This window comes from Myceligenerans salitolerans (assembly GCF_017349295.1).
Classification (GTDB): Bacteria; Actinomycetota; Actinomycetes; order Actinomycetales; family Cellulomonadaceae; genus Myceligenerans; species Myceligenerans salitolerans.
The window spans coordinates 1-57,671 of the sequence record NZ_JAFMPK010000024.1; the positions used below are offsets into that span (position 1 = coordinate 1).

52 protein-coding genes, 3 tRNA genes, 1 pseudogene and 1 riboswitch (1 of these 57 running past the window's edge) are annotated in these 57,671 nt (G+C 69.2%); of the genes and pseudogenes, 28 read left to right on the forward strand and 28 right to left on the reverse strand.

The window, feature by feature from the left end:
- The coding region (locus J0911_RS04055; RefSeq protein ID WP_207274188.1) for a golvesin C-terminal-like domain-containing protein at positions 1 to 923 on the forward strand (923 nt) is incomplete at its 5' end.
- Positions 924 to 949: 26 nt separating this feature from the next.
- Here the strand turns inward: J0911_RS04055 and J0911_RS04060 are convergent.
- Positions 950 to 1,177 (reverse strand): hypothetical protein, encoded by a 228-nt coding sequence (locus J0911_RS04060; protein ID WP_207274189.1) that lies wholly within the window; start codon positions 1,175 to 1,177, stop codon positions 950 to 952.
- Between the two features lie 119 nt (positions 1,178 to 1,296).
- Positions 1,297 to 1,420, forward strand: a riboswitch (glycine riboswitch).
- 218 nt (positions 1,421 to 1,638) lie between these two features.
- On the opposite strand from J0911_RS04060, the gene gcvP reads away from it, so the two are divergent.
- From gcvP to J0911_RS04085, 5 genes are all read left to right on the forward strand, one after another.
- Positions 1,639 to 4,623, forward strand: coding sequence for an aminomethyl-transferring glycine dehydrogenase (gene gcvP / locus J0911_RS04065; protein ID WP_207274190.1), 2,985 nt, complete (start codon positions 1,639 to 1,641; stop codon positions 4,621 to 4,623).
- A 168-nt stretch (positions 4,624 to 4,791) separates the two neighbouring features.
- Positions 4,792 to 5,949, forward strand: a complete 1,158-nt coding sequence (gene gcvT, locus J0911_RS04070; RefSeq protein WP_207274191.1) for a glycine cleavage system aminomethyltransferase GcvT — start codon at positions 4,792 to 4,794, stop codon at positions 5,947 to 5,949.
- A 29-nt stretch (positions 5,950 to 5,978) separates the two neighbouring features.
- On the forward strand, positions 5,979 to 6,350 hold the full coding sequence (gcvH, locus tag J0911_RS04075; protein WP_207274192.1) for a glycine cleavage system protein GcvH: 372 nt from the start codon (positions 5,979 to 5,981) through the stop codon (positions 6,348 to 6,350).
- A 188-nt stretch (positions 6,351 to 6,538) separates the two neighbouring features.
- Entirely contained in the window at positions 6,539 to 6,763 is a 225-nt protein-coding gene (locus J0911_RS04080; protein WP_207274193.1) for a LuxR C-terminal-related transcriptional regulator, read from the forward strand.
- Positions 6,764 to 6,885: 122 nt separating this feature from the next.
- Positions 6,886 to 7,311: a (deoxy)nucleoside triphosphate pyrophosphohydrolase gene (locus J0911_RS04085; protein ID WP_207274194.1), complete on the forward strand. Its 426-nt coding sequence runs from the start codon at positions 6,886 to 6,888 to the stop codon at positions 7,309 to 7,311.
- Here the strand turns inward: J0911_RS04085 and J0911_RS04090 are convergent.
- Positions 7,308 to 8,141 carry a 2-phosphosulfolactate phosphatase gene (locus J0911_RS04090; RefSeq protein WP_207274195.1) on the reverse strand — a complete coding sequence of 278 codons (834 nt, stop codon included), beginning with the start codon at positions 8,139 to 8,141 and terminating at the stop codon, positions 7,308 to 7,310. The two genes, J0911_RS04085 and J0911_RS04090, sit on opposite strands and share 4 nt — an antisense overlap.
- A 149-nt stretch (positions 8,142 to 8,290) precedes the next feature.
- Positions 8,291 to 9,196, reverse strand: a complete 906-nt coding sequence (locus J0911_RS04095; RefSeq protein WP_207274196.1) for a LysR family transcriptional regulator — start codon at positions 9,194 to 9,196, stop codon at positions 8,291 to 8,293.
- Between the two features lie 228 nt (positions 9,197 to 9,424).
- Here J0911_RS04095 and J0911_RS04100 point away from each other — a divergent pair, with 228 nt between their 5' ends.
- The gene (locus tag J0911_RS04100; protein WP_207274197.1) at positions 9,425 to 9,754 is read left to right on the forward strand and encodes a CBU_0592 family membrane protein; all 330 of its coding nucleotides are present in this window, start codon (positions 9,425 to 9,427) and stop codon (positions 9,752 to 9,754) included.
- A gap of 73 nt (positions 9,755 to 9,827) precedes the next feature.
- On the opposite strand, the gene J0911_RS04105 is transcribed toward J0911_RS04100, so the two are convergent.
- On the reverse strand, positions 9,828 to 10,589 hold the full coding sequence (locus J0911_RS04105; RefSeq protein WP_242636273.1) for an endonuclease/exonuclease/phosphatase family protein: 762 nt from the start codon (positions 10,587 to 10,589) through the stop codon (positions 9,828 to 9,830).
- Between the two features lies 1 nt (position 10,590).
- Positions 10,591 to 11,760: a pyridoxal phosphate-dependent aminotransferase gene (locus J0911_RS04110; protein WP_207274198.1), complete on the reverse strand. Its 1,170-nt coding sequence runs from the start codon at positions 11,758 to 11,760 to the stop codon at positions 10,591 to 10,593.
- A 145-nt stretch (positions 11,761 to 11,905) separates the two neighbouring features.
- Between J0911_RS04110 and J0911_RS04115 the strand changes: the two genes are divergently transcribed.
- Positions 11,906 to 12,184: a hypothetical protein gene (locus tag J0911_RS04115; RefSeq protein ID WP_207274199.1), complete on the forward strand. Its 279-nt coding sequence runs from the start codon at positions 11,906 to 11,908 to the stop codon at positions 12,182 to 12,184.
- A 22-nt stretch (positions 12,185 to 12,206) separates the two neighbouring features.
- Here the strand turns inward: J0911_RS04115 and J0911_RS04120 are convergent, their stop codons facing one another.
- Complete coding sequence (locus tag J0911_RS04120; protein ID WP_207274200.1) at positions 12,207 to 13,268, reverse strand: alpha/beta hydrolase; 1,062 nt, start codon at positions 13,266 to 13,268, stop codon at positions 12,207 to 12,209.
- A gap of 29 nt (positions 13,269 to 13,297) precedes the next feature.
- Complete coding sequence (locus J0911_RS04125; RefSeq protein ID WP_207274201.1) at positions 13,298 to 14,179, reverse strand: NAD(P)H-binding protein; 882 nt, start codon at positions 14,177 to 14,179, stop codon at positions 13,298 to 13,300.
- A 438-nt stretch (positions 14,180 to 14,617) separates the two neighbouring features.
- On the opposite strand from J0911_RS04125, the gene J0911_RS04130 reads away from it, so the two are divergent.
- Positions 14,618 to 15,370 carry an alpha/beta hydrolase gene (locus J0911_RS04130; protein WP_207274202.1) on the forward strand — a complete coding sequence of 251 codons (753 nt, stop codon included), beginning with the start codon at positions 14,618 to 14,620 and terminating at the stop codon, positions 15,368 to 15,370.
- Here the strand turns inward: J0911_RS04130 and J0911_RS04135 are convergent.
- Together J0911_RS04135 and J0911_RS04140 are read right to left on the reverse strand one after the other, a co-directional pair.
- Positions 15,348 to 16,193, reverse strand: coding sequence for a class I SAM-dependent methyltransferase (locus J0911_RS04135; protein ID WP_207274203.1), 846 nt, complete (start codon positions 16,191 to 16,193; stop codon positions 15,348 to 15,350). The genes J0911_RS04130 and J0911_RS04135 overlap by 23 nt on opposite strands.
- Before the next feature lie 286 nt (positions 16,194 to 16,479).
- Positions 16,480 to 16,563, reverse strand: a tRNA-Leu gene (locus J0911_RS04140).
- A gap of 248 nt (positions 16,564 to 16,811) precedes the next feature.
- Here J0911_RS04140 and J0911_RS04145 point away from each other — a divergent pair.
- Genes J0911_RS04145 through pknB form a run of 7 tightly spaced genes read left to right on the forward strand, consistent with a single transcriptional unit; the run spans position 16,812 to position 26,398 of the window.
- Positions 16,812 to 17,525 (forward strand): FHA domain-containing protein, encoded by a 714-nt coding sequence (locus J0911_RS04145; RefSeq protein ID WP_123816171.1) that lies wholly within the window; start codon positions 16,812 to 16,814, stop codon positions 17,523 to 17,525.
- 10 nt (positions 17,526 to 17,535) lie between these two features.
- Entirely contained in the window at positions 17,536 to 18,042 is a 507-nt protein-coding gene (locus tag J0911_RS04150; protein ID WP_207274204.1) for an FHA domain-containing protein FhaB/FipA, read from the forward strand.
- 7 nt (positions 18,043 to 18,049) lie between these two features.
- Complete coding sequence (locus J0911_RS04155) at positions 18,050 to 19,549, forward strand: PP2C family protein-serine/threonine phosphatase (RefSeq protein ID WP_207274205.1); 1,500 nt, start codon at positions 18,050 to 18,052, stop codon at positions 19,547 to 19,549.
- Between the two features lie 2 nt (positions 19,550 to 19,551).
- Positions 19,552 to 21,099, forward strand: coding sequence for an FtsW/RodA/SpoVE family cell cycle protein (locus tag J0911_RS04160; RefSeq protein ID WP_372434830.1), 1,548 nt, complete (start codon positions 19,552 to 19,554; stop codon positions 21,097 to 21,099).
- Complete coding sequence (locus J0911_RS04165) at positions 21,096 to 22,619, forward strand: peptidoglycan D,D-transpeptidase FtsI family protein (protein ID WP_207274207.1); 1,524 nt, start codon at positions 21,096 to 21,098, stop codon at positions 22,617 to 22,619. Before J0911_RS04160 ends, J0911_RS04165 begins: the two co-directional genes overlap by 4 nt.
- Positions 22,619 to 24,331 (forward strand): serine/threonine-protein kinase, encoded by a 1,713-nt coding sequence (locus J0911_RS04170; RefSeq protein ID WP_207274208.1) that lies wholly within the window; start codon positions 22,619 to 22,621, stop codon positions 24,329 to 24,331. Before J0911_RS04165 ends, J0911_RS04170 begins: the two co-directional genes overlap by 1 nt.
- Positions 24,332 to 26,398 carry a Stk1 family PASTA domain-containing Ser/Thr kinase gene (gene pknB / locus J0911_RS04175; RefSeq protein ID WP_207274209.1) on the forward strand — a complete coding sequence of 689 codons (2,067 nt, stop codon included), beginning with the start codon at positions 24,332 to 24,334 and terminating at the stop codon, positions 26,396 to 26,398.
- Positions 26,399 to 26,561: 163 nt separating this feature from the next.
- On the opposite strand, the gene J0911_RS04180 is transcribed toward pknB, so the two are convergent.
- Genes J0911_RS04180 through J0911_RS04195 form a run of 4 tightly spaced genes read right to left on the reverse strand, consistent with a single transcriptional unit; the run spans position 26,562 to position 29,033 of the window.
- Positions 26,562 to 27,263 carry an anthranilate synthase component II gene (locus J0911_RS04180; RefSeq protein ID WP_207274210.1) on the reverse strand — a complete coding sequence of 234 codons (702 nt, stop codon included), beginning with the start codon at positions 27,261 to 27,263 and terminating at the stop codon, positions 26,562 to 26,564.
- Positions 27,264 to 27,281: 18 nt separating this feature from the next.
- Entirely contained in the window at positions 27,282 to 27,440 is a 159-nt protein-coding gene (locus J0911_RS04185; RefSeq protein WP_207274211.1) for a hypothetical protein, read from the reverse strand.
- A gap of 7 nt (positions 27,441 to 27,447) precedes the next feature.
- A complete protein-coding gene (locus J0911_RS04190; RefSeq protein WP_307864903.1) occupies positions 27,448 to 28,263 on the reverse strand; it encodes a class E sortase in 816 nt (271 codons plus the stop codon).
- Positions 28,260 to 29,033, reverse strand: a complete 774-nt coding sequence (locus J0911_RS04195; RefSeq protein ID WP_307864904.1) for a DUF881 domain-containing protein — start codon at positions 29,031 to 29,033, stop codon at positions 28,260 to 28,262. Before J0911_RS04195 ends, J0911_RS04190 begins: the two co-directional genes overlap by 4 nt.
- Before the next feature lie 131 nt (positions 29,034 to 29,164).
- Here J0911_RS04195 and J0911_RS04200 point away from each other — a divergent pair, with 131 nt between their 5' ends.
- A complete protein-coding gene (locus J0911_RS04200; protein WP_207274213.1) occupies positions 29,165 to 29,422 on the forward strand; it encodes a cell division protein CrgA in 258 nt (85 codons plus the stop codon).
- A gap of 146 nt (positions 29,423 to 29,568) precedes the next feature.
- Here the strand turns inward: J0911_RS04200 and J0911_RS04205 are convergent, their stop codons facing one another.
- Together J0911_RS04205 and J0911_RS04210 are read right to left on the reverse strand one after the other, a co-directional pair.
- A complete protein-coding gene (locus tag J0911_RS04205) occupies positions 29,569 to 30,231 on the reverse strand; it encodes a rhomboid family intramembrane serine protease (RefSeq protein ID WP_307864905.1) in 663 nt (220 codons plus the stop codon).
- 256 nt (positions 30,232 to 30,487) lie between these two features.
- Complete coding sequence (locus J0911_RS04210) at positions 30,488 to 31,030, reverse strand: peptidylprolyl isomerase (RefSeq protein WP_207274214.1); 543 nt, start codon at positions 31,028 to 31,030, stop codon at positions 30,488 to 30,490.
- A gap of 118 nt (positions 31,031 to 31,148) precedes the next feature.
- On the opposite strand from J0911_RS04210, the gene J0911_RS04215 reads away from it, so the two are divergent.
- Positions 31,149 to 32,258, forward strand: coding sequence for a hypothetical protein (locus J0911_RS04215; RefSeq protein WP_207274215.1), 1,110 nt, complete (start codon positions 31,149 to 31,151; stop codon positions 32,256 to 32,258).
- Between the two features lie 169 nt (positions 32,259 to 32,427).
- On the opposite strand, the gene J0911_RS04220 is transcribed toward J0911_RS04215, so the two are convergent.
- The 8 genes from J0911_RS04220 to gyrB form a co-directional block, all read right to left on the reverse strand.
- Entirely contained in the window at positions 32,428 to 33,390 is a 963-nt protein-coding gene (locus tag J0911_RS04220) for a ribokinase (RefSeq protein WP_207274216.1), read from the reverse strand.
- 178 nt (positions 33,391 to 33,568) lie between these two features.
- Positions 33,569 to 33,641, reverse strand: a tRNA-Ala gene (locus J0911_RS04225).
- 32 nt (positions 33,642 to 33,673) lie between these two features.
- On the reverse strand, positions 33,674 to 33,793 hold the full coding sequence (locus J0911_RS20145) for a DLW-39 family protein (RefSeq protein ID WP_211341653.1): 120 nt from the start codon (positions 33,791 to 33,793) through the stop codon (positions 33,674 to 33,676).
- A gap of 158 nt (positions 33,794 to 33,951) precedes the next feature.
- Positions 33,952 to 35,622 carry a beta-1,3-glucanase family protein gene (locus tag J0911_RS04230; protein ID WP_207274217.1) on the reverse strand — a complete coding sequence of 557 codons (1,671 nt, stop codon included), beginning with the start codon at positions 35,620 to 35,622 and terminating at the stop codon, positions 33,952 to 33,954.
- A gap of 400 nt (positions 35,623 to 36,022) precedes the next feature.
- Positions 36,023 to 36,096 (reverse strand) — tRNA-Ile (locus J0911_RS04235).
- A 183-nt stretch (positions 36,097 to 36,279) separates the two neighbouring features.
- On the reverse strand, positions 36,280 to 37,656 hold the full coding sequence (locus J0911_RS20150; protein ID WP_242636274.1) for a DUF3566 domain-containing protein: 1,377 nt from the start codon (positions 37,654 to 37,656) through the stop codon (positions 36,280 to 36,282).
- Positions 37,656 to 40,325 carry a DNA gyrase subunit A gene (gene gyrA, locus J0911_RS04245; protein ID WP_207274218.1) on the reverse strand — a complete coding sequence of 890 codons (2,670 nt, stop codon included), beginning with the start codon at positions 40,323 to 40,325 and terminating at the stop codon, positions 37,656 to 37,658. The genes J0911_RS20150 and gyrA overlap by 1 nt, the downstream gene beginning before the upstream one ends.
- Positions 40,326 to 40,453: 128 nt before the next feature.
- Complete coding sequence (gyrB, locus tag J0911_RS04250; RefSeq protein WP_207274219.1) at positions 40,454 to 42,577, reverse strand: DNA topoisomerase (ATP-hydrolyzing) subunit B; 2,124 nt, start codon at positions 42,575 to 42,577, stop codon at positions 40,454 to 40,456.
- A 447-nt stretch (positions 42,578 to 43,024) separates the two neighbouring features.
- Here gyrB and J0911_RS04255 point away from each other — a divergent pair, with 447 nt between their 5' ends.
- Complete coding sequence (locus J0911_RS04255; RefSeq protein WP_207274220.1) at positions 43,025 to 43,825, forward strand: hypothetical protein; 801 nt, start codon at positions 43,025 to 43,027, stop codon at positions 43,823 to 43,825.
- Positions 43,826 to 43,960: 135 nt separating this feature from the next.
- Here the strand turns inward: J0911_RS04255 and J0911_RS20155 are convergent, their stop codons facing one another.
- From J0911_RS20155 to dnaA, 5 genes are all read right to left on the reverse strand, one after another.
- Positions 43,961 to 44,290 carry a DciA family protein gene (locus J0911_RS20155; RefSeq protein WP_307864906.1) on the reverse strand — a complete coding sequence of 110 codons (330 nt, stop codon included), beginning with the start codon at positions 44,288 to 44,290 and terminating at the stop codon, positions 43,961 to 43,963.
- Between the two features lie 292 nt (positions 44,291 to 44,582).
- The gene (recF, locus tag J0911_RS04265; protein WP_207274267.1) at positions 44,583 to 45,914 is read right to left on the reverse strand and encodes a DNA replication/repair protein RecF; all 1,332 of its coding nucleotides are present in this window, start codon (positions 45,912 to 45,914) and stop codon (positions 44,583 to 44,585) included.
- A 4-nt stretch (positions 45,915 to 45,918) separates the two neighbouring features.
- Positions 45,919 to 46,812, reverse strand: a complete 894-nt coding sequence (gene gnd, locus J0911_RS04270; protein WP_207274221.1) for a phosphogluconate dehydrogenase (NAD(+)-dependent, decarboxylating) — start codon at positions 46,810 to 46,812, stop codon at positions 45,919 to 45,921.
- Positions 46,813 to 46,901: 89 nt separating this feature from the next.
- The gene (gene dnaN, locus J0911_RS04275; RefSeq protein WP_207274222.1) at positions 46,902 to 48,035 is read right to left on the reverse strand and encodes a DNA polymerase III subunit beta; all 1,134 of its coding nucleotides are present in this window, start codon (positions 48,033 to 48,035) and stop codon (positions 46,902 to 46,904) included.
- Positions 48,036 to 48,749: 714 nt separating this feature from the next.
- A complete protein-coding gene (gene dnaA, locus J0911_RS04280; protein ID WP_207274223.1) occupies positions 48,750 to 50,186 on the reverse strand; it encodes a chromosomal replication initiator protein DnaA in 1,437 nt (478 codons plus the stop codon).
- A gap of 477 nt (positions 50,187 to 50,663) precedes the next feature.
- Here dnaA and rpmH point away from each other — a divergent pair, with 477 nt between their 5' ends.
- From rpmH to J0911_RS04325, 9 genes and pseudogenes are all read left to right on the forward strand, one after another.
- Entirely contained in the window at positions 50,664 to 50,801 is a 138-nt protein-coding gene (gene rpmH, locus J0911_RS04285; protein ID WP_068270888.1) for a 50S ribosomal protein L34, read from the forward strand.
- Between the two features lie 2 nt (positions 50,802 to 50,803).
- Positions 50,804 to 51,271, forward strand: coding sequence for a ribonuclease P protein component (rnpA, locus tag J0911_RS04290; protein ID WP_207274224.1), 468 nt, complete (start codon positions 50,804 to 50,806; stop codon positions 51,269 to 51,271).
- Positions 51,272 to 51,363: 92 nt separating this feature from the next.
- Positions 51,364 to 51,618: a membrane protein insertion efficiency factor YidD gene (yidD, locus tag J0911_RS04295; protein WP_242636286.1), complete on the forward strand. Its 255-nt coding sequence runs from the start codon at positions 51,364 to 51,366 to the stop codon at positions 51,616 to 51,618.
- Between the two features lie 118 nt (positions 51,619 to 51,736).
- Positions 51,737 to 52,909, forward strand: coding sequence for a membrane protein insertase YidC (gene yidC / locus J0911_RS04300; protein WP_207274226.1), 1,173 nt, complete (start codon positions 51,737 to 51,739; stop codon positions 52,907 to 52,909).
- A 10-nt stretch (positions 52,910 to 52,919) separates the two neighbouring features.
- Positions 52,920 to 53,426 (forward strand): annotated as a pseudogene (locus J0911_RS04305) (Jag family protein); the annotation flags it as partial.
- Positions 53,427 to 53,652: 226 nt separating this feature from the next.
- Complete coding sequence (rsmG, locus tag J0911_RS04310; protein ID WP_207274228.1) at positions 53,653 to 54,327, forward strand: 16S rRNA (guanine(527)-N(7))-methyltransferase RsmG; 675 nt, start codon at positions 53,653 to 53,655, stop codon at positions 54,325 to 54,327.
- A gap of 558 nt (positions 54,328 to 54,885) precedes the next feature.
- Positions 54,886 to 55,143, forward strand: coding sequence for a hypothetical protein (locus J0911_RS04315; protein ID WP_207274229.1), 258 nt, complete (start codon positions 54,886 to 54,888; stop codon positions 55,141 to 55,143).
- 500 nt (positions 55,144 to 55,643) lie between these two features.
- Positions 55,644 to 56,726, forward strand: a complete 1,083-nt coding sequence (locus J0911_RS04320; RefSeq protein ID WP_372434824.1) for a ParA family protein — start codon at positions 55,644 to 55,646, stop codon at positions 56,724 to 56,726.
- Between the two features lie 69 nt (positions 56,727 to 56,795).
- On the forward strand, positions 56,796 to 57,671 hold the 5' portion of the coding sequence (locus tag J0911_RS04325) for a ParB/RepB/Spo0J family partition protein (protein WP_207274230.1). It continues 387 nt past the right edge of the window; 876 of the gene's 1,263 nt are visible here — the first part of the coding sequence; the start codon lies at positions 56,796 to 56,798; the stop codon falls past the right edge of the window.

The window sequence follows — 57,671 nt, forward strand, 5'->3', positions numbered from 1 at the left end:
GCGCCGAGGCCCCGCGCGGCACCATCTCGACGACCTCGGGCAAACCCAACAAGATCCTGATCCACCACATGGCGTCGGCGAACGTCACCGACTACTCACAGGCGGCGGGCTACCGCATCGCGCGCGACGTGCAGCAGTGGCACTTCGCCAACGGCTGGGTCGACTCGGGCCAGCACCTGTCGGTCAGCCGCGGGGGGTACGTCATGGAGGGACGGCGCGGCAGTCTCAACGGTCTGCGAGCCGGCACCCACACCGTCGTCGGCGCGCACTGCCCCGGGCAGAACAGCGACGCGATCGGCATCGAGAACCAGGGCACCTACACGAGCGTCGCCCCGCCCGCCCAGTTGTGGAACAGCCTGGTGGACCTGTGCGCCTACATCTGCCAGCAGTACGGCATCGCCCCCACCCAGATCTACGGCCACCGCGACTTCCGTGCGACCGCGTGCCCGGGTGACGTGCTCTACGCGATGCTGCCCCAGCTGCGCAGCGAGGTCGCCGCCGCACTGAACGGGACGTCCTGGTCAGTGATCGTCGACAACACGTCGAGCGGGTTCTCGGCGAGCGGGAACTGGCTGACGTCGTCCTACTCGTCCGAGCGCTACGGCTCCGACTACCGATACGCGAGACCGGCCGAGGTGAGCGATCTCGCGACGTACCGTGCGACGATCCCGTCGAACGGGTCCTACCGGGTCGAGGCGTGGTTCCCGGCGATCGCCGGGTACAACACGTCCACGCCGTTCATCGTCCACACCGGCACGGCGCAGTCCACGGTACGGGTGGACCAGTCGGCCGGCGGCGGCGCCTGGATGTCGCTCGGCACCTACTCGATGACGGCCGGCACCCGCACCGTCGTGGCCGTGAGCCGGTGGACGAGCGGATCGGCCTACGTCGTCGCCGACGCGATCCGGATCACGAGGCTCTGACGACAGGGCGCCCGCGACGCGGCTTCTCAGCGCTCGTGGGCGCCCAGCATCGGGAGGCCGAAGGCCAGGCCGACCAGGAGAATGCCGCCGACGAACGCGACCGCGCCGCCGAGGTCCTCGGACGGGCCGGCGGCGGTACCGACGCCGATCAGGGCGAGGCCGCCCGCGAACAGAGCGAAGCACACGATCACGCGCACCAGGAGGGCCGCCGTCGGCTCCTGCTTGTCACGGTGGGCAACCTGGAAGTTCGTCATGGTTCAAGCGTAACGGGGATCGGCGTGCGGCCGAGTCGCCGGACCCCAGTAGTCTTGACCCACAACTGAATCGACGGGCCGGGTTCTCGACGCGTTCGTGCCCCTGGTCCGTGCCGCCAGCAGCCGCGACGGGAGAGCCCGGAACGTGGCGTCGTCATCCGCGAGGACGACGGCGTCCCTCCGGCGCCGAAGGAGCAAACCCTCCCCGGGAATCTCTCAGGCCCCCTGTACCGTCGTGGCGAGGCAACTCTGGAAAGCGAGCCGCTTCGCGGGCCGGTCACCGCCGGGCCACGAGGCCTCCACCGACGGTGCAAGTCGGCGCGCCCCACCCGGACGGGAAGGCGGACCGGCAAAACTCTCAGGTCGATGCCTGCCCCGCACGGGGGCACGGTGTCCGATGACAGAGCGGGGAGGGACCCAGTTGTCGTCCCTCACGCCCTCCGGACCGCAGGAGCCCGCCCGTGAACCAGCACCACCCGGCACCGGCCGTGTTCGCCGACCGGCACGTCGGCCCGCGAGGCCGCGAGACCGCCGCGATGCTCGATCAGCTCGGTTACGACACCGTGGACGCGCTTGTCGAGGCGGCCGTCCCCAAGTCGATCCGCACGCAGCGTCCGCTCGACCTCCCCGCGGCGCGCACCGAGGCCGAGGTTCTCGCCCACCTGCGGGACGTCGCCGGCAAGAACCAGGTCAAGCGCCAGATGATCGGCCAGGGCTTCTACGACACGCACACGCCGGCCGTGATCCGCCGCAACGCGCTCGAGTCCCCGGGCTGGTACACGGCCTACACGCCCTACCAGCCCGAGATCAGCCAGGGCCGCCTCGAGGCGCTTCTCAACTTCCAGCAGGTCGTCGAGGACCTGACCGGCCTCGAGATCGCCAACGCGTCCCTGCTCGACGAAGCCACGGCGGTGGCCGAGGCCGTGGCCCTGATGTGGCGGGCGTCGAAGGCGAAGGCCGGCTACGTCGTCCTCGACGCGGACCTGTTCGGCCAGTCCCTCGCCGTCGCCCGTGGCCGCGCGGAGGCCATCGGCCTCCCGGTCGTGGTCGCGAACCTGAGCGCGGGCCTGGCGGCAGGCCTCGCCGAACACGTGTCCGACGGCGGCACGCTGCCCGACGGCGAACTGGTGGGCCTGGTCGTCCAGCAGGTGGGCGCGAGCGGCCGGATCCTGGACGCGCGCGGCGTGGTGGCCGAGGCCAAGGCGTCCGGCGCGCTCGTCACGGTCGCCACCGACCTCCTCGCCCTGACGCTCCTGACCAGCCCTGGTGAGCTCGGCGCGGACATCTCCGTCGGCTCCGCCCAGCGCTTCGGCGTGCCACTCTTCTACGGCGGCCCGCACGCCGCGTACATCGCGGTCCGCAAGGGTCTGGAGCGCCAGCTGCCCGGCCGCCTCGTGGGCGTCTCGGTCGACGCCGACGGCTCCCCGGGTTACCGCCTCGCCCTGGCCACCCGTGAGCAGCACATCCGCCGCGAGCGCGCGACGTCGAACATCTGCACGGCCCAGGCGCTCCTGGCCATCGTGGCCGGCATGTACGCGGTCCACCACGGTCCACAGGGTCTGAAGGCGATCGCCGAGCGCGTCCACGCCCACGCGACCACCCTCGCCGAGGCCCTCCGCGGGCACGGCGTGGAGGTCGAGCACGACCTCTTCTTCGACACGGTCCGCGCGGTCGTCCCCGGCAAGGCTGCCCGGCTCGCCTCCGCGGCCGCCGAGGCGGGCTACAACCTTCACGTCCCGGACACGGACCACCTCCAGATCGCCTGCGACGAGACCACGACGCCGGCGGACGTCGAAGCCGTCACCCGGAGCCTCCTCACCGCCCTGGGATCGGCCTCCGCACCGGCCCGTCCCACCACCGACGACGGCCGGACCACCTCGGACGTACGCGTCCCCGCAGAGACCGGGAGCGCGGAGCGGGCCTCCGCACTCCCCGCCGAGCTCGGCCGGACGACCCCCTACCTCCAGCACCCGGTCTTCCATACCCACCGCTCCGAAACCAGTCTCATGCGGTACCTGCGGCGCCTCTCCGACAAGGACCTCGCGCTCGACCGCACGATGATCCCCCTCGGTTCGTGCACCATGAAGCTCAACGCCGCCGTCGAGATGGAGGCGATCTCGTGGCCCGAGTTCGCGACCATCCACCCGTACGCCCCGGCCGACCAGACCGAGGGCTACGCCGAGCTCATCTCCGCCCTGGAGGCTCAGCTCGCCGACATCACGGGCTACGCCGCGGTCTCGGTCCAGCCCAATGCCGGGTCCCAGGGCGAGTTCGCCGGACTGCTCGCCATCAAGGAGTATCACCGCTCCCGAGGTGAGGAGGCCCGCGACCTGGTGTTGATCCCGGCGTCGGCGCACGGGACCAACGCGGCGTCCGCGGCACTGGCCGGCCTGCGTGTGGTCGTCGTGAAGACGGCCGACGACGGCGAGATCCTCCTGGACGACCTGCGCGCCAAGCTGGAACAGCACGCTGCCCAGGTCGCGGCGATCATGATCACCTACCCGTCGACGCACGGCGTCTTCGAGGAGCACGTGCGCGAGGTGTGCGATCTGGTCCACGACGCGGGCGGTCAGGTCTACATCGACGGCGCGAACCTGAACGCCCTGGTGGGACTGGCGCGGCCGGGCGAGTTCGGCGGCGATGTCTCGCACCTGAACCTGCACAAGACGTTCTGCATCCCGCACGGTGGTGGCGGCCCGGGCGTCGGTCCGGTGGCCGTGGCCGAGCATCTCGTCCCCTTCCTGCCGGCGAATCCGGTGGCGGCACCGGACGCGTCGGGCGACGGTCCGGCAGGTACGCCGATCAGCGGGACGAACCACGGTTCTGCCGGGATCCTGCCGATCTCGTACGCCTATCTGGCCCTCATGGGACCGGACGGCCTGACCGAGGCGACCAAGGCGGCCGTGCTCACGGCGAACTACGTGTCGTCGCGGCTCGCCGGCCATTTCCCCACGTTGTACACCGGCCCGAACGGTCTGGTCGCACACGAGTGCATCCTCGATCTGCGAGACCTCACGGCGCGCACCGGCGTGACCGCCGCCGACGTCGCCAAGCGGCTGCAGGACTACGGCTTCCACGCGCCGACGCTCGCGTTCCCCGTGCCGGGCACCCTCATGGTGGAGCCCACGGAGTCCGAGGATCTGGCGGAACTGGACCGGTTCGTGGACGCGATGATCGCGATCCGCCGGGAGATCGACGAGGTCGCCGCCGGCCGCTGGACCGTCGAGGAGTCACCGCTGCGCGGCGCACCGCACACGGCGGCGGTGGTCAGCGCCACCGGGTGGGACAAGCCCTACTCCCGCGAGACCGCCGCGTACCCGCTGCCGGGTCTGCGTCACGACAAGTACTGGCCGCCGGTACGACGCATCGACGACGCGCACGGTGACCGCAACCTGGTGTGCTCCTGCCCGCCGGTCGAGGATTTCGCCGCCGCTGACGAAGGGTGAGCGCAGGGTGGGTGCCGAGGAACGAGGCACACACCCGAAGCCGAACCCGAGGAAGCGGCGCATCAGACACAGGCTGACGAAGGGTGAGCGCAGGATGCGAGCCGAGGAACGAGGCACACACCCGAAGCCGAACCCGAGGAAGCGGCGCAGACGAGACGAGGAACTCACATGACCGACAAGAAGACCCCGCTCCACGACGAGCATGTCGCGCTCGGGGCCCACATGACCGAGTTCGGCGGGTGGCAGATGCCGCTGCGCTACACCTCGGACCTGGCGGAACACCGCGCGGTGCGCGAGACCGCAGGGCTGTTCGACCTGTCCCACATGGGCGACATCGGCGTGCACGGACCGGAGGCCGCCGCCTTCCTCGACCATGCTCTCGTCGGCGCCATCTCGCAGGTGAAGCTCCTGCGCGCGCGGTACTCGATGATCTGCGCCGACGACGGCGGCGTGCTGGACGACCTGATCGTGTACCGCACGGGCGAGACCGAGTACTTCGTGGTGGCGAACGCGGCGAACACGGAGGTCGTGCTGGACGAGTTCCGGAGGCGCGCGGCCGCGTTCGACGTCGAGGTGGTGCCGGCCCCCAGCGCGCTGCTGGCGGTCCAGGGCCCTCGCGCCGAGGAGATCCTGCGCGCGACCGACGGGTTCGAGGAGGACCCCGAGGCGTCCGGCGGTGTCACGCTGGAGAACCTCAGGTACTACGCGTGTGCGCCGATGCGGTTCCGGGACGAGGCCGTCGTCGTCGGCCGCACCGGTTACACCGGCGAGGACGGCTTCGAGATCTGGGTCTCCCCGGACCGTGCGGTCGAGCTGTGGCGTGCGGTCCTGGCCGCCGGCGAGCCGTTCGGTCTCGTGCCGGCGGGGCTGTCGGCGCGTGACTCGCTGCGCCTGGAGGCCGGGATGCCTCTGTACGGACACGAGCTCGACACGACGACGACGCCCTTCGAGGCAGGCATGGGCAGGGTGGTGCGCCTCGACAAGGAGACGGCGGACGGCGAACCGCTGGCCTTCGTGGGGCGGGACGCCCTCGCGTCGCGCAAGGGCGCGCAGCCCGCACGGGTGCTCGTCGGACTGCGCGGCGAGGGTCGCCGGCCGGCTCGCGCGGGCTACGACGTCGTGCGCCGCACCGCCGACGGAGACGCGGGGGCGAAGGTGGGCTCCGTGACCTCGGGCGTCCCGTCCCCCACGCTCGGCTACCCGGTCGCGATGGCGTACGTGACTCCCGAGGTGTCGGCCGAGGGCACGGAGCTGGCGGTCGACGTGCGCGGCCGGGCGGAACCGTTCGTCGTCGTCCCGCTGCCGTTCTACCGTCGTACCAAGTGATCCCGAGCCACCACGAACAAGGAGCCCTCATGGCCGAGTATCCCGCCACGCTGAAGTACACCAAGGAACACGAGTGGGTGGACGGCGAGTCCCCCGCGACCGTCGGCATCACGCCCTATGCCGCCGAGGCCCTTGGCGACGTCGTCTTCGTGGAGCTGCCCGAGGTCGGTGCCACGATCGAGCACGGCACGGTGGTCGGCGAGATCGAGTCCACGAAGTCCGTCTCGGAGCTGTACGCGCCGGTGAGCGGGACGGTCACCGAGGTGAACCAGGCGGTCGTCGACGACCCGGAGCTGGTCGGCTCCGCACCGTTCGAGGGGGGTTGGCTCTTCAAGGTGGAGGTGAGCGCCACGGGCGAGCTGCTCACCGCCGACGAGTACAGGGCACACGCAGGCGTCTGACCTGGCCTCTCGCTCTCGGACGGCCCGTGCGGAAACGCGCGGGCCGTCCGCTTCTCGTCACGAGAAGATCACAGATCCGAAACGGCTGACGAAGTCGCGTCACGAATGCCGCCGAGCGGACTCTCTACCGGTAGCAGCACCCCTCAAGGCCGTAGCCCAGACACGGCCGCTGCACAGAAGGAGAACGCATGAGCACCGTTGTGGCCGACCGTCCCGCACTGACCCGTCGTGAGCGCGTCGTGCTCGAAGGCCTGATGAACAAGGAAGAGACCCTCGAGCAGATCGCGGAGACGCTGTTCGTCACACGCAACACCGTGAAGTCGCAGGTCCGGAGCCTTTACCGGAAGCTCGGCGTGTCCAACCGGGCAGCCGCGGTGGAACGCGCCGAACGCCTGGGCCTGAACGGCGACTGACCGGCACGCCGTCGGCCGCGCCACCGTTCGCGGTGGCGTCCGTGTACCCAGGGCGGACGCCACCGTGACGGTGAGGCTCGGCGAGGCTGACCGAGCGGTCCCGGCATGCCAGGATGCTCGGCATGGCCGCCCCGATCCTGGTGGTCGCCGCCGCACTGGTGGACGACCTCGACCGTCCCGCACGCCTGCTCGCCGCCCGCCGAACGCGCCCCGAGGCACTGGCCGGGCGCTGGGAGTTCCCCGGCGGCAAGGTCGATCCCGGCGAGTCGCCTCCCGAGGCGCTGCACCGGGAACTGCGCGAGGAGCTCGGCGTCGCCGTGCGTCTCGGGCGTGAGGTCGTGGGGCCGGACGACGGCTGCTGGCCGCTCACCGACCGCTACCGGATGCGCCTCTGGCTGGGACGTATCACCGAAGGACGCCCCGAGCCCCTCGAGGACCACGACGTGCTGCGGTGGCTCACGCGGGCCGAACTGGGCGACGTCGACTGGATCGAAGGCGATCTGCCGATCGTGGCGGCGCTCCGCGGGTACTTCCCGGACAGCCCTTAGGCCGCCGACGTCGGCATCGCCGCCGCGCCCGCCTTGGCCCTCCGGGCCGCGGCCAGCCGGTGCCCGAGCGGCACGAACGCACCGTCCATGAGCACGGGCACGACATCGGTCGCGTCCAGCTCGGCCGCGATCAGCACGTCCTCGTCGAAACCGCTGTCCACCAGTTCCCGTCCGCTCACCGATCCGAGGAGCAGGTCGGCGGGCTCCGACGTGCCCTGCCACATCGCGACCGCCGCTCCCGTCTCCGCCGAGACACGGGTGACGTCGTCGGGCAGCATCTCGGTCAGGCGCGCGGCGATCGCACCGGCGGCGAGCTGGTCCTCCAGTGCCGGGCGCAACGCGTCGTCGTGCCACTGCTCACCGGCGGGGACGAGAACGACGTCGTGCTCGGGACTGGCGTTCAGGTGGGCGGCCGCGAGGCCGGCGACGGCACTGACGTTGCGCAGGCAGCCGACGATCATCAGGGCGCCACGGCTACCGATCGTGTGCGCGATCATGGAGCCGTTCGGTGACGGCAGGACCACCCGCTCCGCGTCGAGGCCACGCAACGACGCGGGAGACAGGCTGATGCCCTCCTCGGCCCGCGGTCCGGCGAGGACGGCACGCATGGTGCGGGCCAGACGAACGGCTCCTGCCCCGTCCCGGTAAGGAAAGGGATAGACCCCGGCGCCGGCCTCGCAGGCGACGGTCACCGAGGTCGAGAAGGACAGGACGTCGATCACCACGACGAGCGACTTGCGCGCACCGGACTCGGTCAGGGCACGCGCGCCGGCCAGGCCCCAATCCGTGCGGACCCGGGCGGGGCGCTGATCGTGTGGTGAAGCGTTCACGGACGCATCGTAGAGCCTCCGAGAGCCGTTCAGGTACCGGCATCTGGGGAAAACCGGTCACGATTCCACGCGGCGCCGCGCCACGGTACGCCACCGTCGTCTGCCCCGGCGCCCTGACCTGCGAATCCACCATATTCGGGCGCTTGGCGTCATGGGGTCATGCCGCGGGCGGACTCGACCATCTCGTCCACCACGGCTCGCACGGCCGGGCTCGGCTCATGCCGTCCGACACGGTGCCGCACCACGAGCCGGCGGGAGCCGAGACCGGCGAGCCGGACCACGGTGACGCCGTCGGGCACGTCCTGCTCCTTGAGGGCGAGGGCCGGCAGCATCGCGATCCCCTGACCGGCTGCCACGAGGGCCAGAGCCGTGTCGAAGTCGTAGTAGGAGTGGCGGGTGGTGATCTCGGTGCCGAGCGTGCGAGCCAGCCTCCGTAGCGCACGGTCGGCGGCGATGTCCGCGAGCGGCCCCACCCAGGGCAGGCCGGGCAGGTCGTCGAGCCGCTCGGGCTCGGCCGTCCCGGGCGGGACGACGATGCACCACGGTTCCTCGAGCAGGGGGATCTCATGGACGCCACGCGGTGCGGGAGCGTCCATGTCCACGTCGCGGTCCAGGATGATGGCGTCGAGATCACCGGCACGGAGCTTCCGGACGGACTCGAACGGATCGTGCTCGTTGACGTCCACCTCGATGCCCGGGAACTTCTCCGCGAGGGTCGCCAGCATCGGAGCGACGACGGCGCGGATCGCCGTCTGGAAGGCGCCGATCATCACGCGGCCCGTGACCTCCTCCCCGAGTGCCGCGATCGCCTGGCGCGCCTCGATGAGCTCGGACTCGATCCGCTCGGCGGCCTCCGCGAGAACGCGGCCGGCCGGCGTGAGCGTGACCCCGCGCGGTCCGCGGTCCAGGACGGAGATGCCCTCCTCGGCCTCGAGCCGGGCGATCTGCTGGGACACCGCCGACGGCGTGACGTGAAGCAGATCGGCTGCGGCGAGGACACCGCCCGCACGGTGCACGGCAAGGAGAAAAGCCAGTCTTCGGGGGTCTGCAGCCATGTAGCGATGCTACACCCGGGAGTCTAGAAACGTTCGATTGTGCTGAAGCTACCGAGGGGTCCAGAATAGTCCGTGGCAGCGGGCCGCGATCTTCGCCGGCCAGCCGTTGCCGCCAGTTCTCGCGTGCCGATCAGGTGGCACCCAGAACCATCCCCTAGCGTCAGCTGTCGTCAGGGGTTCGCCCATCATTTGTCGAATCGATTCGGGAGGTGCTTTGTGCTCTCGCTCATGACCGCTGTCGTCACGGCCCTCGGCTGGGTTGGCGCTGTTGCTGGACTCGTTGCGTACGCGATGGTGAGCCGGGGCAAATGGCGTCCCGACTCGATCGCGTTCCAGGCGACCAACGTGTCCGCCGCGTCGATCCTCATGGCCGTCGCCGCCATGAACGGCGTGTGGCCGTCGGCGGCGTCGAACATCGCGGCCATCGCGATCGGCGCGAACGCACTGTTCGTGGTGGCCCGAGCCCGGGGCCGCAAGGCTCGGGACAACGCCTCCGACGAACCGGTGGCCACTCCCGTGGTCCATGCCCAGGCGGTGGCCCGCTCGACGTTCCGCTGATCCCGGCGGGACCGCCGGTCCCCTTCCTCGGACGTTGCGGGTTCGAGGAAGGGGACCGGCATGCGACGCCGGGTCAGCCGGTGGACAACGCCACATCGATCACGAGTGCCCGGTGGTCGGACACTCCCGTGTCCGGGGCCCGGGCTTCTCCGGCCGTGCGCAACCCGCCGTCGTCGTCGACCAGGATGTGGTCGATCTGGAACCGCGGCTTCGCGACCGGGAAGGTCGGTGACACGGCCAGGGACCGCCAGCCCGTGACGGTGATCGGTGCCTCGTCACGGAGATTCAGGTCACCCATCAGGACGAGCGGCCGCGGCGCGCCACGGAGCGCATCCCGCAGCCACGGCAGCTGCGCCCAGGCGTTGCCCAGCCGGGAGCTGAGGTGCGTGGCGCACACCGTCAGCGCACCGGACGGCGTTTCCACGTCCGCCGCGACGGCGGCACGCGGTTCGTCGATGCCCAGCTGCACCGGACCGACCCAACGACTGGCCATCGGCAGCCTCCACCGTCGCCACGCCCGCACCGGAAGCCGCGAGGCCAGGGCGATGCCGTACGCGGGAGACCGCTCCTCACCGCGCGCCCGCCACCGCAGACCGGGAACGCTCATCCAGCCGGCCACGGTGGGCACGTAGCGGTACTCGACGGCACCCATCGCCTCCGCGCAGATCCGCGCCTGGTCCGCGAACCCGCTGCGGGGCTGGAACCGGTCCACCTCTTGCAGCGCCAGGATGTCCGGCTCCAGGCCGCGTACCGCGTCGGCCAGCAACCGGCGGTCGACCCTGTCGTCGCGACCCAGCCCGTGCCGCAGGTTGAAGGTGACGAGTCGGATCGGCATCTCAGAAGGTCTTGTGCCACGCCGCGATGCGGTCCACGGCAGCGGCGACGACGTCGGGGGCCGACGCGAACGACAGCCGTACCCAGTCGCGGCCGTTGACCCCGTCGAAGTCCAGGCCCGGTGTGATCGCCACGTTCGCCTCCGCGAGCAGGCGTTCGCAGTAGGTGACCGAGTCGAGGCCGAACCGGGCGATGTTGCCGTAGAAGTAGAACGCGCCGTCGGCCGGAGCCACCGGGTCCCATCCGAGATCCGCCCGGCGGTCCAGGAGCAGGGCACGCGAGTCGGCGTACCGGGCCACGTTCTGCGCGGCGGCCGCATATCCTTCCTCGGAGAACGCCGCGATACCGGCCTGCTGGGCCAGCGCGGGCGGCGACAACGCCACGTTCCCGGCCAGGGCACCCACCGGTGCGACCAGTTCCCCGGGCAGCACGAGCCAGCCGAGCCGCCAGCCCGTCATCGCCCAGTACTTCGAGAACGAGTTCACGACCACGGCACCACGGTCCGCGTACCGCGCGGCCGTGGCCTGGGTGACCTCGTCGGAGTACGCGATGCCGTGGTAGATCTCGTCGCTGATCAGCCGCACCTCGTGCGCCGCGCACCATTCGGCGACGGCGTCCAGCTCGTCGGGCGTGATCATCGTCCCGGTGGGGTTGGCCGGGCTGGCGACCACGAGCCCGTCGAGCCCGCCGTCGTAGTACGCCTCCATGAGCTGGGAGACACCGGGCTGGTAGCGGGTCTCGGGACCGCAGTCGAGCTCGACCACCTCGCACCCGAGTGCGGACAGGATGTTCTTGTAGGCGGGATAGCCGGGCCGCGCGAGCGCCACGCGGTCACCGACGTCGAACGCCGCGAGGAACGCCAGCAGGAAACCACCGCTCGAGCCGGTGGTCACCGCGATGCGCGCGGGATCGACCTCCAGGTCGTACCAACGGCCGTAGTGCCCTGCGATCTCCTCGCGGAGTGCCGGTACACCGAGCGCCTCCGTGTACCCGATGTCGCCGGTGCGAAGCACCTCGGCGGCCCGCTCACGCACGACACCCGACGCGCCGGTGGACGGTTCCCCGGCGCAGAGGTTGAGCACGTCGGCACCCGCGGCGCGGCGCGCGTTCGCGGCGGCGAGGACCTCCATGACGGCGAACGGTGGCACGGCGGAACGGCGGGAGACCTTCATGAGACCCATGATGCCCGGTCCACGGCGACTCAGGAGGGTGCGAGTTCCCCGGCGACTTTCCTTGACCCGGAAGGCCCGTGCCCGAACACTGTCCGAGAACCAGTATCACCTGTTCTGACCTGCACGTTCACAACAGAGGAGAGCTGTGGCCGACGATCTCGACGACGAGCCCGACGCCGAGCGGAAGGGCGAGGTCCTGACGGTCACCAACATGATCGCGCTCGCCGGAGCCGTCCTGATCACCGGGCTGCTCCTCGCACGGTTCGCAGGGATGGAGCCGGCGTATGTCGTCAGCCGCGTCGTCTGCGTACCGCTCCTCGTGACGGGGATCGTCGTCGCGGCACGACGACGGAACTGGTTGTCGTTGGTCCTGCCGACCGCCGGACTGGCGGTCGTCGTGTCGACGTTCTTCGTCGGAGGCTGAGGACTCGGGCCCGTGGCGGTGCTCAGGTGTCCGGGGCTCCTCTCCGACGGGTCGAGAGACGCGCGAGAGCGGTGCGCCACCACGGGGTGTGGTCATGTGCCTCCTCGGCCGGCTCCCGCGGGATCGCGTCGCACGTCACGTAACCGCGGAACCAGCGCGCCGTCTCCCGCCACACCACCTCGCGCACCGGCGCCGACGAGAGCGTCACGTCGTGCAATGCGCCGTCCACCCAGACGAGTGTCGTCACCGGGCCGAGGTTCGGCACCCGTCGCGCGACGCCGACGACGTCGAGCACGGTGTCCGTCCGCTGCGTCTCCTCGGTCCACCGAGTCGGCATCGAGGACCTCGCGGACAACAGGACCAGCACGGGCGCGTCGATGGCCAGGCCGTGCGCCACCCGGTCGTGGCCGCGGAGGATCGCGGCCATCCAGGCCGGCGTGGGGCGCCGCCCGTAGTTGGAGCGCCACTCGGAGTCGTACTCCCACTCCCCGTCGTACTCGGCCGAGATCGCACGCGAGTACAGCCCTCGGTCGTAGTACACGACCGGCCCGCGCGGATTGATGGCGGCGGCCGCGCGCACTCCCGGCTCGAGGACGCGGCGACCGGCCTCACGCATCTGCAGTTCCAGCCACGGCGCGTTCAGCACCACTCCGGCCGCTCGTCCCGGATGGCGCGACGCCCACAGGCTGAGGACCAGTCCCCCGGTGGAGTGGCCCATGAGGACCAGGCGGCGGGAGTTGCGCGTTCCCACGCCGTGTCCGATCGCTGCGAGCGCCGCCGCGACGTCCTCGTCGTACGTCCCGAGGTCGGCGACATAGTTGGGGGTCTGCCCGGCGCGGATGGACCGGCCGTACTTGCGCAGGTCGAGCGCGTGAAAGCGGACGCCGAGCCGTTCCCAGAAGTCGGCGAGGTGGGCCTGGAAGAAGTAGTCGTTCCAGCCGTGCACGTAGAGCAGGTCGACGCCCGCGTCCGTCTCGCCGGGCACCGTCCTGCGCGCCAGGGTGGCCACGACGTCGCCCTCCTCGTCGGGTTCGAGGTCGAGGGTGAGCTGCTCGAAGCCGTCGAGCACGTCGGGCGTCCACATGCGGCGAATCTAACCTCTGCCCGACGCCGCTACCTCGCGGGGCCCGAGCCGCGCAGGATCGCCAGTTCCCCGGGGTAGTCGTCGAGCCAGGACGCGAGGCTGCGCGCGGGGCGTCCGGCGAGCCGGGCGACGGTGTGGTCCACGTCCTCGAACACGCCGGCGTCGACGGCGGCACAGCAGGAGATCCAGTCGTCGAGGTCGTGCACCCAGGGCACGGGGGTCGCGTAGGCCTCGCGGGCCGTCATCGGTTCGTAGCGCAGGATGCGTCCGGTGGCGGCAGAGAGCGTCCGCGCGACGTCCGCTCCCGTGAGCGCCTCGGGACCGGTGATCCGGTAGGTGGCGCCGTCGTGTGCGTGGACACGTTCGTCGAGGAGGACGGCGGTCGCGGCGTCCGCGACGTCGGCGGGGGAGACCGCCGCGGCGCGACCGTCTCCGGCCGGCGCACGCAGGACGTCGTCGTGAACCGCGTGGACCAGTGTCCCGTACAGGATCGATGCCCGAAGTACCGTCCAGGCGGCCCCGGAGGCACGGACCGCTTCCTCGACGCGCCAGTGTCGCTGGGCGTGCGCGGAGATCCCTTGTGCGCTCGCGCCGATCTGGGACAGGTGCACCACCCGGCGGAAGCCGTGGGCGGCCAGGAGGTCGAGCGGGTCCGGATCCCGGGCCGCGATGTCTGCGATGACGAGGGTGTCGGCGTCGTCCACGGCGATGTCCATGTCGTCGTCCGCCGGGTCGGGCCCGAGGACGACGACCTCCGCCTCGGGGAGCCGGGCGCCACCGGGCAGGCGGGGGGCGCGGAACTCGTCGGACACGACGAGCCGCTGCTCGATGCCCTCGGCGGCGAGCCGGAACGCCAGCTGGACGCCGATCGTTCCCGCCGCTCCCGCGAGGACCACTGCTCCGCCGCCCATGTCTTCGAGGATATGCCGGGGCTTGCCCGGCCCGCCGGGTGGCTCCGCACATTCCTTGCGCAAGCATGGAGATCTGGGACAGGGAAAGGCCCGCGGGTTCGGAGGCCGTGCACCTCCATACCGCGCTGGACGAGGGCGCGATACCCGCGGGCCCCGGTGGTCGCGATGTATTCGCCACCAGTCCCGTGCGCCGTGCTAGCCCGGCGCGTCGACTTCATGTCGCGCGACTCTCAGCGCGCGACCACCTCACAGGTCCCGAGTGTCTTCACGATCTCGGATCACCTCCCTTCTTGTGTACGCAGAAACCTACGCCGCGCGCTCGGCGACGACAAAGGTTTTTCCGTGGCGCGAACGCGGGAATACGGGGCGGGTGTCTCGGCGACGCGGAGGCCGTCGCACCGAGCGATCAGTTTCGCCGGGATCCGTCGTCCTATCTGTATGACCTCGCTGTTCACCGTGGCCTCCGCCGTCACCTCCGCGGACGGGACCGTGATCGCCGTCGACCGCACGGGACCCGATGACGCGAGCTCGGTACTCGTCGTGGTCGACGGCGTCCTGGCGCACCGGCCGCCCTCGACGCTCGACCTGGCGCGCGGGCTCGCCACACCCGGTGAAGCCTCGGGCGGGCCGCCGATCGCCACCGTCCGGTACGACCGGCGTGGTCGTGGCGCCAGCGGTTTCACGCCGCCCTACGCGGTGGCACGGGAGCTGGAGGACCTCGCCGCCGTGCTCGACACCACGGGTCCCGCGACCCTTCTGGGCATCTCGACCGGCGCGTTCCTCGCCCTGCGTGCCGCGGCCGACCTCCGGGAGCACGTGACCGCCGTCGTCGTCCACAAGCCCCGGTACGACGTGGCCGACGCCGGCTCGTTCGCCTGGCGTCATCTCGTCGCCGCGGTCGAGTCGTGCGTCGCCGAGGGCGATCCCGATGCCGCCGTCGAGCTGTTCCTCGACGTGGCAGGCATGCCGCCGGAGTATGTCGACGGCATACGCCACCGCCCTTCCTGGAGCGACCTGCGGGCTCATGCCGCCTCGATCGCGTATGACGGTCACCTCGTCCTCGAGGCCGCCGCCGCTGCGCGGACGGGCACGGACGCGCGCATACCGCAGTGCGTGAGCGTGGTCGCCGACGACGACCCGGGCACGCTGGTCGCCGCGGTCCGTACCGTCAGCCGGGCTTACGCGCCGTGACGAAGAGCCGCGGTGCCTCGTCGACGAGTTCCACGCCGGCCGCGAACCGCATGTGCAGTCCCCGCAGGCCGGCCTCGTGCGCCCTCACCGCCGCAGGAGCCAGCTGCGCCAGGTCCGGGACCTGCCACGGCACCGTCCTGAGGTACCAGAGCACGGCGGCGAGACTCCTGAACCTGCGCACGCCCGCGTGATGCTCGGCGCGCGTGATCTCCATGCCCTCTGCCTGCAGTGCGTCGGTGAGCACGTCGACCGTCATCCCGTCCGGATCCCAGCCGACGGGCACACCGAGCGCCTCGTTGATGGCGTACCCGTCGCGCGTGTCGAACTGTTCGGTGACGAACACTCCGCCGGGTTGCAGCAACCGCGCCACCTCGTGCGCGCTGATCAGGCCGCAACGGCTGATCACCGTGGCGAAGTGACCGTCGAAGAACGGGAGAACGAGGTCTTCGGCCCACACCTCCTCGATCTTCTGCACGTTCACGCGCAGCGGCTCGAGGGTGCGGCGGGCGGCCAGGAAGGCGGGACCGGTACTGGTCGCGGCCGATCCCTCGGGCAAGGGACCCATCGCGGCGAAGACCGTTCCGTCACCGGTGCCGATGTCCAGCACCCCGTGCGGCGAGCTGGACACCGCCTTGTGCGCCTCGGACTCGTAGTCCCACGGCTGCGCATCGACGGTGATGGCGTCGCCGACGGGCGAATGCGTGTAGTCGGTCGGCATGGTGGCGGGCGTGACCGGGGCCGCGGGAGCACTGCGGGCCCAGTCGACGTGATCCTCGAACGGCGCGTCCGGCGCCGGAGCTGGGGCGATCGAGACGTCAAGCATGGGGCTGATTGTGGCGCAAAGTCCGTGCACAAGCACAAACCTCGCCGTGATCCCTGCTCCAGCGCCACGACCTGGGCATTTCTCCCCGTCACAACCCACCTGCGGGTTCGCCCCGCACGAGTTCACCGAACCACCCGGCCAACCACGGCAGGGGGCAAGGGGCGAAGCCTCGAGGGGGCCCGGGGGCGTGCCCCCGGGGGCGGGGTGTGGGGGCTCCGCCCCCACGAAAAACACGTGAGGCGGGGCGGTTCGGCCCTGCCGAACACACCCCGCCTACCGCATCACGTGCGCGAGGGGGGAGTTGAACCCCCACGCCCTCTCGGGCACACGGACCTGAACCGTGCGCGTCTGCCTATTCCGCCACTCGCGCGTGCTGGAAGAGATTAGCACGCAGGGCAGGGTGGATCCGAACCCAATCTGTGTCCGGCCTGGTTCCGTAGCACTCCGACCTCCGGTAGCGTGCGGGTTCGCCCGTCTTCCTCCAACTGGCAGTGCCGAGGCTCACAGCACAGGATCGAGAAGATCCGCAGGACTTCCACACAGATTGCGGTCTGTGGTGACCTGCCGGTCTATACGATCTATGTAGTCTGCCCACGCGCAGGCCGGGAAGGAGGTGGCATGGGCGCCCTGGATCGCTTCGAGAAGAGCGTGGAGCGCATGATGAACAACGCGTTCGCCAAGGTAGGACGTGGTGAGGTGAAGCCCGTGGAGCTGGCGAGCCGGCTTCGGCGGGAGCTCGACGACCGCGCTGCGGTGGTCGGGCGGGACCGCACCGTCGCACCGAACGAGTTCACGATCGAGTTGTCCCCGGACGACTTCGCCCAGATCGAGGCGTGGGGTGCACAGACCCTCGCCGACGAACTGGCGTCGAACGTGACGGCCTACGCGGCGACGCAGCACTACGCCTTCGTCGGGCCCGTCTCCGTGACGTTCGACGAGGTGTTCGAACTCGTGCCCGGCCGCTTCAACGTGCGTTCCCGCAGCGTGCAGGGAAACGTCGCCCCCGCGACCTCGGGGTCCCCCAGCGCGCGGCACCCGCTGATCGACATCGACGGCCAGCGCTACCTGCTGACCGGTCCGGTCACGGTCATCGGCCGGGACGCGGAGGCGGACATCGTCGTCGACGACCCTGGCGTCTCCCGCCGGCACCTGGAGATCCGTGTCACGCCGGACGGCGTCATCGCCTCCGACATGGGGTCCACGAACGGTCTGTACGTCGAGGGGCACCAGGTGCCCGCGGCCACGCTGCTCGACGGCAACACCATGACGATCGGCCGTACCCGGATCATGTTCTGGTCGGGCAGCGCCGGCGCCGAGAACGAGGACTGGTGATCGACCCCTCATGAGCGAGTTGACGTTCACCCTGCTGCGGCTGGGTTATCTGGTGCTGCTGTGGGTGTTCGTGCTCTCGGCCGTCGCCGTGCTGCGGCGGGATCTCGCCGGCCCGCGGACGGGCCGCAAGCGGCGTCGCAAGCCGGAACCCGCCACCGTGGGCGGGCCGCCGTCGGGGCCGGTACCGGCTCCGGCGCCCATGGTCGGTGGTGGGCCGCGTAGCGGTGCCCCGACCCGGTTGGTCGTGGTCGCCGGCCCGCTGACGGGCACCACGATCCCGCTCACCCAGTCGGGCATCCTCATCGGCCGCGCGCCGAGCTGCACGCTCGTGCTCGACGACGACTACTCGTCGTCCCGGCACGCTCGCATCTACCCGCAAGGGAATCAGTGGTACGTCGAGGACCTCGGTTCCACCAACGGAACGTACATGAACGATCAGCGCATCCAGGGGGTCGTGCCCCTGCCCCCGGGGGTTGGCGTCCAGATCGGCCAGTCCGTCGTCGAGCTCCAGGGATGACCACCACGTGACCGTGAATCTGCGGTATGCCGCGCGTTCCGACGTCGGCCTCGTCCGCTCCAACAACCAGGACTCCGCGTACGCGGGCCCGCACCTCCTCGTGGTGGCCGACGGCATGGGCGGCCACGCCGGTGGTGACGTCGCCTCCTCCCTCACCATCGCCGCTCTGACGCCGTTGGACCACGGTGACCACAGCACCGACCGGCTGCTGGCCGACCTGGAGCAGTCGGTCGACCGTGCGCGCCAGGACCTCATCGCCGCCACCGCCTCCGACCCGGACCTCGCCGGCATGGGGACCACCGTGACCGCATTGCTGCGCAGCGGTCACACGCTCGCCATGGCGCACCTCGGCGACTCCCGTGCCTACCTGCTGCGGGACGGGCTGCTCACACAGGTCACCGTCGACCACACGTTCGTGCAGCACCTGGTCGACACCGGCCGTATCTCGGCGGACGAGGCCGAGACCCACCCGCAGCGCAACGTCGTCATGCGGGTGCTCGGTGACTTCGACCTCGACCTGACTCCTGACATGTCCGTCCGCGAGGCGATTCCGGGCGACCGGTGGATGCTCTGCTCGGACGGCCTGTCGGGGTTCGTCTCCGTCGAGGACCTCACCGAGACGCTCGGAGCAGTCGCCGATCCCGCCGAGGCCGCCGAGCGGCTCGTCTCGGCGGCCATGCGCGAGGGCTCCACCGACAACATCTCCGTGGTCGTCGCCGACGTCGTCGACGAGGAGTCCGCCCCCTTCCCGCCGCCGGACCCGGAGATCGTCGGCGCCGCCGCCCTGCGCGGCGTGACCGCGGCTATCGGCCCCGGCACGATCATCCATCCCGGTGGCGCCGACGTCGCTGGCCACGGCGGGGCGCAGCCCCAGGCCGGCGGGGTCGGCACTGCCGTGCTGCCGGACGACGACCCGAACCTCGCGGACGCGCTCGAACATGCGGTGAACGGTTCCGAGGCCGGCGCCTACGAGCCCGAGGTCCTCCCGGACGAGCAGCGCGACCCGGACGACGAGGCCGAACCGGCCCCGCACAAGCGACGTCCGTGGCTCGCCATCCTCGGCTCCCTGCTGCTCATCGGCGGCCTGGGAGTGGCGGGATGGGCCGGCTACCGGTGGACGCAGACCCAGTACTACGTGGGTGAGGCCGACGGACACGTCGCGGTGTTCCGCGGCATCCCCGCCACGGCCGGACCGTTCTCCCTGTCGACGCCCGTCGAGCTCACCGACACGCAGGTCGCCGACCTGCCCGGGTACATCGCCGACAGCATCGAGGGCACCATTCGCGCATCGTCGCGCGAGGACGCGCTCGACCGTGCGCAGCGCCTGATCGATCAGGCCGAGGAGGCGCAGGAGGAGAGCGAGCCGACTCCGACCGAGGAGGAACCGACGGAGGAACCGACCGAGGGGTCGACATCCGACTCCGCGAGTTCCGAGCGCAGGAATTCGACGACCCGGGACAGAGACACCACGGACGCCAACTCTGACGGTGGGGGGTCGAACGGATGAGCATGCTCTCCGAGAAGCGTCCCCACGGCATGCAGGATGCGATCCAGCCCGAGGAGAATGCCCCGAGCCGGGCGGCCGAGGCCGTGATGCTGGTGATCGCGCTCGCCCTCGGGCTCGGCGGCCTCGCCATGGTCGGCTACTCGATCGACGACCGGCTGCCCGACGGGTTCTGGACGAACGCGCTGGTGCTCACGGCGCTCTCGCTCACCGCTCACATCGTGCTGCGCATCCGGGCGCCGTACGCGGACCAGGTGATCCTGCCCGCGGTGATGCTGCTCAACACGATGAGCCTGGCGATGATCACCCGGCTCGAGATGGACGACATGACCGGCGCCGACGCGGGCCGGCACCTGATGTGGACGTCGCTGGGCATCGTCGTGGCCTGCGTCGTGCTGCTGGTCCTGCGCGACCACCGCGTGCTGCGCAGGTACACGTACACGGTGATGGTCCTGGCGCTCGTCCTGGTCGTCCTGCCCCTCATTCCCGGTCTGGGCCGCGAGATCAACGGTGCGCGCATCTGGATCTACTTCGCCGGCTTCTCGCTGCAGCCCGCCGAGTTCGCGAAGATCCTGTTCGCGGTGTTCTTCGCGGGTTACCTCGTGGCCAACCGCGACACGCTCGCCCTGGCGGGCAAGAAGGTGCTCGGGCTGCAGCTCCCGCGTCTGCGTGATCTCGGCCCGATCCTCGTGGTGTGGGCCGTGTCGCTGATGGTGCTCGTCGGTCAGAAGGACCTCGGGACCTCGCTCCTCTTCTTCGGGCTCTTCGTCGGAATGCTGTACCTGGCCACCGAACGCGGGGGCTGGGTGGCCATCGGTCTGTCGATGTTCGTCGTCGGCGCGTTCGCGGCGTGGACGATGTTCGGCCATGTCCAACGGCGTGTCACGATCTGGCTCGACCCGCTGGACCCCGAGCTCTACGAGGCGGTCGGTGGCTCCTTCCAGGTGGTCCAGGGAATGTTCGGGATGGCCTTCGGCGGGATGTTCGGCGCCGGGTGGGGCGAGGGCTACTCCTCGAGGATCCCGTTCGCGTTCTCCGACATGATCTACGCCGCGTTCGGCGAGGAGCTCGGGCTGACGGGTCTGCTCGCGATCCTGCTGGTCTATCTCGTCATCGTGCAGCGCGGCCTGCGTGCCGCGATCGGCGTCCGTGACGGGTTCGGCAAGCTCCTGGCCGGTGGTCTCGCGTTCGTGATGGCGCTCCAGCTCTTCGTCGTCGTGGGGGGCATCACGCGCGTCATCCCGCTGACCGGCCTGACACTGCCCTTCATGGCCCAGGGCGGTTCGTCGCTGCTCGCGAACTGGATCGTGATCGCACTGCTGCTGCGCACGTCGGACGCCGCCCGACGACCGTCGTCGCTGCCGACGCGCGGCCAGCTCGCCGGCCCGGCACCGACCCCGGTCGGGCATCCGGGCGCCGGCGGCGCGATCGAGGTGGGCCCCGGCGCGAGCAGGCAGGACCGTGAAGCGGCACGGCAGAGCATGCCGTCGCCGAGCGACGAGATGACGCAGATGCAGGCCCCGATCCGGTACGACGGAGGTGACCAGGCGTGAACACCACCCTGCGCCGCCTGTCCACGGTGGTCATGGCCATGTTCCTCGTGCTCATGGTGTCCACCACGTGGATCCAGTACGTCCAGGCCGGTGACCTCAACGACGACGGGCGCAACGTGCGCAAGATCTACCGGGATCTCGGCGCCGCGCGCGGCCCCATCGTCGTCGGCGAGGACAACGCGGTCGTCTCGGTGCCGGTGGACGACAACTACGGCCGCCAGCGCGTGTACGCGGACGGCGACGAGAACATCGCGAAGATGTACGCGCCGATCACCGGCTTCTTCGCGGTGAACGGCAACACCGCGGGCCTGGAACGCAGCGCGAACGACTACCTCTCCGGGCGTGCCGACTCGCTCTGGCTCGACCAGTTGCAGAACCTCATCACCGGTCAGGAGGCCGCGGGATCGTCGGTCGACACCACGATCGATCCCAAGGTCCAGAAGGCCGCGTGGGACGCGCTCGGTGACTACACGGGTGCCGCCGTCGCCCTCGACCCGAAGACCGGCGCGATCCTGGCGATGGTCTCGAAGCCGTCGTACGACCCCAACTCCCTGGCGGTGCATTCCGGTGGCGAGGTGAACGAGACCTACCAGAACCTCGCGAACTCGAAGCCGCAGATCAACACCAGCGACGGCTCGGAGCAGTACAGCCCGTACTCGGTGCTGAACAACCGCACGATCGAGGCGACCTACCCGCCCGGCTCGACGTTCAAGATCTTCACGTCGGCAGCCGCGATCGAGAGCGGCGAGTTCACCCCGGACTCCGAGGTGCCGGCGCCCAACGGGTACGAGTTGACCAACACCAGCACGCCGATCGCCAACTTCGGCGGCTACGACTGCGTGGCCGGCCAGACCGAGATCACGCTCGCCGACGCCCTTCGTACCTCCTGCAACTCCTCTTATCTGTGGCTCGGCGGTGAGGTCGGCGCGGACGGCATGCGCGACATGTTCGAGGACTTCCGCTTCGACGAGGGCCTGGAGGTGCCGATGAGCACCGTCGCCGGGAGCTACCCCGGCCTTGGGAACGACGACCCCGACTCCATCGACCGGATCGAGCTGAGCGGTATGGGGCAGGGCGATGTCCGGCTGACACCGCTCCAGGTCGCGATGTTGAGCGCCACGGTCGCGAACGGCGGTACGGAGATGGAGCCGTATCTGATCGAGAGCATCCGCGACAGCGACCTCGAGGTCGTGGAGAAGACGAACCCCAGCACGCTCGCCAACCCCATCTCCTCCTCGACGGCCGACGCGCTGCGGGAGATGATGATCGGCGTCGTCGAGGACGGTTCCGGCACCAATGCCCAGATCCCGAACGTGTCGGTCGCAGGCAAGACGGGCACGGCCGAGAACGGCAACAACCGCCAGCCGACGCTGTGGTTCACGGGCTTCGCACCGGCCGACGATCCGCAGGTCGCGGTCGCCGTCGTGCTCGAGAACGCGGGTAGCTCCACCGAGGACACCGCCTCGGGCACGCTCGCCGCGCCGGTCGCGAAGGCCATCCTCGAGGCGGCGATCAACTGATGCGCCCCGTCGAAGGCGTGCTGGTCGGGGGGCGCTACCGTTTGGTGCGCCGTCTCGCCATCGGCGGCATGGGCGAGGTCTGGGTCGCCTTCGACGAGAAGCTCACCCGCGAGGTCGCCATCAAGGTGCTGCGCGAGGAGTACACCGGGAACGAGGATTTTCTCCGCCGGCTGCGGACCGAGGCGCGCAACTCCTCGACCTTGTTGCACCCGAACATCGCTCAGATGTACGACTACGGCGAGGAGGAGGGCGCCGGCTACCTGGTCATGGAGCTCGTGCTGGGGGAGCCACTCGCAGATCTCCTGGAGCGTGAGCCGGTCCTGCCGGCGCAGCGTCTGCTGCCGCTGCTGGCCCAGACGGCCCGTGGACTGCACGCCGCACACGCGGCCGGCGTGGTCCACCGCGACGTCAAGCCCGGCAACATCCTGCTGGAGCATTCCGGAACGGTGAAGATCACCGACTTCGGGGTCTCCGTGGCACAGAACCAGGTGCCGATGACGGCCACGGGCATGGTCATGGGCACGGCCCAGTACCTCTCGCCCGAGCAGGCCGTGGGCCAGTCCGCGACGGGCGCCTCCGACATCTACGCGCTCGGCGTGGTCGCGTACGAGGCGTCGGCGGGCCGGCGCCCCTTCACCGGCAAGAGTCCGGTCGACATCGCGATCGCGCACGTCAACGCGCCCGTACCGCCGCTGCCGTCGTCGGTTCATCCGGGCATGTCCCAACTGATCATGCAGATGCTCGAGAAGGATCCCGCGCATCGGTTCGCGTCCGCCGAGACGCTCGCCCGCGAGATGGACGCCCTCGCGCAGGAGATCGCCTCGGACCCGTTCGGCACCCGGCGGGTCGCGGGCCCGCGTCCCTCCGAGCAGGCAGACGCCGGCCCCTCACGACATGTCAGCGGTAGTCGTCGCGGCTCTGCCCGCGGCGGGTCGCGGCCTGTCGTCCGGTCCCGCAGCGAGGCGCGGCGAGCCGCCCAGGCCGAGGCTCAGGCCCACGCGATGGGGCCGCAGGGAGCCCCGCAGCCAGGCGCGCCGCACGGGCAGTTCACGGCGACCGCCACACCTCAGTCCGCCCCGGCGGTCGCGCCCGACCCGCAGAACCCGTGGGCCGGAGGGCAGCATCCCTGGGGCCCGACGACGGCGTCCCGCCAGCCTCGTCCGCACCAGCACGGCGCTCCCGCGTCCGGGAGGCCCGAGCACGACGCGGGCGAGGGCTACGACACGCCCGGGCGCGACACGGGCTTCGGCACGCAGAACCGGGCCGTCGGGCGCCACGGCACGTCGACGGACGACGTCCGTCCGTCGACCGGGTACGTTCCCACTTCGATCTCGCCGCCCGACGGTACCGCACGGTCGTACCCCTCCCGGCGGGACGTCCGCGCCGGGCAGAGCGGGCGGTCGGCCCGTAAGGGCGGCGTGACCACCGGCATCGCGCACTGGGTGGCGGAGTTCGAGGATCGCCTCGGTATCACCGTCCCGTGGCCGCTGGTGGCCCTCGGTGTCCTGCTGGGTGCCGTGGTTCTCGTCCTGGTGCTGACCACAGGAGGAGACGAGGGTGGCGAAGCTCAACCGTTGGGTGATAGTTCCTACGGAACGACGGACGCAATGCTGAGTCCTGGCACTACGGCGACGACCGTGGACTCTGGGATGATGCTCCTTGACGAGCCGCTGACCGCACCGCGGCCGGCCGAATCTTCGAAGGACGTATAAGTGGTGGACAACACGCCCCGGGTGCTCGCCGGCCGCTACGAGGTCGGTGAGCTGGTCGGCCGTGGCGGCATGGCCGAAGTGCACGTCGGCCACGACACACGGCTCGGACGCACCGTCGCGATCAAGGTGCTGCGGTCGGACCTCGCCGACGATCCGTCCTTCCTCGCCCGCTTCCGCCGCGAGGCCCAGTCGGCGGCCGCGCTGAACCACCCCGCGATCGTCGCCGTGTACGACACGGGCGAGGACCGTGCCAAGGACGGGAACGGCAAGGAGGTGACCGTCCCGTTCATCGTCATGGAGTTCGTGGAGGGTCACACCGTCCGCGACATCCTGACGGACGGGTCGGCCGTGCCGATCGAGGAGGCCGTCGAGATCACCACGGGCGTGCTGTCCGCGCTCGAGTACTCGCACCGGGCGGGCATCGTCCACCGCGACATCAAGCCGGCGAACGTGATGATCACCCCGACAGGTGCCGTGAAGGTGATGGACTTCGGCATCGCCCGCGCCATGGCCGACTCGGCGGCGACGATGACGCAGACCAACGCCGTGATCGGTACCGCCCAGTACCTCTCGCCGGAACAGGCACGCGGCGAGACGGTGGACTCGCGCTCGGACCTGTACTCCACCGGTTGCCTCCTGTTCGAGCTGCTCACCGGCCGGCCGCCGTTCCAGGGCGACTCGCCCGTCGCCGTGGCCTATCAGCACGTGGGCCAGGAACCGCAACGACCGAGCGAGATCGCCGTCGACGTGCCCGAGGTGCTGGACCGCATCACGCTGAAGGCGTTGACCAAGGATCGCGACCACCGGTACGGCACCGCGGCCGAGTTCCGCGCGGACCTCGAGGCGGCGCTGCGCGGCGGGCAGGTCTCCGCGCCGATGGTCGGTGCGATGGCGATGGGCGCGCAGACCACGCAGATGATGTCGCCCCCGTTCGGGACGCAGCAGATGTCGCCCGTCGGGTACGGCACGCAGCAGTGGGGCGGACCGCCCACGGCCGGACAGCCGCCGGTGCAGACACCGGGTCAGGGATACCCGACCGGGCCCATGGGGCCGGGCGGCCGCCAGGACAACGAGACCGACAACAAGAAGACGCTCATCTGGACCCTGATCGCGATCGCGATCGCCGCGGTGGCGGCCATCCTGATCGCGATCGCGGTGAACAACAACGGCCAGCAGCCGGAGGAGCCGACGACGGCGACCGTGCCGGAGATCCAGGCCGGCATGAGCTATGACGAAGCATGCTCGGCCGTCGAGAGCGCGAGCCTTGCCTGCGGCCGGGAGATCGACGAGGAGTCCGAGCAGGAGGCCGGCACCACCACGGGCGAGACGAGCCCGGCCGCCGGGGAGACGGTTGACGAGGGCGAAACCGTCACGATCTTCGTCTCAGGTGCTCCCGGTGAGGTGAGCGTCCCGAACGTGGCGGGAAAGACACAGGACCAGGTGCGAGCTGACCTCGAGGCCGTCGGTCTCGAGCTGGGGGAGACGCCGACGGAGAACAGCACGCAGTACGAGGCCGGCCAGGCGACCCGATCAGAACCCGCCGGCGGTTCCACTGTCACGGAAGGCGACACGATCACCGTATGGTTCGCCTCGGGTACGGTGACCCTTCCCGACATGAAGGGCTGGAGCGAGGACCAGGTGGAGGCCAAACTCGCGGAACTCAATCTGAACTCGGACCGCCGGACCGAACAGACGGATGCAGTCCCCGAGGGAACCATCAGCAAGACAGAGCCCGGCCCGGGTGACATCAGCGCTGATACACGTGTGACCTACTACGTCGCTCTCCCGGTCGCCAAGACTCAGATCCCCGAGAGCATCCTCGGCATGACACTCGAGGACGCGATCGAGGCGTGTGGCGGTGTCCAGGTCAACTGCAGTGAGGACAACGTCGTCTACGAGGACAACGACCAGTACGAACCCGGCACGGTGTTCAACACCGATCCGGCACCCGGCCTGGAGGTCGACACCGGCGCCCAGGTCACCCTCTATGTCGTCAGCGAGGAAGCGTCCGGGGATCCGTCGGGCGGCGCCACCGGCGGCGGCATCCTGCCCGGCGGAGACGGCTGACCGGCGACCAAGCACCGCGAACGAAGGGCTCGTCCAGTGGCTGGTCGAGCCCTTCGGCGTCTCCGGTCGAGCGGGCCCCCTCCATACCGCCCTGAACCATCACCGGATCAAGAGGGGCGCCCGACGGATCAGGCGCCCCTCTTGTCTGCGAGAACCGCGCACACTACCCAACCACGAGCGGTGCCATGCCCCGGGAACGCTCGACCGCGCCCTCCAGGCCGCACCGTTCCAGCCAGTTGGCGAGGAGGCGGTGACCGCCCTCCGTCAGCACCGACTCCGGGTGGAACTGGACGCCGTGCAGCGGGAGGTCACGGTGCTGCAGGCCCATGACCACGCCGGATTCCGTGGCGCACGTGACCACGAGTTCGTCCGGCACGCTCTCCGGCGTCGCCGCGAGGGAGTGGTAGCGGGTCGCGGTGAACGGCGAGGGGAGCCCGGCAAGAACGGAGCCTTCCGCACCCTCCGCGCCACGTCCGCCGTCGTCGGCGTTGGTGAGGAGATCGTCGGCGACGAACACCTCGCTCGTCTTCCCGTGCATGAGCTCGGGGGCGTGTGTCACGGTCGCGCCGTAGACCTCGGCGAGGGCCTGATGGCCGAGGCACACGCCGAGCATCGGCGTACGGGAGCGCGCGCAGGCGCGGATCACGGACTCGGACGCGCCGGCCTCGGACGGGGTACCCGGGCCGGGGGAGACGAGGACGCCGTCGTACGGGGCTCCGGCGTCGTCCTGGAAGCGGCCGTCCACGTCGGGCTCGGGCACGGCGTCGTTGCGGACGACGACGGTCTCGGCCCCGATCTGGTTCAGGTAGCCGACGATCGTGTAGACGAAGGAGTCGTAGTTGTCGACGACGAGGATGCGCGTCATGCCGGACAGCCTACGGTTCTACTGCCCGACCGTGGTGTCGTTGAACGGCATGTAGTCGCTCAGCCACGGAAAGACGTACTCGAAGCACACCGCGAGCAGGATGATCCCGAGGCCGACGCACAGCAGCGCTCGGGCCCACGGCGGGCCGGGGAGGAAGTTCCACAGTGCGGCGTACATCAGCGCGTCATCCTTCTTCCAGCAGTTCCTTCGGGGTGCCTTCGCTGACGGGGGCCCAGTAGTCGAGCTCGCCGTACACGATGTACCGCTCGGCCGCGGAGAACATGGGGTGGCAGGTGGTCAGCGTGATGTATCGCTCGGTGAGCTCGGGGAGCGGCTCACCCGGTTTGATGCCCGGCACGGGAGAGATCACCTCGATGTTCTCGGGCAGGACGATCTCCGACTCGGTGACCTTGTAGACGTACCAGGTGTCCTCGGTACGGACCACGAGTGCGTCCTGCTCCTCGAGCTCGTGGACCTTGTTGTACGGCTTGCCGTAGGTGGTGCGGTGCGCCGCAGTGGCGAAGTTGCCGAGTTCGCCGGGCATTCCGGTGCCTTCGTAGTGCCCGATGCCGATCGTGTCCAGGACGGTCGCCTTGTCGGTACCCTCCGCGATCGGCTTGAGGTAGTCGTCGCCCCAGCGCGGCACGTAGAGCTGGGCGAACGTCTCGCCGGCGGCAGGCGCGCCGGGAACGGGCGGGGCGTCGCGGTGCTCGGAGGTGACAGCCACCTCGGACCCGTCGTCCTCCGGCTCCTCCCAGCCCATGTCGGCGACGATCTGGTCCTGTGCCCGGGCGCCTTCCACGTCGGTCCACCAGAGCTGCCACACGACGAACAGACCGAGGAGCACGCCGACGGTGACGAGCAGCTCGCCGAAGACCCCGACGACGCCGGCGACCAGTCCACCGCCCCGACGGCCACCGTGATGGGCGTGCCTCCGGCGAGGTCCGTCGGGCCGGACGGGGGTGGGGAAGAGCGCTGCGGAGGTGGGTGTGCGGTTCACGCGAAGACGTCCGTTCCTTCCGGGACGCGGGCGTAGCGGAGCTCGCCGCTCGACTGGGACGCGGGCACCTCGATCTGGTCGTGCGTCTGGACTCCCCAGCCGAGGTGCACCCAGTCGACGTAGGCCCGGTAGTTCTGCACGCCCTTATCGTCCTCCAGCGCCTGCGCGAGCGCCTCCTGATCCCCGATGGCGGTGACCTCGTAGGGTGGTGAGAACACCTTGCCGTGCAGCAGCAGGATGTTTCCGGAGCACCGGAACGCCGACGTCGACGTCACGCGCTCGCCCTGCAGGGTCATCGCCTCGGCGCCGCCCACCCAGAGGGCGTTGATGACGTTCTGCAGATCCTGCTGGTGCACCACGAGGTCGTTGGGCTGCGGGTTACCCGGGACGGTGTCCAGTGACGAGGCCGGGGCGTCGTCCAGGGTGACGGTGAGGCCGGGGCCTCGCACCGGTGCCGATCCCGCGGCCACGCCCTCCCGTTCCGCGACCGGCGGCTCCACCTGAGGGACGTTGCCACCTGTCCTGTCGTCCGAGGTCAGCAAGTTGATCTCTCGGTTCAGCGCCGAGGCCTGCTCGGACAGCTCGCCGACACGTGCGGATTCGGCCTGCACCAGCTCGGCGATGTCCTGCGGTTGACGCGAGCCCGACTGAAGTGCGTGGCGCCCACTGGCCACGAAGAGCAGTCCGGCGAGCGCCAGCACACCGCCCACGATCACCCAGGAACGCACGCGCGCGCCCGTGACCTCCGCACCCCCACCGAATCGGATCACGGGCAACCTCCTGTCAGCGTCACCGTTCGCTCGACTCGACCACTACGCTAGTCCACGAGAATGCCATCGTCCGACCCTTACGCGCCGATGCGACCAAGGGCCGGTACCCGTCCGGACAGGAGCCCCCGAGCGTGCCCGAGTCGAAGCCCCGAAAGAAGAAGACCACCCCGCAGGCCGTCGACGCGCCGGTCGCGAAGCCCGAGGCGAGCCCTCGCTGGCTGGCTCCGGTGATGGTGGGCCTCATGGTCCTCGGTCTCGCGTGGATCGTCACGTTCTACCTGACGAGTTCGGGGCTGGGCCTGCCCGTCCCGCAACTCGGCCAGTGGAACCTCGCGGTCGGGTTCGGCCTGATCATCGTCGGTTTCGGTCTGACGACGCGCTGGCGCTGACACCTTCGGAGCTGTCGTCGGTCTTCCACAGCCCTCGGCAGACTTTCCCACAGCTGTGGGTAAAGCTGTGGAAAAGTCCCGAGGTCGGCCGCTCGGACGGTGTTCCCGAGGGCAGCCGGCTGTGGACAAGCCGCCGTGGACGATCGTCAGACCTGGCCGGGTACGAGGATCGGGCGGAGGGCGATCTCGTACTTCGCGACGGCGGCCAGGACGACGACCAGGAGCACGGCGGCCGGAGCGACGACGCCGATCACCCGTTGTGACCGTCTTGGCGCGAAGGCGAACGCGGCGCCGAGTGCCAGGCCGGTGACGAGGCCACCCAGATGTGCCTGCCACGCGATATGGGGCACGACGAAGCCGAGCACACCGTTGATCACCAGCAGCACCACGATCTGGCCCGCCGACCGTCCCGTCCGGCGCAGGACCGGCAGCATGGCGCCGAACAGGCCGAACACCATGCCAGAGGCGCCGACGGTGCCCTGCGTCCACGACACCCCGAGCGGACCGGGCAGTCCCGCGAAGAGCAGGAAGCCCACGGAGCCGCCGACGGCTGCCAGCACGCACAGGGCGGCGAACCGCGCCCGGCCGAGCAGCGGCTCGAGAAACTGGCCCGTGATGTACAGCGCGTACATGTTGAACGCGATGTGCAGCAGCATTCCGGTGGAGTGCAGGAAGGCCACGGTCAGGAAACGCCACGGCTCGACCGCACCCGCCATCGGCGAGAACAACCACCGCTCGGTCCAGACGAGGCCGGGTACGAGTTGCAGCAGGAAGCTCACCACGCACAGTCCGATGATCGTGAACGTCACGACAGGGCGCTCCGTACGAGCATTGCCGCCGAGTGTCGTCGTGACGCGGGGTGCCTGCTTCGCGGCCTCTCTCACACAGTCCACGCACTGGATGCCGACCGCGGCCTGTCGCTGGCACTCGGGGCAGGCCGGACGTCCGCAGCGCTGGCACCGCACGTAGGAAGGCCGGTCCGGGTGTCGCGGGCAGACCGGGGGGCCGGCCGGCGCGTCGGGGGCCGGGCGTGCCTCGTCGTCGGCGATGTCTCGGCCCTCCCGGTCAGTCTTCGATCGTGACGGAGTTGATGGTGATGTCCTCCACGGGCCGGTCGCCCGGGCGCGTCGGGGTCTTGCCGATGGCGTCCACGACGGCGCGCGACTCGTCGTCGGCCACCTTCCCGAAGATGGTGTGCTTGCCGTTCAGCCAGGGCGTCTCGGCCGTGCTGATGAAGAACTGGGATCCGTTGGTGCCCTCGATCTCGCCGGTCACCGGGTTTCGACGCTTGCCGGCGTTGGCCATGGCGAGCAGGTACTTCTCGTTGAACTCGAACATCTCGGGGTGGATCTCGTCGTCGAACGTGTAGCCGGGACCGCCGGTACCGGTACCCAGCGGGCAGCCGCCCTGGATCATGAAGTCGTCGATCACGCGGTGGAAGATCAGGCCGTCGTAGAAGGGGTCCTTCCGCTCCTCGCCGGTACGAGGATCCGTCCAGGGCTTCTCGCCACGAGCGAGTTCCACGAAGTTGCGGACCGTCTTCGGAGCGTGGTTGCCGAACAGCTCGAGGCGGATGTCACCGGCGGAAGTGTGCAGGGTTGCGAACATGTCTCCAATCTTTCCACGTCGTGCGAGTGTCCGGCCTCGCCACGCGCGGCATGCGATGGCAGAGTGGGTGCTACATACCAGATCGTTGGACGGCAGACATCCCGGGAGGTTCCTTTCCATGGGACGCAAGATCACCGTTGACCACCAGGTCGACACGGAGAAGCTGAAGCAGCAGGCCGCCGCGGCCGCCGCGCTGCTGAGCGAGCGGGGTGCGAAGGCCGCCCACCAGGCCGGAACACTCGCCGGGCAGGCGAGGGAGCAGGCTGTCCACGCCAAGGACTGGGCGCAGCCCCGTGTCGCCGAGCTGCGGCACTGGGCTCAGCCTCGCGCGGAGAAGGCGTGGCGGGACGGCCTGCAGGCCGCCGCGCCGCGGGTGCGACAGGCCGCGGACAAGGCGGCACCACTCATCGATTCGGCACACCACAAGCTCGTCGACGACCTGCTGCCGCGCGCTGTCGCGGTAGCGAACCAGGCCGCCGCCCACGCGGCCGAGATGCAACGCCAGGTCGACGCCGCGGCCGCTCCGCCTCTCAAGGGCAGGGCCGCCAAGGCGGCGAAGAAGGCGGCCGCAGCCGCGGAGAAGGCGTCGGCCAAGGCAGCGTCCGCCGCGGCGAAGCAGGCGGCCAAGGAGTCCAAGTCCGGGTCCGCCGGGAAGCGCTGGGTCTGGGCGGCGGTCGGAGTCGGTGCGGTCGCCGCCGGTTACGTCTTCTGGAAGCGTGCACAGCCGCAGAGTGACCCGTGGGCGGAACCCTGGGAGCAGACATCTGCTGCCGACTACTCGGGCGCCACTGGCGCCGCGGACGCCAAGCAGCGGGTGGGTGCCGCCGCTGAGACCGCCGTCGCCAAGGGCCGCGAGGTGGCCGGCGCCGCCGCGAGGCAGGCGTCAGCGGTGGCCGAGAAGGCCACGTCGGCCGCGCGCTCCGCAGCCGGCAAGGCCGGTTCGGCCGCACGCACAGGAGCTCACAAGGTCTCGGATGCCGCACCGTGGACGGCCGCCGCCAACGGCACGGCCGACGACAAGACGGCGTCCGGCAGCGCGTCGGAGTCGAAGGACGAGGCAAGTTCGGCTCTCGCGGCGGAACCGGAGCTCGCGACCGTCGACGCCAACCCGCAGTCCGCCGAGGCGGGGTCGGTGCCCGACAAGGACGCCGACAGCGGGTCCGCCGAGGACACCTACGCGTTCGACGAGTTCGAGAGCCAGGAAGGTGCCGCGGGAAAGCACGCCTGACCGTTCGGACGACGGGGCCGAGCCGACACCTCGGGTGTCGGCTCGGCCCCGTCGTCTCGCGGGCCGGCGGCGTCGTGCCCGACGGCACGGGACCGTGCCCTGATCCCCTCGGTCGCGCGTGGGATCGGCCCGCTGGACGGTTCGCCCGACCGGCTCCGCCGCCTCGACATCACGGGTGCCGGGCCGCTCGGCCGGAGGCCGTCGCGCCGTCGGCAGCCAGAGCCTCCACCTCCTCGGCGGTCGGGATCGCGTCCTGCGCACCCGGACTCGTGACGGCCAAAGCTGCCGCCGCGTTCGCGAGGCGAGCGGCGGCGTCCAGGGAGCCACCCCGCGAGAGGGCCGCCGCGAGCACGCCGCAGTAGGCGTCACCGGCACCGGTCGTGTCCACTGCCCGAACCGGATGAGCCGGGATCGTGAGCAGACGCTTTCCCCGCTCCGCGACGAGACTTCCCTCGTCGCCGACCGTCACGACGACGGCGGGAACCCGCCCCAGCAGCGCCGCGGCGAGTGCCGACGGGTCGGCCGGGGCTGTTGCCGGGGTCGTCGGTCCGGGCAGGCCGGCGACGAGGTCGGCCGCCTCGGTCTCGTTGACGACCAGGATGTCGATCTGTGACCACACGTCGGCCGGCAGGCGACGCGACGGTGCCGCGTTCAGCACCACCAGCGCGCCCGGACGCTTCGCCGCGGCGGCCGATCGAACGGCGTCGACCGGAATCTCGAGCTGGAGCAGGACGACGTCGGCCGCCGCGAGGCGCGCGGACCGCGCGGCATCGACCCGCACGTGTGAGTTGGCCCCGGGCGCGACGGCGATCGCGTTCCTGCCGTCGGGTGTCACGGTGATGAGCGCCGTACCGGTCGGAGCGGCGACCCGGTCCACGAGATCCGTCCGGACCGCGGCCCGCTCGAGCGAGGACAGCAGCAACTCGGCGGCCTCGTCGCGCCCCAGGGCACCGACGAACGTCGTCTCCGCACCGCCTCCCCGAGCCGCGGCCACCGCTTGGTTCGCCCCCTTGCCTCCGGGTGTCCGCCGGACGTCACCGCCGAGCACGGTCTCGCCACCACGCGGATGATGCGGGACCTCGACGACGACGTCGACGTTGGCCGAGCCCACCACGACGACGCGTCCGCCCATGCCGCACCTCGCATCTCACCCGTGTCCGCCGTGGTCATGCTAGCCGCCGGGTCGCGGGCCAGGTCCGCCCGGTGGCGGGATCAGGGACGACGGCGGCAAGTCACATCTACGTGATCCGCTGACGCCGATCGGCATGAAAGAGGGACCTGCGGTGACGGTTCGCCGCAGGTCCCTTCTGTGGAGCCAAGGGGACTCGAACCCCTAACCCCCTGCTTGCAAAGCAGGTGCGCTACCAATTGCGCCATGGCCCCGCACGCGACGCCGGATCGACGCCCCGCACATACTACTCGACGGTGTCGGTGACCTCGGACCAGAGATCCCGCCCCTCGGCGTCCTCGTTGAGCTTGCGCCACAGGACGTACCCGGCGCCGGCAGCCAGAATCAGGACGAGCAACTTCTTCACGAGTTCCTCCGTGGTCAGAACGACGGACCGACGTCTCCGGTCCTCGTGCGTTCCACAATCCCACATTCCGCGCCGCAACGACCAGTCGGAACGCGGTGAAGGGCTCCCTGGCGTGGCGGACCGGAATCGGGGCGCCCGGCCCGCCACGCTCACGGATCTCAGGACGCGCCGAACCGCCAGGACTGCGCGGCGCTACCGCCACAGGAGCGGATCTCGAGCTTCTGCCCGTCCTGCAACGCTCCGTCGATCACCGCGAGACACTTGCCTGACTGCGGGTTCACCAGGTGCTGCGCCCCGGCGTCGTAGGTCCACTCCTGCGCGCCGGTGCCGTTGCAGGTCCACAGGTGGACCGCGGTGCCGTCGCCGGTGCCGCCCCCGGCGACGTCGAGGCACTTGCCGAGTGCTGAGATCGTTCCGCCGGAGCGGGTCCAGGTCTGGGCGGCATTGCCGCTGCAGTGCACGATCTGGATCGGGTTGCCGTCCGACGCGTCCGCCCACGGCACGTCCATGCACATGCCGTTGTCGGCGAGCACCGTGCCGGTTCCTTCCGGAAGGGCGGTGTCGGGCGGTGTGTCGTCGTCACCGCCGTCGTTCTCGTCCCCGCCGATCGGTGTGGCGGCACCGGCGAACGGGTCCAGTTGCATGAACGCCTCGGTCGGGTTGCCGTCGTGCACCAGCGACTCCTGGTTCTCGACGTCGTCGAACGCGAAGGCGTAGGCCTTGCCGTCGGCCATCTGCTCGTGGATGTACTTCCCGTAGTAGTTCGTTCGTCCGTCCTCGTAGAACGTGTCCGACGACGGGCCGGGGTGGACGTCACCGAGAAGGAGGGTCGAGCGGTGGAACCCCGCGCACAGGGTCCGCGCGATGGCGCCGACGTCGTCGTTCGGCGCGAACAGGTCGCCCGCGCACCCGAAGATCGACTCCGCCGACGGCTTGTTGAAGCTCGTCACGAAGGCGCCGTTGCCGTCGGTGAACCTCATGGTGTCGCCCGAGACATTCCCGTAGAACTTGGTGTCCGGAGCAAAACCGTACGGGACGACCGTCATCGTCCTGCTGCGGTAGCGCTCCCACACGTCGTCGACGTACGAGGTGATCACATCGGGGGAGATCTGGCCGGTACCGATCCCATGACCTGGCGACAGCACGCGAAGCACCGACCCGTCCGGGGCCGTCTGCTTCAGACCGTCCCATCCTGGGGTGGAGTCGAGTGCGGCCACCACGTTGGAGAAGCCGTCCGGCTTGAGCATTCCGGTGTGCAGGATCTCGCCGCTCGACGTCCGCAGGCCGGTCTGGTACGGCGCCGAGAAGAAGTCGACCTGGGTGCTGTTGATCCACAGCCCGGAGTCGTTCAGCGTGTACTCGGTCCAGCTGAACATGATGTCTCGGTTGGGGTCGTTCGGGTTCTGCACCGCGGGCTGCACCAGACGCCCGTCCAGCACGATCTGGAACGTCATCTTGGTGCCGTAGCTGAAGTAGACGCGTCCGGACAGCTTCGGCATCTGGATCGTCGTGGACTGCCCTCGTGCGGGACCGGGGATCGACGCATCGGGCGCCGGCTCGGGCACGGAGCCCGCGTCCGGCCAGGGGTGGAACGTGCCGGACGCGTCGGCGTACCCCATGTCGCCGTTGCGCTCGCCGAGGACGTAGAGGAAGACCTGGTCCCCGCGATCCGAGTTGTTGGTGATGGTCAGAGGGATGGTGTCGGGCACGGCCGCGACCGCCTCCGCCCGTGCCCCGCTCTCGGGCGCGCCCTGTGCTGCGGTTGCCCAGGGAACGAGCAGGCATGTGACTGCGGCGAGAGTTCCGATCAGTTTCCGGGACGATGACATCTGAACCTCCTCGGTTCGTCGGCAAGTGGAGCTACGTTGCCCCGCGTGCAGAGACGCCTTTGCCCGGCACGCCGTCCCACGATAAGTAAGGCTTACTGCCTTGTCACCCGTCTAGAGCGAGAATAGGTCCCAGAACCTACTGGATATCCCGTACTCCTCCGGGGGTGAATCCGGTACCTGTGACCAGCCGGGATCCGAGAGGTCGACATGGCGGCTCCGTCGTTCACGCTGACCACGTCGTCGAACGCACCCCGATCCCTGGGCGACGACGGCCGACTCAGCCGCCTGGGGCACCGCGACGACGGCCCGGGACACGAGCTGTGGGAACCGGCCGTCCGAGAAGCAAGAACCCCGTCCGATCCTGGCGTGAGACGCCTGGTCGAACGGGGTCCTTCGAGGGTGGGGCTACGAGGACTTGAACCTCGGACCTCATCGTTATCAGCGATGCGCTCTAACCGCCTGAGCTATAGCCCCAGCTCTCCCCAGGAACTCCTCCCTCACGGGCAGGCGCTCTCTGGCAGCACCCAGACATTACCCCAGCGAGCGGCTCTGCCCCAAACCGAAATCGTGGATCCGGCCAACTTCCTGGTGTGACGTTCGCCGGAGACGACGGCGGCGCTCCTCGTCATGCGAGGAGCGCCGCCTGGTACCGAGGACTCAGTCGTCGGTGAGCGTCATGTGCACGCCGCCCACGAGGGCCGCCGTGATGTTGTAGAGGAACGTCATGATGGTGGCCAGCGCCGTGAGCAGGACGACGTTGCAGATCGCCACGAGCGTCGCGAGCGACACCACTCGTTCGAACTCGACGTACTGCATGACGTTGAAGTTCGTCTCCTCACCGATGGCATCCGTCACGAAGGTCTGGACGTTGTCGAACACACCCAGGCTGTCGATCACCGACCAGAACACCACGGTCGCGACGACGGTCATGATCGCGATCGCGACGGACAGCAGGAACGCCAGCTTCATGACCGACCACGGGTCGATGCGAGAGATCGCCAGCCGCACGCGACGCGGACCGGCACTCGGCCGGGGCGCCACACCAGGTGCCGGGCCCGGCGCGGTGTCGTCCTCGGGCCGGCCGCCCGCGCCGACGGGCACCGTCTCCTCGACGGGGGCCGACGCCGAACCCCGTACCGCGCCGGCGGTGTAGTGCATCTCCGGGGGTACCGGCGGGACAGGCTGCGGCTCGGCCTGCGCCGCGGCGGGCGCCTCCGGCCGGGCCGGGGAAACCTTCTTCGCCGCGTTCCGCGCGGCCGCCAGCGCCGCCTGCGCTGCCTTCACCGCGCCCTGCTTGACGGCCGCCGCGGTGTCGTCACCGCCGTCGTTCTGCCGCGCGGTGCCGTTCGCCGCCGTGGCCGTACTCGGCTCGCCGGTGGCTGCCTCGTGAGAACTCGGCGCGGACACTCGCTGCCATGCCTCGTTCGGCGGGTTGGCGGGACTCGGTGGGGCGGGCGGGGTCGGAGGCAGCGCCTCGCGGGACACCACCCGCGGCTTGGTCGTCTCCTCGACGTCGTCGGCTTCGTGACCCGTCGGCGCGGACGCCTTGCCGATCGCCGACCCGAGCGACGATCCCCCGTTCTCCGGCGTACCGTTGGATTCGCCACGGGAGCCCGTCGTATAGCGGGACGAGGGCGCCCCCGCGCCCGCCTCGTAGGCCGAACGCCAGAGGCCGGAGGGGATCGGCTTCGACTCCGCCGCCTCGGGCCGGGTCGGTGACGCGCTTCCCTCCGCGGGCACCTGGGCCGAGGAGTCCGGAGCCGACACAGGCTCCACCTTGTCCGCGATCCGCTCCGTCACCGTTTCTCCTGCAGGCTCCCCGACGGCGTCACCGTCGTCCGTGGCCGACGCGCCGGCCGGCGGGTCGCTCTCCGTGGTCTCGGCCGACGTATCGGTCGACTCCGTCTCAGCGGCGTCACCCGAGGACTTGGTTCCCGGCGAGACGCCCTCCTGGACCTGGCTCTCCTCGAGTTCGTCGTCGAGCTTCGTCGTCGCCGATCCGGTGCCCTGTCCGGTGTCGTTGCCGCTTGTCATCAGCTGTCCTCGCGTCCGGTGCTCTCATGCTGGGGGGTGCTCGAAACGTCGTCGGGGCCGGGTACCTCACCGTCCACGGTAACGCCGTCCACACCGTTCTCGCCGTTCGACGGCCCCGCGGGACCCTCCTCCGGCTCGCCGTCCTCCTGCTCGAGGTTGCGTTCCGCGTTCCGCGCCACAGCGATGATCCGATCGCCCTTGTCCGGCTTCGCGAAGGTTACTCCCTGCGTGTTCCTCCCGGTCAGGTTCACCTCCGCGACTGCGGACCGCACGATCTTGCCACGTTCCATGATGACGAGGACCTCGTCATCCGCGTCCGTGACCAGCGCCCCCACAAGGTCTCCGCGTGCCTCGACCAAGTTCGCCACCTTGATGCCCAGACCACCGCGTCCCTGCACGCGGTACTCGTCGATCCGGGTGCGCTTGGCGAAGCCACCCTCGGTCACCACGAACAGATCGGTCCCCGGTGTGACGACCTGTGCTGCGAGGAGTTCGTCCTCATCCCGGAACTTCATGCCGGTCACGCCGGAGGTCGCTCTGCCGAGCGGCCGGATCGTGTCGTCGGAGGCGTGGAACCGGATCGACTGCCCCTTGCGCGACACGAGGATGAGATCGTCGTCACCGTTCACGAGCCGTGCGGCGACCAGCTCGTCAGGGCGGCCTTCCTCGTCCTCGCGCAGGTTGATCGCGATGAGTCCGCCGGAGCGGGGAGAGTTGTACTCCTGGAGGCGGGTCTTCTTCACGACGCCCCGGCGCGTCGCCAGCACCAGGTAGTCCGCCGCATCGTAGTCCGGGATGTCGAGGACCTGCGCGATGTGTTCCCCGGGCTGGAACGCCATCAGATTGGCGACGTGCTGCCCCTTCGAGTCCCGCCCTCCCTCGGGCAGTTCATAGCCCTTCGCGCGGTAGACGCGGCCCAGGTTGGTGAAGAAGAGCAGCCAGTGGTGCGTTGTCGTCACGAAGAAGTGGTCGACGATGTCGTCCTCGCGCAGCTGCGTCCCGCGCACGCCCTTGCCACCCCGCTTCTGCTGGCGGTAGTTGTCGCTGCGGGTGCGCTTGGCGTACCCGCCGCGCGTGATGGTGACGACCATCTCCTCCTCGGGGATCAGATCCTCGACGGACATGTCTCCGAGGTGCGGAAGAATGGTGGTCCGGCGCTCGTCGCCGTAACGGCCGACGATCTCGTCGAGCTCCTCGCCGACGATCGATCGCTGCCGCTCGGGCCGAGCAAGGATGTCCCGGTAGTCGCTGATCACCGCTTCGAGCTTCGCGTGCTCGTCGAGGATCTTCTGCCGTTCGAGTGCCGCGAGCCGGCGGAGCTGCATCGCCAGGATCGCATTGGCCTGGACCTCGTCGACGCCGAGCAGTTCCATCAGACCGGTGCGCGCCTCGTCCACGTCGGGGGAGCGGCGGATGAGAGCGATCACCTCGTCGAGCGCGTCGAGGGCCTTGAGGTAACCCACGTAGATGTGGATCTGCTCCTCGGCCTCCTTGAGCAGGAACTCCGTGCGCCGCCGCACGACCTCGATCTGGTGCGTCACCCAGTGCCGGATGAACGCGTCCAGGCTGAGCGTCCGCGGGACGTCGTCGACCAGCGCCAACATGTTCGCGCTGAAGTTCTCCTGCAGCTGGGTGTGCTTGTACAGGTTGTTCAGCACGACCTTGGCGACGGCGTCACGCTTGAGCACGATGACGAGGCGCTGGCCGGTTCGGCCCGAGGTCTCGTCACGGATGTCGGCGATGCCCTGGATACGCCCGTCGTTGACCATGTCCGCGATCTTCGCGGCGAGGTTGTCCGGGTTCACCATGTACGGCAGCTCGGTGATGACCAGGCAGATCCGGTTCTGGATCTCCTCGACGTTCACGACCGCGCGCATCGTGATGGACCCACGGCCCGTGCGGTACGCCTCCTCGATCCCCTTGTGCCCGAGGATCTGCGCACCGGTCGGGAAGTCGGGGCCCTTGATGCGCTGCATCAGCGCTTCCAGCAGTTCCTCTCGCGAGGCGTCGGGGTTGTCGAGATACCACTTGGCGCCGTCTGCCACCTCGCGCAAGTTGTGCGGCGGGATGTTCGTGGCCATGCCGACGGCGATTCCGGCGGAACCGTTGACCAGCAGGTTCGGGAAGCGCGACGGAAGGACGGTCGGCTCGCGGGTCCGGCCGTCGTAGTTGTCCTGGAAATCGACGGTGTTCTTCTCGATGTCGCGCACCATCTCGAGCGCGAGGGGCGCCATCCGGCACTCGGTGTATCGAGGGGCGGCCGCTGGGTCGTTACCGGGAGAACCGAAGTTTCCCTGGCCCGCGACCAACGGATAGCGCAGCACCCAGTCCTGCACGAGGCGAACCAGGGTGTCGTAGATCGCCGTGTCGCCGTGCGGGTGGTACTTACCCATCACGTCGCCCACCACGCGGGAACACTTGCTGAACGATCGATCCGGCCGGTAACCACCGTCGTACATCGCGTACAGCACCCGGCGGTGCACGGGCTTGAGCCCGTCCCGCACGTCCGGCAGGGCACGCCCGACGATCACGCTCATCGCGTAGTCGAGGTAGCTGCGCTGCATCTCGAGCTGCAGGTCCACCTGTTCGACACGGCCGTGGTGCACGGCCAACGCGGCGTCACCAACGCCGTCGGGGAGGTCCTCCACGCCGGGGGTCTCGTCCGTCACGTCTCTTCCTTCCCACGCCGTCCGACGGCGTGCTGTCGTCTCCCCGGTACCTCGTTGCGTGGTGCCCGGGCCGCGCGCTCACTCCCTGCGACGCCTCTGGCGACATCGTGCGGGGTTCGCGAGCTCGCTCAGATGTCGAGGAACCGCACGTCCTTGGCGTTGCGCTGGATGAAGCTCCGGCGCGACTCGACGTCCTCGCCCATGAGCACCGCGAAGATCTCGTCCGCCGCGGCGGCGTCGTCCATCGTCACCTGCAGCAGGGTGCGGTTCTCCGGGTCCATCGTGGTGTCCCACAGCTCGTGGTAGTCCATCTCGCCCAGACCCTTGTACCGCTGGATCCCGTTCTCCTTGGGGATGCGCCTGCCCTGGGCCAGGCCGGCCTCGAGGAACGCGTCCCGCTCACGGTCCGAGTAGACGTAGTCGTGCGGCGCGTTCGACCACTTCAGCCGGTACAGCGGCGGCTGCGCGAGGTAGACGTGACCGTGCTCGATCAGCGGGCGCATGTACCGGAACAACAGGGTGAGCAGCAGCGTGCAGATGTGCTGTCCGTCGACGTCGGCATCAGCCATCAGCACGATCTTGTGATAGCGCAGCTTGGCGATGTCGAAGTCCTCACCGATCCCGGTGCCGAACGCCGTGATCAGCGCCTGCACCTCCTGGTTCGACAGCGCCTTGTCCAGTCGTGCGCGCTCGACGTTGAGGATCTTGCCGCGGATGGGGAGGATCGCCTGGTTGTGCGGGTTGCGCCCGCGCACTGCGGATCCACCCGCCGAGTCGCCCTCGACGACGTAGACCTCGCATTCCTCAGGACGTCGTGACTGGCAGTCCTTCAGCTTGCCGGGCATACCCCCGCTGCTCAGAATCCCCTTGCGCCGTGTGGCCTCACGCGCCTTGCGCGCCGCGATCCGCGCCTGGCTCGCCTGGATCGCCTTGCGGATGATGTCCTTGGCCTCGCCCGGATGGGCGTCGAACCAGTCGGTGAGCTGCTCGCGCACGACCCGCTGGACGAAGGTCTTCGCCTCGGTGTTCCCGAGCTTCGCCTTGGTCTGTCCCTCGAACTGCGGTTCGCTCAACTTCATGGAGATGACCGCGGTGAGACCCTCGCGGATGTCGTCCCCCGTGAGGTTGTCGTCCTTCTCCTTGAGGATCGCCTTGTCGCGTGCGTACGTGTTGACGAGGCTGGTCAGCGCGGTCCGGAACCCCTCCTCGTGGGTGCCGCCCTCCGGCGTCGAGATCATGTTGGCGAATGTGTGCACGGACTCGCTGTACGCGCTCGTCCACTGCATCGCGATCTCCGCGGAGATGTTCCGCCCGTCGTCCTCCGCTTCGAAGGCGACGACCTCGGCGTGGACCAGGTCCACCTTCTTCGCCGAGTTGATGTGGGCCACGTAGTCGACCAGGCCGCCGTCGTACTTGTACGTGACCGTCCGGGCGCCGGGACGAGTGTTCGACGCCGGGCCACGGTCGCCCTCGGCACCGGGCCCACCGGCGGCCGGGTCGCCGTCCGTGGTGGTGATCGTGCCGGCGACGTCGCCCTCGGCGAGCATCTCGGGGGTCACCTGCGGGATCTGGCCGGTGACCTCGTCGTCGTTCCCGGCGTGGCCGGCGCGCTCGTCGGTCAGCGTGATCTGCAGGCCCTTGTTGAGGAAGGCCGTCTGCTGGAAGCGGGTCCTCAGGGTCTCGAAGTCGTACTCCGTGGTCTCGAAGATCGAGTCGTCGGCCCAGAACGTCTGAATGGTCCCGGTGTTCTCGCCGTCGGCCATCGGCTCGAGCCTCTGGACCTCGCTGGTGGGTTCACCGCCGTCGCGGTACTCCTGGCGCCAGTGGTAGCCGTCGCGGATCACCTCCGAGACGAAGCGAGTGCTCAGGGCGTTGACCACCGACATACCGACGCCGTGCAGGCCACCGGACACCGCATACCCACCGCCGCCGAACTTGCCGCCCGCGTGAAGGATGGTCATGACCACCTCGAGCGTGGGCTTCCCCTCGGTGGGATGCATCGCCACGGGGATGCCGCGGCCGTCGTCCACGACCCGTACGCCGCCGTCGGCCATCAAAGTGACGTCGATCGTGGTGGCGTGGCCTGCGAGGGCTTCGTCGACAGCGTTGTCGACGATCTCGTAGACCAAGTGGTGAAGCCCACGCTCACCGGTTGAGCCGATATACATGCCCGGTCGCTTGCGAACGGCCTCAAGACCTTCCAGGACGGTGATGTTCCCGGCGTCGTAGCCGCCGTCGATTCGCTCTGTCACGGGCGGGATAGCTCCTCGTCTTTCAGGCGCACGCCGGGTTGGAGGAGTGGTCCTGACCCGGCGTGATTGTCCCTGTCAGTCTACCGCCAGGACGCGGAAAACTCCGGATTCCATGCCGCTTGTGGGCAACCTCCACAGGGTCTTCGAGGTGTCGCGGACGAGCGTGACAGCATGCGGTTACCGGCCATGGGAGGCGGATTTTAGCCTTTGGTACTCGAAGATGGCACGTCCATTGCTCGGCGAGAGACTCGACCCTCCACTTCCCGGCTCGGCCGACAGCGACGTCCGAGGCTTCGGCTCGCCCGCACCATGTCTCGGTAGGGCTCTGGTCACCAATGAATGGGGCGCGGGGAACTATTTCGCTTTTTGTCGGGTTTCTGGTCTAATCCGACACGACCCCCGTCAGCGCCCCCCAGCGCAATGTTCGCAACTTCGAAGGATGACACCGTGAAGAAGTTCCTCGCCGGCGGTGCTCTCACCGCCGTCGCCCTTGGTGGGATGGTCGCCATGGCCCCCGCCGCTTCCGCCCACATTCCCAACGCCACCGCCGACTGCACCGGCCTCTACGTCGACTTCAAGTCGTACAGGGGCGGCACCGACGTCGAGGTCGTCATCGACGGCGAGGTCGTCGAGTCGACCGTCCTGCCCGGCGACTTCTACGACTGGGTCGACTTCGTCGAGCACTACCCGTTCGAGGACGACACGGTCGCCCACACCTGGTCGGTCTCCATCGACGCGCACGACGACGACCGTTTCGACTACACCGACGAGGGCACCGTCGAGGCCTGTGCCACGCCCCCGGCCAAGCAGACCGCGCAGCCGGCCACCCCGGAGGTCGTCGCCGGGTGCGCCGTGACGATCGACGACGTCGTGCTGCCCGAGAACTCCGAGGCGGTGACGTACTCGAAGAACGACGCGGGCGTCGTGGCCGCACTCGTCTCGGACGAGTACCAGTGGATCGAGGACCTCGGGTCCTGGATGCCGCAGGCCGATGGCTCGGTGCTCTTCCCGGCCGACCTCCTGCTGGTCGAGGAGGAGTGCGAGGAGACCCCGTCCCCGAAGCCTTCGCCCACGGAGCCTGCCGAGGACGAGCCCTCCGACGAGCCGTCCGCTCCGGCGGCCGAGGAGGAGCCCCCGGTTCTCGCCGCCACCGGTGCCACCGTGGGCGGCGCGGCCGCCTTCGCCCTGCTCCTGGTGGGCGGTGGCGTCGCGCTCGTGATCGCCCGTAGGCGGATGGCCAAGAACTGACCGCAGGCCGCTCGCGGCCGCTGTCCGACAGGAGGGTCTCACCCGTTGAGGGTGGGACCCTCTTGTCGTCCCGCAAGGAGGCCCGGGCCGGCCGCGTGCGGACGTGCGTCGCGACCCGGCGGGACCGCACCACGGTCAGCCGAAGGTGTCCCGTGGTCCGGGCCCGCGCACCGAGCGCGGACCTCGCCGGAATCCGGGGCCGGCGGGGCCCAGTACCGAGACCTCCTCGACCACGCCCTCACCGATCTCCTCCGCCATCCGCCGGAGCAGATCGGGCACCAGCATCCGCAGCTGTGTCGCCCACGCGGTCGAATCGGCTCGCACCACCAGTACCCGGTCCTCAAAGGTGATCGGCGTGCAGTGTTCGGCGACGTCATCCCCGACGACGTCACGCCAGCGGCCGACGACGCCGCCGACCGAGACGTCCTGCGTCCAGCCCTTCTCGCGCAGCAGCCTGCCGACCACCGACCCGAGAAGCTGCGGGTCTCGAGCGTTCGGGCCCTGCGCTTCCTTCCGCGGCTCGGCAAGGGGGGATCTGCGCGCAGGAGAGCCCGGCCGGAGTCCCTTCGCCCGGGCTGCTGCCTTGGCCCGGTTGAGAGCCGCACGCGCGACCTCCTCCGGTGGCGTGATCGGTGCCTCTCGAAGGCCTTCACGGTCGCCTGTCGCGCCAGCGTTATCCACAGCGCTCTGTGGATAACTTTGGGCGCTGTCGCGGGCTGCGTCAGCGCCTCCTGTTGGCCCGTGGGTCACGTCCTGGTCACTCACGAGTGACCTTTCCTGGTTCCACGTGAAACCTCGCGCCGCTCAAACTCGTGGGCACGTCCTCGGGCACCGCGGCGGTCACCAGAACCTGCCGCGCCGGCAGGACGAGTTCCGCCAGCCGTTCCCTCCGACGTGTGTCGAGCTCGGCGAAGACATCGTCGAGAATGAGGACGGGATCGGCGTCCGTTCCATGGTCGGGATCCCAGAACGCGGGCGCCGACGGCGGTGGCGTTTCCAGCTCCGCGGCGCCTCCTAGCAGCCAGAACGACGCCAATCTCAGGGCCAGCGCGAATGACCACGACTCTCCGTGGCTGGCGTACCCCTTCACCGGCAGGCCACCGAGAGCGAGCAACAGATCGTCACGATGAGGACCCACGAGACTCACGCCCCGGTCGAGTTCCTGCTGCCGCGCACCGGCCAGGGCGGCGGTCATGCGCTCACGGATGTGCGCGGTCGACACCGAGTCCTCGCCTGCGGGACCGGACGCTCCCTGTGGGCTCCCCGATACCGCCAGACCCTCGGCCGTTAACCCGCCGGACGGCATCTGTGTCCGCGCCGGATCGGCCGGCTCGCGCCCCTCCGGCCCGCCCCTCACCGGAAAGTTATCCACAGGCGCTGTGGACGACGATCGGTACTCGATCCGCGCCTCTCCCTTGCCCTCGCTGACAGCTTCGTAGGCCGCGGCGACCACGGGGCGGAGCGCCTCCACGAGCTGCAGCCGGAGGGACACGATCTCGGAGCCGAGTTCCACCAGACGGCCGTCCCACACCTCGAGGGTCGCCAGCGCCGCCGGATCGGTACCGCCCGATCGGCGCACCGCCCGGGCCGACTTGAGCAGTGCCGACCGCTGCTTGAGCACTCGCTCGTAGTCCGCGAACACCCCGGCGAACCGCGGAACCATCAGCACGACGAGTTGGTCGAGGAATCGCCGGCGGCCATCAGGGTCGCCCTTGACCAGGGCGAGGTCCTCGGGCGCGAAGAGGACGGTCCGCAGGATGCCGAGCACGTCCCTCGCACGTCCCGGCTGACCACGGTTGATCCGTGCGCGATTGGCCTTGCCCTGCGTGATCTCCAGCTCGATGGTGCTCGCCCGGTCACCCCGCACGATGCGGGTGCGAACCACGGCCCGGGACGCTCCCGCGCGAACCAGCGGCGTGTCGGTGGCGACGCGGTGCGAGCCCAGGGTCGCGACGTAGCCGACGGCCTCGACGAGGTTGGTCTTGCCCTGACCGTTGGCCCCGACGAACGCGTTGACCCCGGGCTCGAGCTCCACGTCGACGCTCGCGTAGGAGCGGAAGTCGAGGAGACTCAGGTGGGAGACGTACAGCGGTCTACTCCGCCTTCTTCACCGTGTGCCCGCCGAACTGCTGCCGCAGCGCCGCTACCGCGCGCATCGCCGGGGACGACTCCTGGCGCGAGGCGAACCGCGCGAACAAGGCGGCGGAGATCACCGGCAGAGGAACGGCGTTGTCCACACCCTCGTCGATGGTCCAGCGCCCTTCTCCGGAGTCGTCGACCCAGTCGTCGAGGTGGGAGAGGCCCGGATCCTCCTCAAGGGCCTTGACCATCAGGTCGAGCAGCCACGACCGCACGACGGTGCCCCGCTGCCATGCCTTCATCGTCCCGTGCACGTCGGTGACGACGTCCTTCTTCGCGGCGAGAAGCTCGTAGCCCTCCGCGTACGCCTGCATGAGGCCGTACTCGATCCCGTTGTGCACCATCTTCGCGAAGTGCCCGGCACCGACCGTACCCGCGTGCACGAAGCCCTCCTCCCGAGGGCCTTCGGGACGCAGCGCGTCGAACACCGGCATGAGCGTCTGCACATGCGCGGTCTCGCCGCCGCACATGAGGCCGTACCCGTTCTCGAGTCCCCAGATCCCGCCGGAGACGCCGCAGTCCACGTAGCCGATGCCACGTTCGGCCAGCTCTGCGGCGCGTTCCTGATCCTCGACGTAGTGCGAGTTGCCGCCTTCGACGACGACGTCACCCTCCGCGAGCAGAGCGCCCAACTGGTCGATCACGCTCCGGGTCGGGGGTCCGGCCGGAACCATGACCCACACGACCCGAGGGGTCGGCAGTCCCGCGACGAGGTCGGCGAGCGAGGCGACATCCGACACCTCGGGCCGCGGGTCGAACCCGGTGACCTCGATACCGGAGCGGCGGAGGCGCTCCCGCATGTTGTTGCCCATCTTGCCGAGACCGACCAGGCCGATGTGGCTGACCATGTATTCCTCCAGAAAGTTCTCCACAGGCACCGCTCACACGAGGTTCCGCGTGCGGTCACGCACCCAACCCGGACACCCCAAGGACCGGTTCAGCCCGTGAAGCGGATCGGGACCAGCAGGTAACGGTAGGTCGAGTCGTCCTCGCCGTCGAGCGAGTCCTGCCCGGTGAACTCGACCGGCTTGTTCGGGTGGGTGAACGAGAGGCGGACGAAGTCCGTGCCGAGGGCACCAAGTCCGTCCAGCAGGTACTGAGGGTTGAACGCCACCGCGATGTCTTCGCCCGAGAGCACCGCCTCGAGTGCCTCGGACGCCTGCGCATCGTCTCCCTGGCCCGCATCGAGGACGACCTGGCCCTCGCTGAACGACAGGCGGATCGGTGTGTTCCGCTCCGCCACCAGGCTGACGCGCTTTGCGGCGTCGATGAGCGGTGCGGTGGCGACGACCGCATGGATCGGGGAGCTGTCCGGGAAGAGCCGCCGGACGGGCGGATAGTCGCCGTCGACCAGTTGCGAGGTGGTGTGGCGGCCACCGGCTTCGAAGCCGACCAGATCGACACCGTTCCCGGTGGACAGGCCGACGTTGACCGCGCCACCGCTCGTTCCGAGGGAACGGGCGACGTCGTTCAGCGTCCGAGCACGGATCAGCGCGACAGCGGAGAAGCCCGGAGTAGCGGGCGTCCAGGTGAGTTCCCGGAGGGCCAGCCGGTATCGGTCCGTGGCCAGGAGCGTGATCTTCTCGCCTTCGATCTCGACCCGGACACCGGTGAGGAGGGGGAGCGTGTCGTCCCGGCTCGCCGCGACCGTCACCTGTGCGACGGCTGCCGTCAACGCCTCCCCGGCAACGGTGCCGCTGAGGTCCGGCATGGCCGGCAGCGCCGGATACTCCTCGACGGGCATCGTCAACAGCGTGAAACGGCTCGCACCGCAGGTGAGGACGACCTTGCTTCCTTCGAGCGTGACATCGACGGGCTTGCTCGGCAGCGCGCGGGAGATCTCGGCCAGCAGCCGACCGGACACAAGCACCGTGCCGGGCTCGGCGACTTCTGCAGGAAGCTCGGAGCGGGCGGAGGTCTCGTAGTCGAAGCTGGCGAGATTGAGCACGCCGGCCGGATCCGCCTCCATGCGAACGCCCGCGAGGACTGGTGCGGGAGGCCGCGTGGGAAGTGTGCGTGCTGTCCAGGTGACGGCGTCCGCCAGCACGTCACGCTCGACCCTGAACTTCATCCCGTTCCATCTCCCTCGCAGAACCGTGGTCCGTACGTGCCAGAGCCTACGCGAGGTCACTGACGTTGACGACGGGGAGAGTCGACGTCCCGGGGTCCTTGCCGGTCGACGGTCTTAGCACTAATGTTCGAACCGTCGCTTCGGGCCGAACAGCCTGATGAAGGCGTGCTCATTCCCCTCCTGAGAAATCAGTAGTCGTCGTAGTAGGGGTTGTGGATACTGGGGATAACCGCCGTTTCCGCACTTCAGGGCTAGTTTCCGGGTGTGGACAGCCTGTGGGTGCAGCTGTGGGAAAACTAGGGGCACATGTGGACCGCGGATTTTTGCCCACAGGCCGTCCCCAGTTCAGGGTCTGTTGCCCACAGGTTTTGCGCGGTTGTCCACATGTCTTCCACAGCTCCATCCACAGCCGGGTTCCGGCGCCTAGTGCCGCGAACCGTGGTTATCCACAGAACTTGTCCACACCCCTGGGGACAAAGGCGAAGTGGGGCAGAATCCTGCGGCTCCAGATGTGCACAAACCTGTGGAGACCGCGTCGCTGACCGGGGCCAAAGTTATCCACACCTGAATCCACAGCCCTGTGGAGATGTGGACCGCGCCATTTGACTGCTGTATCGACGCAGGCCACGGGCCGTACACAGGGCTGTGCACGGCCGTACGAGGTGGGGCGACGCGGAAGGCCACGACAAGTGCCCGGGGACAGCAGATCGACTGTCAGGAGACGCGATGCTGCTGTTTGATCCGTGCGGTGAGTTCGGTGACCTGGTTGTAGGTGGATCGACGCTCGGCCATCTGCCCGGCGATCTTCTTGTTCGCATGCATGACGGTCGTGTGGTCCCGGCCACCGAACTGCTGGCCGATCTTCGGCAGAGAGAGCTCCGTGAGCTCGCGGCAGAGATACATGGCGATCTGACGTGCTGTGACAAGTACGCGGGAACGCGAGGTCCCGCACAGGTCCTCGATGGGTAGCCCGAAGTACGCCGCGGTCTGTGCGATCACCACGGCCGGCGTGATCTCCGCGGTGTCGTCGTCGTCCGTGATGAGGTCCTTCAGGACGATCTCGGCGAGTGTCAGGTCGACCGACTGCCGGTTGAGGTTGGCGAACGCGGTGACACGGATCAGGGCCCCCTCGAGTTCGCGGATGTTCGTAGAGATTCGCGAGCCGATGTAGGAGAGCACCTCGTCGGGGACGTCGAGGTGCTCGGATGCCGCCTTCTTGCGGAGGATCGCGATCCGGGTCTCGAGGTCGGGCGGCTGCACATCGGTGATCAAGCCCCACTCGAAGCGCGAGCGGAGTCGATCCTCGAAGCCGCTGAGCTGCTTGGGGGGGACGTCCGACGTGATGACGACCTGCTTGTTCGCGTTGTGCAGGGCGTTGAACGTGTGGAAGAACTCCTCCATCGTCTGTTCCTTGCCCTGCAGGAACTGGATGTCGTCGATCAGGAGCACGTCGACGTCGCGGTACCGGCGCTGGAACGAACCAGCCTTGCCCTCGCCGATGCTGTTGATGAAGTCGTTGGTGAACTCCTCAGAGTTCACGTACCGCACGCGGATGTGCGGGTAGAGGTTGTGGACGTAGTGCCCGATGGCATGAAGCAGGTGGGTCTTGCCCAGTCCGGAGTCCCCGTAGATGAAGAGGGGGTTGTAGGCCTTCGCCGGCGCCTCCGCGACCGCGACCGCGGCGGCGTGCGCGAAGCGGTTGGACGATCCGATGACGAAGGTCTCGAAGATGTACTTCGGGTTGAGGCGGGTCTGTTCCCCGGTGGGCTTCGGCGCGGGCTGCGGAGCGACGGGCATCTGAGCCTCGGCAGGCTCGGGTGCGTCATCGGTGAGGCTGGTCGGGGCATGGGAGATCTGCGAGGGGCCGGCGAGCGACGAACTGCTCAGCTCCGGATCCACGGTGATGCCGAAGCGCACGTCCCGTCCCAGCACCTCGGAGACGGCAGAGGACAGCTCGTCACGGACTGCGGTCTCCAGGTAGGTGCGGGTCTGTTCGTGAGGAACAGCGACGAACACCATGTCGTGGACCACCGCCATCGGCTTCGCGAGCCGGATGAACGCGAGCTGCCGCGGGCTCATGTCCGGACGGGCCTCGAGCGTGGTCAGCACTTTTGCCCAGACATCGGCGAGGTTGTCGTCCGGGTCGGCCACGGTCTTTCCTAACGGGTCGGGTCGCGCGAGGGGTGCGGGACTATCGCTGAACCTGGGCTGGGGAGCCCGTCCGCTCGATCTCATCTCGTAGCGTGGGGGACTCCTGGAGTCTGCCATGATGAGGCACCGTCCACACGGTTGTCCACAGGTTGTGGATACTGTGGACGGCCGTTATGAGGGAGGCCCGACGAACCCTCCCGCGCCCTGTGACGTCCCGTGTGGCCAGGACGACACCGTGCAACGCCCGCCGCGTTTGACCGGAGGGCGCAGGGAAGCGTAACGTCAGACAGCCGTTCCAGGTACTTTCGCGCGCCCGCTGCCGGTGATCCGCCGGGCTGCGCGGCCGGGCCCGGGTCGGCAGCCCGGACGATCTCGCGATCGGTCGGACGAACGAACCCTGCATCGGCACTCGCCCCTGCATCGACTTGTTTCGTCGAGGACAGGTTGTGCCCTTCCCGACGTCTTCAGGAGTACCTCGTGAGCAAGCGGACCTTCCAGCCGAACAACCGCCGTCGTGCCAAGACGCACGGTTTCCGTCTGCGCATGCGGACCCGCGCGGGCCGCGCGATCCTCGCCAACCGGCGCGCCAAGGGCCGCGCCAAGCTCTCCGCCTGATCGTGCTGCCAGCGGCGCACCGACTGCGCCGTTCCGTCGACTTCGAACGGACGGTGCGCCGCGGCACGCGTGCGGGACGACCGACCTTGGTGGTTCACCTCCTCGCCGACTCCGGTGGAAGCGGTGAGAACCCGCCGCAGGTCGGTCTTGTGGTTTCCAAGGCGGTCGGCAACGCCGTTCACCGCAATCGGGTCAAGCGGCGGATCCGTGCGTCGGCTGCGGGGCGCGTCGGCGAACTGCCACGCGGAACCCGCCTGGTGGTGCGGGCGCTGCCGCCGTCGGCCACCGCCTCGTACGCCGACCTCGATGCCGACCTCGGCGCGTGCCTCAGCCGCGCGGTGCGGAAGGTCGCACGGGGAACCGATGGTGCCGGAAAGCCGTTGCTTCGGATGACGGCCGGATCGGTCGGCCGGACGCGTGGTCCGGCGACGGAGCCGACGAATTCCACGAACGGCGGAACGAGAGCATGACCTCCTGGACCGATGGCTTCAGGCTCGCGGCACTCCGCCCCGAGTCGTCAGGCGGTCGTCTCGGGGACATTCCGGTCATCGTACTGGTCGGGATGATCCGTGTGTATCAGGCCTTCATCTCCCCGATGAGTGGCCCGACCTGCAAGTACTACCCTTCATGCTCGCGGTACGCGGTGATCGCGCTGCGCCGTCACGGCGCTCTCCGCGGGCTCGGTCTCGCGCTCTGGCGTTTGCTCCGCTGCAATCCGTGGAGTCTGGGCGGCGTCGACGATGTCCCCCCTGCGCGCGACCGCCGTCGCCGGACACCGGATGACGACGTCGCACACGCCGCGCAGCACAGGCACTGAGCCGTGCCGGTGCCGTCGCGACCATGCACGTCGAGTGTTGACGGTCGTGGTGCGTGCTCGCCGGGAAGCGGCCCCGGCATCCCGACTTCCGCAACAAAATCAGGAGTGACTGAGACCGATGGGTGACTTTTTCCTCTGGGTCTGGCTGAAGCAAGGCGTGTCCTGGATCATGGTCGGCTCGCACGAGCTGTTCACGTTCCTCGGACTGCCCGACGGCCCAGGCATCGCGTGGGTACTGGCGATCGTGATGCTGGTGATCGTGATGCGTATCCTGCTGATCCCGCTGTTCTTCAGGCAGATCAAGGCGTCGCGTGGGATGCAGCTGATGCAGCCGGAGCTGCAGGCCGTGCAGAAGAAGTACAAGGGCAAGACCGATCCCGCGTCACGTGAGGCCATGACCCGCGAGACGATGGAGCTGTACCGGAAGCACGGGACCAACCCGTTCGCATCCTGTATGCCGCTGCTGCTGCAGTCCCCGATCTTCTTCGCGCTGTTCAGCGTGCTCAACGGGCTGGAGTCGATCGCCGCCGGTGAGGCCGACCCGCTCACCCCGATCACCCAGGAAGTCGCGTCCGACATCGAACAGTCGACGCTGTTCGGTGCCCACCTGTCCGACATCTTCATGCAGGACTCGTCGGTCACCGCGAAGATCGTCATCGCCGCGCTGATCATCGCGATGTCGGCCACCACGTTCTTCACGCAGCGTCAGCTCACCATGAAGAACATGCCGCCAGCGGCCCTTGAGGGCCCGATGGCACAGACCCAGAAGATCATGCTGTACATGCTGCCGGTGATCTTCATGATCTCGGGCGTGAACTTCCCGGTCGGTGTCCTGATCTACTGGACGGTCACGAACCTGTGGTCGATGGGCCAGCAGTACTACACGATCAAGCGCATGCCGGCTCCCGGATCCCGTGCCGAGAAGGAGATGCAGGAGCGAAAGGCGCGCAAGGCCAAGGAGAGGGCGCTCAAGCGCGGCGAACCGGTTCCCGAAGAGGTCGTCGAGGTGCTCGAGCCGAAGCCGCGTGGTCAGCGGGTCCAGCCCAAGCGCAAGGACCGCCGCAAGGGCGCGCCACGTCAGCCGGTCGCGACCGCACAGGCGGCGCCGTCGGACAAGACGCCGGACCACGAGGGGCCCTCGGATGCGGCCGTGACCTCCTCGGACTCCGCTGCGGCGCCGGGCACGACGACAGCCGGAGAGTCCCGGAACGGGACGCCGGCCGGGAGCAAGGGCAAGGCGAAGACGAGGCCGGCCGGCGGTTCACCGGCCGGCAAGCGGAAGAAGAAGTAGGAGGAGCGCGATGAGCGAGTCCACAGCCGGCACGCCGGAGACCGACGACCGCACCGCCCGCCTCGAGGAAGAAGGCGAGATCGCGGCCGACTACCTGGAGGAACTGCTCGACATCGCCGATCTCGACGGCGACATCGATCTGGACATTCGGTTCGGTCGCGCAGCCGTGGAGGTGCTTTCCGAAGACGGCGGGGACGAACTGGATCGTCTGGTCGGACGTGATGGCGAGGTGCTCGACGCGCTGCAGGAGCTGACTCGGCTCGCGGTTCAGGTCAAGACGGGAGAGCGCTCGCGGCTCATGCTCGACGTGGCCGGGTACCGCGCGGCGCGGCGCGCGGAACTGACGAAGCTCGGTGAGTCGGCCGTTGCCGAGGTGCGGGAGACCGGGCGCAGGGTGGCGCTCGAGCCGCTGAACGCGTTCGAGCGGAAGGTGGTGCACGACGTCGTCGCAGCCGCCGGCCTCGTGAGCGATTCGGAGGGGGAGGAGCCGCGTCGGTACGTCGTGATCCACCCGGCGACGGAGGATGTGCACGGAACGGAAGGCCAACACGTTCCGGACCAGGACGCCACGGGCGGGCGCGTCAGGACGCCGGAGGCGGCAGAATAGCCCAGCGCCGGCGGGTGAGCGACCGGGCGACGAGATGGCTGAGGGCCGGTGCGGTGTTCCGCACCGGCCCTCAGCCATCTCGTCGAACGCGGCAGTCTTGAGGGTGGCAGAGAGCGGGCGTACGGGAGGATGAGTCATGGAGACTGAGGGCGTGGAGAACAGGCACGAACAGATACTGGATGCGGACACGCTGGGCAGAAGTGAGGCAGTGCGGGAGTACTTCGGCACGCGGTACGAGAAGGTGAGTGCGTACGCCCGGATGTTGATGGAGCAAGGGGAACTGCGCGGACTGATCGGGCCACGCGAGGTCCCGCGCTTGTGGGAGCGTCACATCTTGAACTCGGCCGCGGTGGTTCCGTACCTCACGAATGCTCGTTCGGTCGCGGACGTCGGTTCGGGTGCCGGTCTGCCAGGCGTGATCGTCGCGGTCATGCGTCCGGATGCCGAGGTGTTCCTCGTGGAGCCGATGGAGCGACGCACTGCGTGGCTCCATGAGGTCGTGCAGGAGCTCGATCTATCCAATGCGGTGGTGAAGCGTGGGCGTGCCGAGGACTATGACGGGGCGTTCGAGGTCGATGCGGTGACGTCGCGGGCGGTGGGGGCGCTGTCCAAGCTGGTTCGGGTCTCGATGCCGTTGGTGAGCGTAGGTGGCGAGCTCGTGGTGCTCAAGGGTCGCAATGTGCGGGAAGAGTTCGACGCGGCGCGCAAGGTGCTGCGGAAGTTCGGCGCGGGGGAGCCGGAGGTCCTGCCAGGTGAGACCGTGGAAGGCGTCGAGGCGACGACAGTGGTGCGGGCCGTGCGACGCCGGTAGCGAACGGTTTCACGTGAAACAAGGATCGAGGGACGCCGGTCGACTGTTCCACGTGAAACGGGAGGCGCGTTATCGGCCTTCCTCGGTGTCGGCGTTTCGGCGATGCCGACTGCGTCGCGCTGCTTAGCGTGAGCAGTGTGCTCTCGCTCTGGGGATGGCTGAAGAGACGGTTCGGTCGTGAACGGACTGAGCGCGCCTCCGAACAGGCAGGGGCGGAAGGGATCCGGGCCGACCGGCCGACGGCGGTCCGGGCACAGGAGCCGGGTAAGCCGGCCAATGGGGGCGGAGCCTCTGAGGTGCGCCAAGCAGCTCAGACCAAAACAGGGGGGAGTGACGACGCGGCGATGTCGGACCGAGTGACGTCAACGGAGAACACTGAAGCACCCGAAGGTGCCGAACACATAGCGGGCACTCGGGACGTCGAGAGGTGGGTGGTGGCAGAGGCGCCGGCAGCCGAGTTCGCTCCGCAGGCGGCGTCATTTGTCGACTTCGAGGCCCCCCGGGGGACTGTCGGAGAGTTGACGACGGACCCATCGTCAGCTGGCGATCATCTATCCGGTGACGGTGACGGTGACGGTGACGGTGACGGTGACGGTGACGGTGACGGTGACGGTGACGGTGACGGTGACGGTGACGGTGACGGTGACGCGGCCGGTGTTTCACGTGAAACGCTCGAGTCCCCGGCACGGATCGGCCATGTCCCTGGCCCGCCTCGGAGCCCTGAGCGGCGATCGCACACCATCGGCCGTGGCGGATCACCGGGGTACACCAGTGATTCCGAGGGTGGCGCGGTCGAGACCATCTCGGATGGCGTGACCAGCGGCGCTCGGTCCGCCGCCGAGCCCCCGCTCTCCGTCGTCGAGGACGGAGACGAGGACGAGCGCGAGCGGAGAGCAGGCGCCTCCAGCGGTGGCCCGCGAAGGTCATCCACACAGGCTCCTGCGGCACGGCGCGTCCTGGCCGTGCTGTCGGTGGGAGCCCGATCCACGACCCTGGAGTCGGCGAGCGACCAGGAGAGCCCCCTACCAACACCGCCGCAGGCTGCGAGTTCTGAGGCCGTGCCAGACACGACGGAGCGCTTGCTCGAGGCGGGACCTGGGGGCGCCACGAATGATCCGGCCGCCACGGTGGCCGAATCCAACCGGGCGAACATGGCTGCCGCACTTCAAGCGGCTGCCGGTGTGACCACAGTGCGGATCGGTCACGGTGGACCGGCGACTACCGTCAGCCTTGGGACCGGCGACACGTCGGCCGATGTTGTGGAAAGTTCAGCCGAGTCCGTCCACGACACCACATCTACGGATTACAGTGTCAGCGTGACCGATCCGATCTTTGTGCAAGGGCTCCAGGCCCCAGGCGTTTCACGTGAAACGCCCGGCGCGGGGTTGCCCTCGAATCCAGAGTCCATGGACGGCGGGTACGACGGCGACGATGAGCGCCGCGAGGCTTTGATCGCGTCGGTTCCCGCCGTCGACGAGTCCACTCCACTGGCGGCGCAGCTCGCCATGGATGCGCGTCGTCGCATCGAGCTGCAGGGACGTACGTTCCCTCGTCCGTCCCGGACGCGTGTCATCACGGTGGCGAACCAGAAGGGAGGCGTCGGCAAGACGACCACCACGGTCAACTTGGCGGCCGGCCTTGCCCTGTCTGGACTGAACGTCCTTGTGATCGACAACGATCCGCAGGGCAACGCGTCAACCGCTCTCGGTATCGAGCACCGCGCGGGTACCCCGTCGGTCTACGAGATCCTGGTCGAGGACGAACTGCTCGCGAACACTGTCCAGCAGTGCCCGGATATCGACAACCTCTGGGGGGTTCCCGCGACCATCGACCTGTCCGGTTCCGAGATCGAACTCGTCTCCCTCGTTTCACGTGAAACCAGGCTGAGGAAGGCGATCGACCGGTTCCTCGCCGATCGGGAAGCGGCCGGCGAGCCGCAGATGGACTACGTGCTCGTCGACTGTCCGCCGAGCCTCGGACTCCTGACTGTCAACGCGTTCGTCGGAGGCCGGGAGGTGTTCATTCCGATCCAGTGCGAGTACTACGCACTTGAAGGTCTGAGCCAGCTGCTGAAGACGATCGACCTGATCCGGTCGCACCTCAACCCCGAGCTCCGAGTCTCCTCCATCTTGCTGACCATGTATGACGGTCGGACGAACCTGGCGCAACAGGTTGCCGGCGAGGTGAGGGCGCACTTCCCCTCGGAGACCTTCCGAACGACGATTCCGCGGTCGGTGCGAATTTCTGAAGCCCCGAGCTACGGGCAGACCGTCATGACCTACGACGCGACGTCGACCGGCGCCCTCGCGTACCTTGAAGCGGCACGCGAACTGGCCGAGCGTGGCCAGGGTGCGTCCAGTCCGCGACGACCGGCCCCGATGCAGGAGACACGGTCCTGAACGAGCTGGCGGGCGAGCGGTGAGCGTTGGCGAGGACCGCCGGGCGGCGGCAACGAACGAGGAGATGCGATGAGTGCGAAAAGGCGAGGGCTCGGCCGAGGTCTTGGTGCCCTGATTCCCACGGGTCCCGAGGAGGAGGACGCGCAGGGAGCTGCCGCCGCCGTTGCGACGATGCCGGTGGATGAGAACGCTTCGAACGACGGGGTGCCGCAGAGCGACGAGGCTGTTCTGGTCACCGAGTCGACGGAAGACTTGGGTTCCGCTCAGACTGCACGGTCCGATTCCGGGTCGACGGCGCCGGCAGCGACGAGCCCAGCAGGTGAGGGCCGCTCCCGGGGAAACGGCCGTCACAGCTCGGGGAACTGGGACTCGGCGATCGCAAGCGGACGCCTTTCGGTGTCGGGCGAGGGAGCAGCGGCTCTCGACACCGCGTTCTTCGGCAACGGCGAGGCAGATGTTTCACGTGGAACCGACACGGATCTCGTTCCGGTGCCCGGCGCACGCTTCGCCGAACTCGATCCGGCCGCGATCCGGCCGAACGCACGCCAGCCCCGCACCGTCTTCGATGACGGCGAGCTCGACGAACTCGTGGACTCGATCAAGGAGATCGGCGTTCTCCAGCCGATCGTCGTACGACCGGACAAGCACGAGCCGGGTCAGTACGAACTCATCATGGGGGAGCGTCGCTGGCGCGCCTCGCAAGCTGCCGGCCTTGATGCGATCCCTGCGATCGTCCGTGACACGGACGACGGAGACATGCTGCGGGACGCATTGCTCGAGAACCTGCACCGGGCTGCGCTGAATCCGCTTGAGGAGGCGGCGGCCTACCGACAGCTCCTGGACGACTTCGGTTGCACCCATGAGGAGCTCGCCACGCGGATCGCCCGGAGCCGGCCGCAGATCTCCAACACCCTCCGCCTTCTCCGCCTTCCGCCGCTGGTGCAG

Coding starts and splice junctions, on each gene's coding strand:
- J0911_RS04110 (WP_207274198.1), bottom strand. CDS start 11,760: ATGAAGGTCTCCCGCCGTTCCGCCGTGCCACCGTTCGCCGTCATGGAG.
- J0911_RS04095 (WP_207274196.1), bottom strand. CDS start 9,196: ATGGCTGCAGACCCCCGAAGACTGGCTTTTCTCCTTGCCGTGCACCGT.
- gcvT (WP_207274191.1), top strand. CDS start 4,792: ATGACCGACAAGAAGACCCCGCTCCACGACGAGCATGTCGCGCTCGGG.
- yidD (WP_242636286.1), top strand. CDS start 51,364: ATGATCCGTGTGTATCAGGCCTTCATCTCCCCGATGAGTGGCCCGACC.
- J0911_RS04100 (WP_207274197.1), top strand. CDS start 9,425: ATGACCGCTGTCGTCACGGCCCTCGGCTGGGTTGGCGCTGTTGCTGGA.
- J0911_RS04125 (WP_207274201.1), bottom strand. CDS start 14,179: ATGGGCGGCGGAGCAGTGGTCCTCGCGGGAGCGGCGGGAACGATCGGC.
- J0911_RS04130 (WP_207274202.1), top strand. CDS start 14,618: ATGACCTCGCTGTTCACCGTGGCCTCCGCCGTCACCTCCGCGGACGGG.
- J0911_RS04085 (WP_207274194.1), top strand. CDS start 6,886: ATGGCCGCCCCGATCCTGGTGGTCGCCGCCGCACTGGTGGACGACCTC.
- gnd (WP_207274221.1), bottom strand. CDS start 46,812: ATGGTCAGCCACATCGGCCTGGTCGGTCTCGGCAAGATGGGCAACAAC.
- J0911_RS04210 (WP_207274214.1), bottom strand. CDS start 31,030: ATGTTCGCAACCCTGCACACTTCCGCCGGTGACATCCGCCTCGAGCTG.
- J0911_RS04120 (WP_207274200.1), bottom strand. CDS start 13,268: ATGTGGACGCCCGACGTGCTCGACGGCTTCGAGCAGCTCACCCTCGAC.
- J0911_RS04185 (WP_207274211.1), bottom strand. CDS start 27,440: ATGTACGCCGCACTGTGGAACTTCCTCCCCGGCCCGCCGTGGGCCCGA.
- J0911_RS04135 (WP_207274203.1), bottom strand. CDS start 16,193: ATGCTTGACGTCTCGATCGCCCCAGCTCCGGCGCCGGACGCGCCGTTC.
- J0911_RS04220 (WP_207274216.1), bottom strand. CDS start 33,390: ATGGGCGGACGCGTCGTCGTGGTGGGCTCGGCCAACGTCGACGTCGTC.
- J0911_RS04180 (WP_207274210.1), bottom strand. CDS start 27,263: ATGACGCGCATCCTCGTCGTCGACAACTACGACTCCTTCGTCTACACG.
- J0911_RS04230 (WP_207274217.1), bottom strand. CDS start 35,622: ATGTCATCGTCCCGGAAACTGATCGGAACTCTCGCCGCAGTCACATGC.
- J0911_RS04105 (WP_242636273.1), bottom strand. CDS start 10,589: ATGCCGATCCGACTCGTCACCTTCAACCTGCGGCACGGGCTGGGTCGC.
- dnaN (WP_207274222.1), bottom strand. CDS start 48,035: ATGAAGTTCAGGGTCGAGCGTGACGTGCTGGCGGACGCCGTCACCTGG.
- J0911_RS20150 (WP_242636274.1), bottom strand. CDS start 37,656: ATGACAAGCGGCAACGACACCGGACAGGGCACCGGATCGGCGACGACG.
- J0911_RS04080 (WP_207274193.1), top strand. CDS start 6,539: ATGAGCACCGTTGTGGCCGACCGTCCCGCACTGACCCGTCGTGAGCGC.
- rsmG (WP_207274228.1), top strand. CDS start 53,653: ATGGAGACTGAGGGCGTGGAGAACAGGCACGAACAGATACTGGATGCG.
- gcvH (WP_207274192.1), top strand. CDS start 5,979: ATGGCCGAGTATCCCGCCACGCTGAAGTACACCAAGGAACACGAGTGG.
- J0911_RS04160 (WP_372434830.1), top strand. CDS start 19,552: ATGCTCTCCGAGAAGCGTCCCCACGGCATGCAGGATGCGATCCAGCCC.
- J0911_RS04150 (WP_207274204.1), top strand. CDS start 17,536: ATGAGCGAGTTGACGTTCACCCTGCTGCGGCTGGGTTATCTGGTGCTG.
- yidC (WP_207274226.1), top strand. CDS start 51,737: ATGGGTGACTTTTTCCTCTGGGTCTGGCTGAAGCAAGGCGTGTCCTGG.
- J0911_RS04145 (WP_123816171.1), top strand. CDS start 16,812: ATGGGCGCCCTGGATCGCTTCGAGAAGAGCGTGGAGCGCATGATGAAC.
- J0911_RS04170 (WP_207274208.1), top strand. CDS start 22,619: ATGCGCCCCGTCGAAGGCGTGCTGGTCGGGGGGCGCTACCGTTTGGTG.
- J0911_RS04215 (WP_207274215.1), top strand. CDS start 31,149: ATGGGACGCAAGATCACCGTTGACCACCAGGTCGACACGGAGAAGCTG.
- J0911_RS04060 (WP_207274189.1), bottom strand. CDS start 1,177: ATGACGAACTTCCAGGTTGCCCACCGTGACAAGCAGGAGCCGACGGCG.